A 43,793-nucleotide genomic window follows, 5' to 3' on the forward strand; every position below is an offset into this window, starting at 1 on the left:
CAAGCTGCCGGCTCCATTGGTGATACCGCACCGGCCGAACGCCTGCAGCGCATGGCGCAGTGCCTGCAGCAGCACATGGGCGCAGCACCGATCGACGCCCAGGCGCAGCGGGCGAACGTCCTGTTCCAGCAACTGGCCTCTGGCCAGGCAAGCCTGGACGCGTTGGCCGCACGCTTGAACCTCAGCCCGCGCAGCTTGCGGCGTTTCAGCCAGGCCCAGTTCGGCTACGGGGCCAAGACGCTGGAGCGGATCCTGCGGCTGCAGCGTTTCCTGCGCCACGGCCGCGCTGCACCGTTGCATTCGCTGGCGATGCTGGCCGCCGATGCGGGTTACGCCGACCAGTCGCATCTCAGCCGTGAGGCGCGCGAGCTTGCCGGCATGACCGCAGCCGAGCTGCGGTTGGAATGGGGGCAGTGATGGCCGTTTTGTTCAAGACCCGCAGGCTGCGGTGATCAATGCTGCGGGCTCCATCCACGGAGTTACGCCATGAGCCACACTGCCAACCCCGATGCCGAACGCCGCATCGACAACATCGAGTTCAACGTCGCCGATATCGCCCGCAGCAAGCGCTTCTACGCGGAGGTGTTCGGCTGGCGCTTTACCGACTATGGTCCGGCCTACACCGAGTTCAACGATGGCCGCCTGAAGGGCGGCTTCGCGGCGGATGCGCCGGTGCGTGCACCCGGTGGTGCGCTGGTGATCGTCTACTGTGCGGACCTGGCCGATGCCGAGCACCGCGTGGTCGCCGCCGGTGGCGAGGTGCTGCAGCCGGCGTTCGCGTTCCCGGGCGGTCGTCGTTTCCACTTCCGCGATCTGGATGGCTACGAGCTGGCGGTCTGGAGTGATGTGGGCTGAAACGTGCTGAAGCACGCCGTGGAGGGGGCATACTGGGGTCGAGCCAGGCAGAGTCCACCGCATGCTGACCCCCCTCTCCGCTTATGTGCAGCAGGCCGACGGCAGTACCGTACAGGTGGTGCTGCTGCACGCAGGCGTGCGTGTGGCGCTGCATGCACTCGGCTTCGAGGGGGAGGCGCCAACCCTGCGCGCCGAAGTGGGCGACGACGCCGGCAAAGCACGGCTGTTCGCCGCCCTGCGTGATCTTGGTGTAGCGTTCTCGGCCGGTCGCGAATGGAGCCCTGCCGAGGTATTTTCCTGGCTTCGCGACCGCGGCCTGCTTGAGGGTCCGTGTCTGCGTATCGCCTGGACCGATCCACAACAGTACGTTGTCTGCAGCGACCCGTGATGCGTCCTGGGTGATGCGGCCGTGGCGGACCGGCGTGCGATACGTTTCCGGCAGGATGCTCAAACGGAAGTGACATCGACCGCGTACTGAGAACCGCTCCGTCGCCGATCAGGGGGTTCGGCTATGATCGCCCGCACATCGCCACGCGCGATGCGTCCGCCTCAAGCCCGCAGGAACCGCCGTGAACTCCCAGCCCGCACCGATCACCGCCCTCAACCACACGCTCGACAACGAGCCGCAGCAGATCACGGCGCCGCTGACCCACTCGGCCGCGTTCCTGGTGCTGAAAGTGAAGGATGACGAGGCCTCGATCGCAAAGGCACGCGAGGTGCTGGCCAGCACCGACGACCTGATCAAGAACACCGCCATCCGCGAGATCGAGCGTACCTTCACCTGCAACGTGGCCATTGGCCACCGCGTATGGCAATCGCTGGTGGGCAGCACGCCGCCACGCGAACTGAAGCCGTTCCGTGAGATCAAGGGTGCCACCCACACCGCCGTATCTACTCCGGGTGACCTGCTGTACCACATCCGCGCGCGTACCATGGATCTGATCGTGGCGTTCGAGCGCAACCTGCTGATGGCCTTCGGCGATGCGGTGGAAACGGTCGACGATGTGGCAGGGTTCCGCTATTTCGATGGCCGCGATCTGCTCGATTTCGTCGACGGCACCGCCAATCCGGAAGGGCTGTCGCTGCCGGAGGCCACCCTCGTGGGTGATGAAGACCCGGAACACGCGGGCGGCAGCTACGTGGTGGTGCAGAAGTACCTGCACAACCTCGATGCCTGGCGCGCGCAGAAGACCGAAGCGCAGGAGGCGATCATCGGCCGCACCAAGCACGACAACATCGAGCTGGATGATGCACCGGCCGACGCACAGAAGTCGCACAAGACGCTATGCACCATCGAGGACGCCGATGGCGAGCACGAGATCCTGCGTGACAACATGCCGTTCGCCAACCCGGGCCGTGGCGAGTACGGTACCTACTTCATCGGCTATACGCGGCGCCTGTGGGTGATCGAGACGATGCTGGAGCGCATGTTCATCGGCAATCCCGCACCACTGCATGACCGCATCCTCGACTTTTCCACCGCCACCACCGGTGTGACTTTCTTCGCGCCGGCGCGCAAGGTGCTGGCCGACCTGGGCGACTGATCGTCCCCGGTTCGTAGCCGTAGCGTCGAGCTTGCCCGCCATCTGCCTGTCATCTACCGCGCCGACCATGTCGTGCTGGATGGAAATGCAGGAGGCGGGCGATGACCATGACCGGAAACAGGCGCGGCGCACGCCGCGGGTGGTGGCGGCTGGCCACCTTGTTCGGCGCGCTGGCACTGGGGAGCGCCAGCGTGTCCGCGCAGGAAGCGCCTGCGCATTGGATGGCCTATGCCGCCGCCGTGGGTGACCAGCTGCAGCAGCGCCTGCAACAGGAGCAGGATCCGCAGGCGCAGCGTGTGCTGGAGTGGCTGCAGGCGCATCCGGAGACGCCGACGCCGCTGCCGGTGAGCCTGTGGATCGCGGCGGACGGCCGTATCTCGAGATTGGAATTCGACAGTCTCGGTGACCGCCAGGTGGATGCGGATCTGCGCGCGACGCTGCAGTCCGCGCCGTTGCAGTCCGCACCACCGGCAGACATGCGCCAGCCGCTGCGCCTCGGCGTGGCCCTCACCCAGTAGATCCACGCCACGCGTGGATGAAGCGCACGGTTGCCCATCACAGCCACGCATGGCGTGGCTCTACTGCGTTGCCTCGTAGATGTCGGCCTTGGTCGCAGGCGCGCGCCAACCAAGGTTGGCGACTACCAGTAGATCCACGCCACGCGTGGATGAAGCGCACCGTTGCCCATCACAGCCACGCATGGCGTGGCTCTACTGCGTTGCCTGGTAGATGCCGACCTTGGTCGCAGGCGCGTGCCAACCAAGGTTGGCGACTACCCAGTAGATCCACGCCACGCGTGGATGAAGCGCACGGTTGCCCATCACAGCCACGCATGGCGTGGCTCTACTGCGTTGCCACCTGTGGTTCGCGCGCGGCTGCGCTCCACGCGCGCAGGCCAAACACGGCCAGACCCAGGAAGAACACGTACAGCGCCGCAGTCACATGCAGCGATTTGAACAGGTAGGCGCCCACATAGACCACGTCCACCGCAATCCATACCCACCAGCAGGCGACGTGGCGGCGCGCCTGCCACCACTGCCCGACCAGGCTCAGACCGGTCAGCAGGGCATCCAGCCACGGCAGGGCGGCGTCGGTGAAGCTGTGCATGACCGCACCCAGCGCCACGCCTCCGCACACGCCGATGGCCAGGTCGCGCAGCAGTTTGCCGCGTGCCAGTGGCACGATGCGGATGCTGCCTTCATCGGCAGCATGCTTGCGCCAGTTGATCCAGCCATAGACCAGGAAGCCGCCGAAGATCACCTGCAGCAGCGTGTCCGAGTACAGCTTGGCCTCGGCGAACACCAAACCGTACAGCGCCACCGACAGCAGGCCCACCGGCCACGCCGCCAGCCGGCGCCGGGCCATCAGCCAGACACCGAGAATGCTGCACAGTGCTGCGGTCCACTCCAGCATGACGCCGCTCACAGCGCGAACGTCACCGACAGGCGTGCCTGTCGCGGTGCGCCGGGGAACAGGTAGTAGTCACCGCCGCTGCTGCCGGTATCGCGCCAGTAGAAGCGGTTGAACACGTTGTCCACCGACAGGTTCCAGGTGACCGCACGTTCGTGCAGGCGATGCTGGAAGCGCAGGCCGGCATCGAACACCGAGTAGTCCGGTGCACGCACGCCGCCGTCGGCACGTGCGACGTTGGCACCGGCGTAGCGCCAGCCACCGGTCACATCCAGGCCCTGCACGAATGGCAGCGCGTAGGCGAGGTGCACGCTGGCGCGCACCTTGGGCACGTTCACCAGCTGATGACCTTCGTAGGCCGGCGTGCCGGTATCGCGCGCGCGCGCCTGCAGCACGCTGGCGCTGGCTACGATCTGCAGTGCGTCGGTCAGCTGGCCATTGGCGGTCAGCTCCAGGCCGGTATGGGTCTGGGTACCTTGCTCGACGAAGGTGTAGCCGACGTCGCTGTTGTCGGGCCTGGCGTACTGGTACGGCTGCGAAATGCGGAACACTGCCGCGCCCAGGGTCAGTGCTTCGACCGGCACGTACTTCACACCCACTTCCAGCTGCCGCGACTGCATCGACGGCAGGAAGGTATCGGCGTTGGAGGTCCAGAACGGTGCTTCCTGGCCCAGCGAAATGCCGCGCACGTAACTGGCGTAGGCGTTGAGCTGGTCGGTGGCCTTCCACACCAGCGCGGTCTGCGGCAGGAAGCGCGACAGGCGGCTGTGGCGCTGCGGCGTGCCGCGCTTGTCATAGGCGCGCTCGTCCAGGCGCACGAAGCGGCCACCGGCCAGCCACTGCCAGTCATCGCCGAAGCTCATCCGGTCCAGTGCGAAGAACGCGGTCTGGCGGCTGTCCAGGCGACGTGCGGACGGGCCGGGCATCTTCGGCGATGGTTCGAACACCGGCACCTGCGCGTCGTGGATGTTGCTGGTGCCCACGTACTCGTTGACGCTGGGGCGCTTGTCCACGGTGCGGCGGAAGTAGTCGGCACCGATGCTCAGCTGATGGCCGACGCTGCCGGTTTCGAAGCGACCACGCAGTTCGGCACGGGCCTGCTGGTTGCGGCGGGTGTCGTCCGGGCTGCGGTAGTCGTAGATGTCGTAGTCGCCGTTGGGCGCGAAGTAGTTGCCCGGCACGCTGCCATCGGCGCACTGCGCGGCGTAGTAGCAGCCGTAGGCGAAGGCGACGTTGTCATCGATCACCGAACGGCTGTGGCCCACCGAAACGCGCGACTGCCAGGCCTCGTTGAAGTCGTAGGTGTGCAGCGCGGTGATGTTGGTGCTGGCGATGTCCACCGGGCGCTGCCACGGCTGGTAGCCAAGCAGATGCTCGCGGTCGATGCCGCGCGGCAGCTCACGGGCGCCCAGCAGCTGATAGCCGGATACCGAGCGCTGCGAACTGGTCTGGTAGTTGGCATCCACTTCCAGCTTGCCGCGCTCGCCGATCAGCCAGTCCGCCGCCAGCGAATAGAAGTTGCGGCGGCCATCGGCATGTTCCACGTAGGAATCGCTGGAATCCCAAGCGGCGTTCAGGCGCAGGCCGAAGCGCGGGGTGATCCAGTGGCCGACGTCGACGGCGACGTAGCGCGAGCCTTCCGAATCGGTGCCGAGCGTAGCGGTGCGTACTTCGGCAGGGCGCTTGCCGATGTAGTTGATGATGCCGCCCGGCGCCATCACGCCGGCAGCCAGGCCGGCTTCGCCTTTGAGGATCTCCACAGACTGCACGTTCTCCAGCGCCAGGCGCTGTTCGCCGGCGATGGACAGCCCGTTGAAACGGTAGCCAGTGGCCGCATCCAGCGCGAAGCCACGGATGGCGATGTTCTGGTAATAGCCCACCGGCGCGTAGGCATCGCCCAGCGAAGCGTCGTTGCTGGCCAGTTCGGACAGCGAACGCACCTGGCGGCGGTCGAGGTAGTCGCGCTCGAGCACGTTTACCGAGGCCGGCGTGTCCTTCCAGCTGCCGCCACCGAAGGCGTTGACGCGCGAGGTATCGGCGGCCGGTTTGCCAGCTTGCACGCGCACGGCGGCCAGCTCGGTCGGCGAGCGTTCGGTGCCGGTGGCGGCCGCATCGGGGGACGCATCGGCCTCGCTGGCGTGCAGTGGCAACGCGGCGCAGAGGGCGAGGGAGAGCAGGGTGGGGCGCAGGCAGCGGTTCATTCGATTCGTCTTCGGACAACAAGGGAGACGAAGCGACGGCGCGCAGGTGCACCGGCCCATGACGGGGGTGTGGCTGCGGCTCAAAGCTCCCTACGCCGGTGCAAACCGGATCAGGTTCCAAGGGACTCTCTCAGCCTGGCAGATCCAGGCACCCCCGCTTCAGGTGACCATTTCACTACAAATGGTACGGATTTGCGAGCGCCACCCGGGGTCGGATCCCTTTCCCCAGGAAAGGGATCCGACCCCCAATCGGCCATCTCATCGACGCATGGCCTCGATCTACCGGGGAGGTGCGTGGTCCCGGGGGCCAGGGCTCACGCGGCGGCGCGCAGCGCCTGCAACAGCGCCTGTCCGGGTGCGGTGTTGAACCAGGCCGCATGGCCCAGCATGAAGGGCTGCCAGGCCACGTCGGCGTTGACGGTCGAGCCGGTGATGCCTTCGAAGTACTCCACTTCGGACAGTGCGAAGTCGAAATGGACCATCGGCAGCAGATCGGCCAGCAGCTGAACGCGCGCGGGCGACAGCGGCAGCACCTGCCGGTAGCCGTCGAGCAGGGCCAGGGCGATATCGATGCGTACCGCCTCCGTGCCGCGTTCCAGTTCCAGCCACGCCACCGCGTTGCGCTCGATCGCGGTGGCCAGGTCGAACAGTGCGCTGGTGGGCGAGGCCAGCCCGAAATCCAGTACGGTGCTGACCTGGCCGTCGCGCCACAACAGGTTGGAGACATGCCAATCGTTGTGCGCCCATAGCCGTGGCTCGTCGCGCAGGCGCTCGGCCAGGTTGCCGTGCCAGGGCAGTACGTCGCGGCGCAGCTGCGCTTCCCAGGGGATGCGTGCGAGGTAGCGGGCCAGTCCCGGGCGTTCGTGCAGACTGGCCTTGATCGCCGCGGTCGGATCTTCGGCGCGGATCAGATCATCGCGTGCGACCAGCAGATGGGTACTGCGCTGCGGCGCCCGGTAGCTGGAGGCGGCGCGGTGCAGCTGCGCAAGCGTGCGCCCGGCTTCACGCGCCGCAGCGACATCGGTCAGCAGCGTCCACGACACCGCATCGCGGTACAGGTCATCGCCCACGCCCAGCGCGTGCAGTTCAAACGTCCATTCGCCGTGCTCGACAGCGGTGTGCCCATCGGTCGCCGGAAGCACCTGCACCACCGGCACGCCGCCCGTGGCGAGATGGGCGATGAAGCGGTGCTCTTCTTCAAGACAGGGGCCACTGCGAACGCTGTGATGGTGGCGCTTGATGAACACCGGTCCGTGCGTGCCACTGACGATCGCGGCGGCCGACAGCGGGCGCGGGCTGTGCCAACGCGGTTGGCTGCGTGCATCCAGCTGCGGGTAGCGCTGGCGCAGCCAGGCGATGTCCGCTGTGCTGATCGGTGGCCAGTCGGCAGCGACCTCGTCGTTGTTGAGGCCCTGCACGCGGTGGGTAGAGGAAGTCATGCCGCAGCCCATGAGGAAAGAATCACGTCCAAGGCTGCGCATTCAACGTCATGGCTGCCGCCAACGCAAACGGGCGGGTCATCGACCCGCCCGTCGTTACGCCGTCAGTGGCGCTGCGCCCCGCCGGCTTACCAGCCGCGATGGCGGCCGCGGTCGTTGTAGTAGCGATTGTCGTAGTAGCGCTCACGCTGCCAGCGACGGTCGTCACCGCGATCGTAGTAGCCGCTGCGGTAGTAGCCACGATCGTAGCGGCGGTCGTAGCGGTTGTCGTAGTACCGATTGTCGTAATAGCGGCGGTCGCGACGGTCGGACGTGGTCAGGTTGCCGATCGCACCGCCGGCCACAGCGCCACCGACGGTCGCTGCTGGATCGCCGTTGGAGAGCAGGTTGCCGGCCACGCCACCGACCACGGCGCCAACCAGGGTGCGCTTGTCCTTCCTCGACATCGCGCTGGCATCGCTGACCACAGCGACACCGGCCACCAGGGCCAGTGCCATCGCCAGACCACGGAAGCTGAGTGCGGAAGTACTGAGCATGTTCGGTTCTCCTGTGAGGTGCATGCCACGCTGGGCAGGGAGGGCGCACGGCGCCCCGGCTGCCGTGGAGACCACGCTGGCGTTCCAACATTGCCGGAACATTGCCTGGCCTACCGGGCGGCTTGCGCATTCATCTAGCGGCAGGCGGCATGAAGCAAGGCTGAAAGCGGCCCCGGCCGCTCAGCTGCCAGAAAGGGAAAGGGCCGCGCGTGGCGCGGCCCCTCCCGGCGCTGCAAGGCGCTGTGGGCTCAGACGCCCATCGCCTTCTGCGCCTGGCGCGCCTGCTCCTGTTGCGCGTCCTGCTGCGGTTGCAGCACGTTCGGCGCGCCCTGCACCGCGCCGCTGCTGAGCGCCATGCTCTGCTCAGTGGCCGCCCGGGTCTCGACCGCCACGCGGGCCGCAGCCGGGTCACCGATCGTGCCCTGCACGGCGAACAGGCGCTCTCCGTTCGGGCTGGGCACCACCGAGTCGATGCGCTGAAGGCCGGCGGCGTGGGCATCCCGGGTCAGGGCGGCAGCGGCGCTTTCCAGTGCGTGGCGGTCCTTGAAGGTGCCGGCCGGCAGCCGCTCCAGGCCTTCGGTGGCCTGCAGGTACATCGGGTTGCGCGGATGCCGCTCATCGTTCAGCAGCGGGCGCTCGCGGGCCTCCTTGATGGCTTCCAGCGTCTTTGCGCCGACGATGCCGTCGGCGACCAGGCCGTTGTCCTTCTGCAGCTGGCGCACCGCCGCGTCGGTGTTGCGGCCGAAGCGGCCGTCCTCGACCAGCGGCTTGCCGTCGGCACCGACGTAGCCCAGGTGGCCCAGCTGTTCCTGCACCGTGCGCACGCCTTCGCTGTGCGCGCCCTGCTTGTACGGCCCGGCGTGAGGAGTGGCGGCGGCCTTGTGCTCGGCGGTCTTGCCCTGGGTCTGCTCGTGCGCCGGCGTGCGGTTCTCCAGCAGGTCACGGGCCTTGGACAACGGGTCCGACGCGAACAGCTTCCAGTTCGGGTGGTCCTTCACCTGCTTGAGGTAGTCCTCGATCGGCATCGTGTGCACGCCCTTGCTGCCGGTGGACTGGCTGATCAGCAATTTGTCGGTGTTCGGGTCGCGCACCACCATCACGATGTGGTCGATGCCCTTCCAGTGCTCATGGCGGGTCTGGGCCGTATCCAGGCCGATGACCATGCCCTCCTTCAGCGCACCGGGCTTGAGAATGGCGTCGCGCTCGAGCAGTACGCCGGATTGTTCGACGGCCTTGTGCACGATGCCGCCGGAACCGAGGTTGCCCAGGTCGATGCGGTCGGCCTTGCTGAAGACAGCGTGCCCGGCCTTCTGGTTGATCTCGTCCATGGTCCGGTTCTGCAGGGTGCCCACCCAGCCGGAACAATCGATGTAGCCCTGGTCTACATTCTTGCCGGTCTTGCCTGGCACATACAGGGCGTGGCCCGGGATGTTGATGGCGTACTTGACGTCGTCGTACTCCACGCCCGCCGCGTAGGCCGCCTGCAGCGTGATGCCCGGCTTCGGCGTGGTGGCGGCCGTCGCCGTCGCCGCGAGCGTGGCAGCACCGGCACCGACCGCAGCGGTCTGCGCCGGCGTCGCCGGAGCCGGGGTCTGGCCCGAAGCAACTGTCTGCGGTGCGATGTGCTTTTCCGGGATGCTGATCGCCGCGTACTTGTGGACGTAGTAGCTGGAGAACGTGCGCGCCAGGTCGCCGTCGTTCATGCCGCGCATCTCGGCCAACGTGTGGCCAGTCAGCGCCTTGGCATCCGAACCGATCTGGTTGAGCACGTTGCGGCGCATGTTGATTTCTTCGCCGTCGCCGTTGCGCACCACGCCGAAGGTGCCGGTGGCGATCGCGGTCTGCACCGAACCGTAACCGGCGCTGCCCTGCTGGTGGGCCAGGTACAGATCCAGGCCGGTCGGGGAGGTATTGCCGGACAGGTACGGATGGCCGGTGCGCTCGTTGCGGCGCGCCATCGAGTCCAGGTTGTCCTGGTACATCTGCGCGGCCGCTTCGGTGTTGCGGGTCGGGTCGAATTCGTGGCCCGTCAGATGGTACTGGCGGGCCGAGCCGGGCACGAACTGGAACAGGCCCTTGGCCCCGCTCGAGGTGTTGTGGGCGCGCTCGTTGAAGGTGCCACCGGTCTCGATGTGCGCGAAGCGCATGAAGTCATCGACGGGGATGTGCTTCTGTCTGGCGACCTGCTCGACGATGTCCAGAACTTCCTTTCTGCTGTAGTCATGCTGTGCCATGACGTTTTCCTCGGGGTTGATGGAGCGGCCGATGCCGCGAATCGCCAACCGGACTCATCCGTGAGTCAAGAACATGTCGGTCAACAGGTAATCCACCGCAGGGGGTGGAAATCAGGGCGCGATGTACTGCTGGGTCTTGCTGTCGAAGCGGTAGCGCACGGCATCGCCGGCACCCAGTGCGCGGGTCGTGCCAGGGCTTTCGATGGTGGTGCCCTTGAAGGTCACGCTCAGCTGCGGCAGGCCGTTGCCGTCGGCAATGAAGGCGAGTTCGCCCTTGCTGTCGGTGCATGGCATTACGTTGCCGTCGTCGCAGGCGGCACTGTTGTCCTCGCCGGTGCGCACCGAACCGACATAGCGCCACACCTTGCTGTCCAGATCGTCTTCGCTGCGCTTGGGGTTGAACAGCAGCAGGGCGTAGCCGCTGCTGCTGATGCCACGGTCGAAACTGCGGGTCGGCACCGCCAGCAGCAGGCGGCCGTCCGCGGTGTGGTGTTCGATCGGCGTACGCCGGGTATCGACGTCGTCGGCCTTGTCATAGGCACCAAGCGCGCCGATGGTCCATTCCTGGCCACGGAACTTCCACGGCTTCTTCGCATCGCCACCGGCCAGCACGAAGGTGGCTTCGGCCAGGTTGGCGCGATCGTCCGGGCCGGCCGGCTGCTGCTCGCCCGGCTTGCCGTAGTGCTCGCGGGTATCCCAGGAAAAACCGGTGTAGTAGGTGGCGCCATCCAGGGTGAAGGTGTGGCCGAACCAGAAGGTCGCCACGCTGCCGTTCTGGACCTCGTAGGAGGTCGCGCCGTCGCCGTCCACCTGGTAGGTGAAATACATCACGGTCGGTGCGTTGGGCGGGGTGACGGCGTCGTCGGGGGAGGGCTTCTGCATCGGGGCAACATCCTGTCGGGGCGCGTTGGCAGCCTGCGCAGGCGCAGGCTGGGAGGACGAGGGGGCCGGATCGGCGGCGCTGCAGGCGGCAGCGGAAAGAGAGACGAGCAGGCACGCCGCGAATGCGCGCAAGGGCCGCAACGGCAGGGTCCAACGCAGCTCGGGGGGGTAGTACATGCGCCTCTCCATGGTCAGCGTTGCCGGGCCAGACGGCCGGCAGGAAACCGCACCCCATCCATCAGGGACGGGAGCGAGGACATGAGCCGGTCGATTCCTTCGACCTCGCATTGAGAACTCATGCCGGACCATCTTGGCACAGATCCGCAGGTCGTCAAAGAGGCGGGCTATTTATGTGATCTGGTTATCAGATCTTGCCGTCGCGCAGATAGTCGAACAGCTCGGCGTCACCCTTCAGGCCCAGCTTGAGCATGGCGTCGCCCTTCTGCCGGCTGATGGTGCTGACGCTCTTGTGCAGCTGCAGGGAAATCTCCTTCACCGTCATACCGGTGCCGAGCAGCCGCAGCACCTCCACCTCGCGCGGTGACAGCGGTTTGCCATCGCCCTCGCGCATGCGCCAGCTGCCGGCCGCCTCGACCCGCTCGCGCAGGCTGCGGCTGATGTAGAGCTGGCCGCGATAGACCGACTGGATGGCCTGCGGCAGCTCGTCCATCGACGAACTCTTGTCGACCAGGCCGAGCACGCCACTGTCGAGCACCATGCGCAGGATCGCCAGGTTGCTGGAGACGCTGAGCATCAGCACCGGCAGGTCGGGGTGGCGGCGGCGGATCATTCCGATCATGGCGAAGCCGTCAGCCTGCGGGCTGCCGGGCATGGAATAGTCGGTGACCAGCAGGTCGCAGGGCTGGCTGGCGAGAAGGACCATCAGGGCCTGCGCACTGTCGGCCTCGCCGACCACGCGGCCGACGCCGCTCGACTCGATGACGGCGCGGGTGCCGATACGGACCACCGGGTGGTCGTCTGCGATGATGATGCGCAAGCTCATGCTCTAGTATGACCATCGGGCACGCCGGGCCGCGACCATCGCGGTCCCTGGCAGGATTCTAGGAGATCGACGCAGATGCGTAGGTGGGCTGTTCGCGGGCTGCTCCTGCTGCTGGCCGTGCTGGCCGTGCCTGTGGCGCCGGCACAGCCGGCCGACGGCCTGCTGCCGCTCAGCACGGTGCAGCGCGAGTACCTGGTGGCGCATCCAACCATCGTTGTCGGTCAGTATGACAGTGGCTGGCCCCCCTTCGAATCCCTCCGTGATGGCCAGCAGGTCGGCATGGGGCCGGACTACCTGTCGCATCTTGCACGCCAGCTCGGTGTGAAGATTACCGCACGACGCTATCCGGACTGGACGTCCGTGCTGGACGCGGCGTGCCGAGGCGAGATCGACGTGGTGATGAATGTCGGGCTCAGTGCCGACCGCACTCGCTGCATGGTCTATACCGCCCCCTACGCCGAAGCACCGCTGGCCCTGGTGGGCCGACCTGGTGATCTGCGTGCCTCGGAAAAACCCGACCTGGATGGTCTGCGGGTGGTGATCGAGCAGGATTTCCTGACCGCGCCACAGGTGCGCGCCCGTTTTCCTCGTGCCCGTCAGCTTGTCGCAAACAACACGTTGACGGCGTTGGAGATGGTCAGAGACGACAAGGCCGACGTCTATCTGGGCAATGCCCATGTCGCCACCGAGCTGATCGCGAGCCGGCGCCTGCAGGGCGTGGCGCTGCTGCGCCCCAGCGACCTGCCGCCCGAGCGCCTGCACTTCGGCGTGCCCAACGGCAAGCAGCCCCTGGCCGAAGCGCTGGATCTGGCACTGGCCGCCACCAGCCAGGCAGAGCGCGACGCGCTGGAGCGGCGCTGGCTGTCTCCGCCAAAGTGGTCGGCATCGGCACAGCTGGCGTTGAGCCAGGCCGAAAAGCGGGTGCTGGAGCAGCCGTTGAAGATCGGCTTCGCACCGAATGCGGCGCCGCTGTCGTTCACCGGCGAGGATGGCAAGGCCAGTGGCCTGGCCAGCGAGTACCTGCACCGCTTGATGCAGGCCGGCGCCAACCTGCAGATCGAGAACAGCCATGACTGGTACGAGGTACGCGAGAAGGCCCGTCGCGGTGAACTGCAGGCGGTGATGGGGATTCCCGCCGATTCGCGCTACCTGGGGCCGGACTGGGTGTTCAGCCAGCCCTTCATCAGTGTGCCGAACGTGATCGTCAGCAGGAGTGATGCTGCACCGCTGCTGGGCCTGGCGGATCTGCAGGGCAAGCGCGTGCTGCTGTCCGATCCGGAGCGGGTGCGGGGCTATGTGCTGCAGCAGGCGCCGCAGGCCCGGATCATCGCTGCGCGCAGCGCGGAACAGGCGCTGCAGCGCCTGCTGGATGGCGAGGCCGATGCCTATGTCGGCAATCTTGCGCTGGTCGATCATCAGCTGCGCAGCCGCTTCCCGGGGCGGCTGCAGGTGGCGGCCCCGGCAGGCTTCAACGACCAGCTGGTGCTGGCGGTGGAGCGACGCCATGCGGCCCTGGCCACCACCTTCGACCGCCTGCTGCTGCAGATGACTCCACGCCAGCGCGAAGCGCTGCGCAGTGCCTGGCTGGCGGTGGAGTACCGCAACGGCATCGACTGGAACAATGCGCTGCGCTGGGGCGTGCCGGTGCTGCTGGTCCTGCTGACCGCGATGCTGGTGCATGGCGTGGGCCATTGGCGCCTGCGTCGTGAGGTGGCCGGACGCCGGCAGCTGGAGCAGCGCCTGGCCGAAGTCACCGACAACCTGCCGGCGGTGGTCTATCAGGCACGCCGCGATGCCGACGGCACGCTCAGTTTCCCGTTCATTGCCGGCGACCTGCAGGCGCTGTTCGGCATCACCCGGCAGCAGGCCGAACAGGATGCACGGATGCTGCTGGAGCGCATCGAGGAGAACGATCGTGCGCATATCCTCCAGTGCATCGAACAGGCTGCGCGCCAGTTCGCTCCACTGATCCTGGAGTTCCGCCTGCGCGGTGATGAAGGAGCCGCGCGCTGGGTGCGCAGCCAGGCCCATCCCTATGCTGCCGAGGAAGGGGCCGTCACCTGGAGCGGCTACTGGGTGGATGTGAGCGAGGCGCGGCTGCAGGCCGAGGCGCTGACGGCGGCGAAGGCCGAAGCGGAGCAGGCGACCGAGGCAAAATCGCGCTTCCTGGCGACCATGAGCCACGAGATCCGCACGCCGATGAGTGGCGTGCTGGGCATGCTGGAAGTGCTGGCGCATTCGCCGCTGGACGCCGAACAGCAACGCATCCTTGGCGTGATCGAGGATTCGGCGCAGATGCTGCGGCAGATCCTCGATGACATCCTCGACTACTCGCGGCTGGAAGCGGGCGCGTTGCGTCTGGAGCCGGTACCGCAACCTCTGCGTCCGCTGCTGGAGAGCGTGTGCCGGCTGTTGTCCGCGCAGGCCAGTGCGCGTGGCCTGGCGCTGCACGTGCAGATCGATCCGCAGCTGGCGCCGGCGCATGAGGTCGACGGCGTGCGGTTGCGCCAGATCGTGTTCAACCTGCTCAGCAATGCCATCAAGTTCACCGCACAGGGGGAAGTGCGCCTGCAACTGGAGGTGCTGGGGACGACCACGGAGGATGGCCTGCAGCCACTGTGCCTGAGCGTGACCGACACCGGCATGGGCATCGCGCCGGATCAGCTGCAGCACCTGTTTGCACCCTTCACCCAGGCTGGCGCCTACATCCAGCGTGACCATGGCGGTACCGGCCTGGGCCTGAGCATCTGCCAGCGCCTGGTGCAGATGATGGACGGCGAGCTGGCCCTGCACAGCACATTGGGTGAAGGCACCCGCGCCGAAGTGCGGGTATCGCTGGTGGAAGCCGGCAGCGACGACGCGGCGGCGCTGGTGGCCGAGCAGGACCAGGCTGCGCTGCTGCCGGCCGCGTTGCGCCAGGCACGGGTGCTGGTGATCGAGGACCACCCGACCAACCAGGCGATGATGGCCTGGCGCCTGCAACAGCTGGGTGTGCCGTATGTATTGCTGGGCGATGGCCAGCAGGCGCTGGACCGGCTGTTGGTGGAGTCCTTCGACCTGGTCATCACCGACTGCCGGATGCCGGTACTCGATGGATTCGGCTTCACCCGCCTGCTGCGCGAACGCGAGGATCGCAATGGTCAGGCGCGGCTGACGGTGCTGGCATTGACCGCCAGCGTGCTGGATGACGACGCGCGTCGCTGCCGTGAAGCCGGCATGGACGAAGTGCTGGCCAAGCCGCTGTCGCTGGCGACGCTGCGCGCCGCGTTGCTGCGCTGGTTGCCGCAGGCACAAGGCCAATCGTTCGATGCGCCGTTGCACGATGCTGCCGCCGATGACGGTGAAGGGCTACCCGACTTCGCCTCCCTGCAGCAGCGCTATGGCTCACGCGAGGTTGCCGAGCAGCTGCGTGACAGCCTGCTGCAGGCCAGTGAAATCGATCTGGCGGCGGTGCAGCGTGCGCTGCAGGCCGGCGACCGCGAGACGGCCGCTCGGCACCTGCATCGCCAGGCCGGTGGCCTCGGCGCGGTGGGGGCGCGTGCGCTTGCCAGCCAGGCCAACACGCTGGTGGAACGCCTGCAGGATGCAGCCGAGCCCGATCCGGCGCCGTTGTTTGCGGCTGTGGCGGCGTTCGTGGCACGGCTGCAGCATCAGCTGCAGCGCCTGGCTCACTGAGCCGACTGCTGCTGCAGGTAGGCGATCACCAGCGCACGGCGCTCGGCGCTGGGAAACGCGTTGTACATGCGCGTGCCGGGCACCAGGTGGGTCGGCGACTGCAGGAAGGCGTCCAGGGTCTGCGCGGTCCAGGTCAGGTCGGCGCGCCGCATGCCTTCGGAATAGCCGTAGTCGGACAGGCTGCCGGCGCGACGGCCGATCACGCCGTGCAGGTTCGGCCCGAAGCGGTGGATGCCGCCGGGTTGCACGGTGTGGCAACCGGCACACAGTTCGAACGCGCGCTGCATGGCCTGCTGGTGCGCCTGTTCGGGCGTGGCCGGGGCTGCAGGTGGGCGCTGGCAGGCGCTGGCGGCCAGCGCGACGGCAACGATGATGAGCAAGCGGAAAGCACGCATGGGCGGGCAGGATAGCGCTGTGGTGGAGCGACCGGGCTGCGACACGCGGTCGCAGCCCGGGGCGATCACATGCCCGAGTAATTCGGGCCGCCGCCGCCCTGCGGGGTCACCCAGACGATGTTCTGGGTCGGGTCCTTGATGTCGCAGGTCTTGCAGTGCACGCAGTTCTGCGCGTTGATCTGCAGCCGCGCGTTGTCGGCTTCGCCAACGAACTCGTACACGCCGGCCGGGCAATAGCGCGCTTCCGGACCGGCGTACTCGGCGAGGTTGACCTTCACCGGAATGCTCGGATCCTTCAGCGTCAGGTGGCTGGGCTGGTTTTCGTCGTGGTTGGTGCTGCTCAGGAACACCGAACTGAGACGATCGAAGGTCAGCACGCCATCCGGCTTCGGATAGGTGATGCGGGTGTGCTTGGAGGCCGGCTCCAGGCAGGCATGGTCCGGCAGTGTGCGGTGCAGGGTCCACGGCGGGTTGCGCACGCCCAGCTTCGGCAGCAGCCACTGCTCCACGCCGGTCATCAGCGTGGCCACGGTCTGGCCCTTCTTGAACCACTGCTTGAAGTTCTTGGCCTGCTGCAGTTCGGTGAACAGCCAGCTGGCTTCGAAGGCCTTCGGGTAGGCACTGAGTTCGTCGTGCTGGCGGTCGGCGGCCAGCGCGTCGAAGGCGGCATCGGCGCACAGCATGCCGGTCTTGATCGCCGCATGGCTGCCCTTGATGCGGCTGGCGTTGAGGTAGCCGGCCTCGCAGCCGACCAGGGCGCCACCGGGGAACACCGTCCTGGGCAGCGACAGCAGGCCGCCGGCGGTGATGGCACGTGCGCCGTAACCGATGCGGGTGCCGCCTTCCAGGTGCTTGCGGATCGACGGATGGGTCTTGAAGCGCTGGAATTCCTCGAACGGGCTCAGCCACGGGTTCCTGTAGTCCAGGCCGACCACGTAGCCGATGGCGACCTTGCCGCCGTCGGCGTGGTACAGGAACGCGCCGCCGTAGGTGTCGCTGTCCAGCGGCCAGCCGGCGGCGTGCACCACCAGGCCCGGCTCATGCTTGGCCGGATCGATCTGCCACAGTTCCTTGATGCCGATGCCGTAGGCCTGCGGGTCCTTGCCTTCGTCGAGCTTGTAGCGGGCGATCAGCTGGCGGCCGAGGTGGCCGCGCGCGCCTTCGGCGAAGATCGTGTATTTGGCCTGCAGCGCCATGCCGCGCTCGAACGCCGGGCCGATGCTGCCGTCCTTCTCGATGCCCATATCGCCGGTGGCCACGCCGATCACTTCACCGTTGTCGCCGTACAGCACTTCGGCGGCGGCGAAGCCGGGGAAGATCGCCACTTCCAGCGCTTCGGCCTGCTGCGCCAGCCAGCGGGTCACTTCCCCCAGGCTGATGATGTAGTTGCCTTCGTTGTGGAAGCATTCCGGCAGCAACGCGTTGGGCGTGCTGCGCGCGCCTGTCTCGCTGAGGAACAGGAATTCGTCGCGGGTGACTTTCTGCTTCAGCGGGGCGCCACGTTCGGCCCAGTCCGGGAACAGTTCGGTCAGCGCGCGCGGATCCATCACCGCACCGGACAGCACGTGCGCACCCGGTTCGGAGCCCTTTTCCAGCACGCACACCGACAGCTCGCGGCCGGCTTCGATCGCGCGCTGGCGCAGGCGGATCGCGGTGGCCAGGCCGGCGGGGCCGGCGCCGACGATCACCACGTCGAACTCCATTACTTCACGCGGGGGCAGGGCGTTGGCTTCAGCGCTCATCGATTGCATGACTCGTGGGTAGTGCCGGCATCGGGGCCACCGGCGGTTGCCTGGGAATCGCGCGTGCGGCCACGGGCGAAACGGTTGTTTGAATGTGTCAGGGTACCGGGCCGCGCCGGATCCAGCTAGATCGCCGACGTTCACACCACGATTGTTGCGGTGCAGCGTAATGTCCTGGCCCCGGATGACCGACAATGGTCCAGTCCTGACTGCGCGTGAGTGCCATGGCTTTGCATCCGTACGATCTGTTCGATGTCCGTTCCCTGCTCAGCGAGGAAGAGCGCGCGGTGCAGGACAGCGTTGCCCGTTTCACCAACGAACGCGTGCTGCCGATCATCGGCGATGCCTTCGACCAGGCCCGTTTCCCGGCCGAACTGGTGCCGGAAGTAGCCTCGCTGGGCCTGCTCGGTGCGACGCTGCCGGCCGAGTACGGCGGGGGTGATCTGGGGGCGGTCAGCTATGGCCTGATCTGCCAGGAGCTGGAGCGCGGCGACTCGGGCCTGCGCAGTTTCGTCTCGGTGCAGAGCTCGCTATGCATGTACCCGATCTACGCCTACGGCAGTGAGGAACAGCGCCGGCAGTGGTTGCCAGCGATGGCGCGTGGCGAGCTGATCGGCTGCTTCGGCCTGACCGAGGCGCATGGCGGTTCCGATCCGGCCAGCATGAAGACCCGTGCGGTGCGTGACGGCAGCGACTGGCGCATCAACGGCAGCAAGATGTGGATCACCAGCGGCCCGGTGGCCGACCTGGCCATCATCTGGGCGCAGACCGAGGACGGCATCCAGGGCTTCGTGCTGGAAAAGGGCATGGCCGGTTTCACCACGCAGGAAATCAAGCACAAGATGAGCCTGCGCGCCTCGCTGACCGGTGCGCTGTATTTCGATGACGTGCGCGTGCCGGACACGCATCGCCTGCCGAATGTAAAAGGCCTGAAGGGGCCGCTGGGTTGCCTGACCCAGGCCCGTTACGGCATCAGCTGGGGCCCGATCGGCGCCGCCATCGCCTGCCTGGATGAAGCGCTGGGCTATGCCAAGGAACGCGTGCTGTTCGGCCGTCCGCTGGCGGCCACCCAGAGCGCGCAGATCAAGCTGGCCGAGATGGCCCGCCGCATCACCACCGCCCAGCTGCTGGCACTGCAGCTGGGCCGCTTGAAGGAAGCCGGCCAGCTGCAACCGCAGCAGGTCAGTCTGGCCAAGTGGAACAATTGCCGCATGGCCATCGACATCGCCCGCGAATGCCGCGATCTGCTGGGAGGCGCGGGTATCACCACCGAGCACGTGGCGATCCGCCATGCACTGAACCTGGAATCGGTGATCACCTATGAAGGCACCGAGACCGTGCACCAATTGGTGATCGGCCGCGAACTGACCGGCATCAGCGCGTTCTGAAACCGGATTCCGGTGGGTGCCAGCCTTGGTTGGCACTGCGGCCGCGCGCGGAAGGCATCCACGCATGGCGTGGATCTACCGGTCTACGCGGAAGGCATCCACGTGCGGCGTGGAACCATCGGTCTACGTGGAAGGCATCTACGTGCGGGGTGGATCCATCGGGTAGATGCCAACCTCGGTTGGCATGCGGCGGTTCACGCGCCGCCGGCAAATCCGTGCTGGCGCCACGCCTCGTACATCACCACGGCCACGGTGTTGGAAAGGTTGAGGCTGCGGTTGTCCGGCCGCATCGGCAGGCGCAGGCGATGTCCATCGGGCAACGCATCGAGCACGTCCTGGGGCAGGCCACGGCTTTCCGGGCCGAACAGGAAGGCATCGCCATCTTCAAAGGCCACGCTGTCATAGCGGACGCTGGCCCGGGTACTCAGGGCGAACAGTCGTTTCGGCGCGATCCGCGCCAGCGCGGTGTCCAGGTCGGGGTGCACCTGCAGGCGCGAGTACTCATGGTAGTCCAGTCCGGCGCGCTTGAGCTGCTTGTCGTCCAGTGCGAAGCCGAGCGGCTCGACCAGGTGCAGCTGCGCGCCGGTGTTGGCGCAGAGCCGGATCACATTGCCCGTGTTGGGCGGGATTTCCGGTTGGAACAGGATCACGTGGAACTGGGGCGCGGCATTCATCGGCGCAGTGTACCTGCGACGGCCGCCGCCTTTACGGCGCACGCCCTGCACGAGGCAGGGCGGCACCGGTTACGGGCGCAGCAGGACCTGGGCGGTTTCGGTGGCCAGGGCCTGCAGGTCGGCGGCGCTCGGGCGCACCTGCAGGGCCGGCAGGTTGACGATCACCTGGTTGGCAACGCTGGTGGCGGCAGCAGCCAGGGTGGCGGCGTAGCGCTGGGCTTCCTGCTCGGCGGCCAGGGCGACGCGCTGTTCCAGGCTCGGGCGCACTTCCACCGAGGCCAGGGTGGCGATCGGCATCGCGGCAGCGACCGGGGCGGCGATGTAGCCAGCGCGCTCGGCCAGCTGGTCGGCGCTCGGGCGCACTTCCACGGTGGCCAGGGTCGGGATGCCGCTGGTGCGTTCCCAGGCCTGCTGGGCCAGCTGGTCGGCGGCCGGGCGGACCTGCACGGTGGACAGGGTCTTGATGGATTCGGAGGCCTGCACCGACGAAACAACCGCGGTGCCGGCGATCAGGGCGATGGCGATGGCAATGGTCTTGGTGTTCATGACGGGGCCTGTTTAGTGTTGGTGAGCAGTGGTGTGGTAGTAAGGTAGTACACCGATTCTGGGGATGCAAGGGAAATTTTCGATTTCCTGCGTTTGTTCAGTCTTCAGTCAGCTTTTGTCTGAAGCCCTTCCTGGCGCAGGAAGTACCAAGCAATCCGCGTGCCAACTTTTAATCATTGATTTGTAAGGCTTTTTGTAGGTCAAAAAAGTGTCCGGTGGGCGGACACCTGTCCATTCGATGTGCCGCGGACACTGTCCGGACGCCTTCTGCCGGTACATGTGACGGTTGAGGACCGCAGGCAGGGGCGCTGGATGACCCACCGGGGCAAACACCCCCAGTGACTGCCGACCGATTCCTGCCATTGCACGCGCAGGCTAGGATCGGGGTTCACCTATGTGACCAAGGATCTGGATATGCCTCTCGCCCTTCGCCCGCGCGCCGCACTGCTGGCCGTTGCCCTCAGCACCGCCCTGGGCACGCTTGCGCCCACCTCTGCCCTGGCGGCCAAGCCGGCGGCACCGGCCAAGGTCGATATTCCGTATGAGCAGTTCACCCTGCCCAACGGCCTGCGGGTGATCGTGCATACCGATCGCAAGGCGCCGATCGTCGCGGTCAATGTCTGGTACCACGTGGGCAGCAAGGACGAGCCGGCCGGCCGCACCGGCTTCGCGCACCTGTTTGAGCACCTGATGTTCCAGGGCAGCGAAAACCACGACGGCGAATTCTTCGAACCGTTCAAGCAGGTGGGCGCCACCAACCAGAACGGCACCACCAACACTGACCGCACCAACTACTTCGAGAACGTGCCGACCACCGCGCTGGACATGGCGCTGTGGATGGAATCGGACCGCATGGGCCATCTGGTCGGCGCGATCGACCAGGCGGCGCTGGACGAGCAGCGTGGCGTGGTGCAGAACGAGAAGCGTCAGGGCGAAAACCAGCCCTATGGACAGGCTTGGGATCAGCTCAACAAGGCGATGTACCCGGCCGGCCACCCGTACCATCACGGCGTGATCGGCTCGATGAACGATCTCAACGCCGCGTCGCTGGACGACGTGAAGACCTGGTTCCGCACCTGGTACGGCCCGAACAACGCGGTGCTGGTGCTGGCCGGTGACATCGACCTGGCCACCGCCAAGGAAAAGGTGGCCAAGTACTTCGGCAGCATCCCCGCCGGCCCCACCATGGCGCAGCCGGCGGTGAACGTGGCCAAGCGCACCGCCGATACCCGCGAGACGATGACCGACAAGGTGCCGCAGGCGCGCATCTACCGCGCCTGGAACGTGCCGCAGGTCGGCACTGCCGAGGTCGATCAGCTGCAGCTGTTCGCGCAGGTACTGGGCGGCGCCAAATCCTCGCGGCTGAGTCAGCGCCTGCAGCACCAGGACAAGCTGGTGGACAGCATCGGTTCGGGCCTGTCGACCTCCCAGCTGGGCTCCAACTTCGTGATCATGGCCACGGTCAAGCAGGGCCAGGACCCGGCCAAGGTCGAGAAGATCATCGACGAAGAACTGGACCGCCTGATCAAGCAGGGCCCGACCGCGGCCGAACTGGAGCGCGCCAAGACCGGTGCCCGCGCCGGCTTCATCCGCGGCATCGAGCGCATCGGTGGCTTCGGCGGCAAGGCCGACGCACTGGCCGAGTGCGCGGTGTTCACCGGCGACCCGGGCTGCTTCCGCACCTCGCTGGCCAACATCGAGAAGGCCTCCGCCGCCGACCTGAGCCGTCTGGGCGCACAGTGGCTGGACAAGGGCAGCCACACCCTGGTGATCGCACCGGGCGAGCGCGTGGCGCTGAAGGAAGACCCGAGCCAGGCCCCGAAGCCGTTCACTGTGCCGGCGGTGGACGCCAAGTACAGCACCCTGCCTGAGCAGGTGGACCGCAAGGCAGGTGTGCCGCAGACCCGCGAGTTCCCGCAGCTGAAGTTCCCGGCGTTGCAGCGCGCCACGCTGAAGAACGGTACCCAGGTGATCCTGGCCGAGCGCCATGAAATTCCGGTGGTGCAGTTCAGCTACCAGTTCCCGGGCGGCTTCAGCGCCGACCAGGGCCGCAAGCCGGGCACCGCCAACTTCACCATGAGCCTGATGACCGAAGGCGCCGGCAAGCTCGGTTCGCTGGCCTTCGCCGATGCCGCCGATGCGCTGGGCGCCGGCCTGGATGCCTCGGCCGGACTGGATTCGATGAGCGTGGACCTGTCGGCACTGAAGGAGAACCTGGCACCGTCACTGGCGTTGTATGCCAGCCTGCTGCGCGAGCCGCGCTTCGAGCAGGGCGAGATCGACCGGGTCAAGGCGACCTGGATCGCCGGCATCCAGCAGGAGAAGGTCAACCCGGGTGCGGTGGCGATGCGCGTGCTGCCGCCGCTGCTGTACGGCAAGGGCCACCCGTATGCCATTCCGTTCACCGGCAGCGGTGACGAGGCGGCGATCAATGGCCTGACCCGTGAGGACCTGGTCGACTTCCATCACGACTGGCTGCGTCCGCAGAACGGCACCCTGATCGTGGTGGGTGATACCACGCTGGCCGAAATCGTGCCGTTGCTGGACAAGCAGCTGGCCGACTGGAAGGCCACCGGCGAGGCACCGCAGGTCAAGGCGGCCACCGACGTGGCGCTGCCGAAGGGCCCGCGCGTGTTCCTGATCGACCAGCCGGGCGCGGTGCAGGCCAACCTGTTCGCCGGCCAGGTGGTGCCGCCGTCCAGCGCGACCAGTTCGACCCGCTTCGACATCGCCAATGGTGTGATCGGCGGCGACTTCACCTCACGCCTGAACATGAACCTGCGCGAGGACAAGCACTGGTCGTACGGTGCGCGCAGCAGCGCGGTCAATTCGGTGGGCCAGCGCCCGTGGATGGCCAGCGCGCCGGTGCAGATCGACAAGACCGGCCCGGCGATGGCGGAAATGCGCAAGGAAATCGCCGCGTTCGCCGATGGCAGCAAGCCGGCCACTGCCGCCGAGGTCAACCGCATCCGCAACATCCAGACCCTGAGCCTGCCCGGTGCCTACGAGACCGCCAGCGCAGTGGCGGCGACCATCGGTTCGATCGTGCAGTTCAAGCGTCCGGACGATTACGTGCTGCGCCGCAAGGCCGAGATCGAGGCGATGACCCCGGCGCAGGTGCAGCAGGCCGCCGCCGAGATCAAGCCGCAGGCCCTGACCTGGGTGGTGGTGGGTGATCTCAAGCAGACCGAAGCGGCCGTGCGTGCGCTGAACCTGGGCGAGGTGACGGTGATCGACGCCGAAGGCAATCCGGTCAAGAAGTAAGGCAATACGTCGGCCAGGGGTCGGACCCCTCCCCTCGGGAGGGCTCCGACCCCCACCGTGCATTCGGGGTCAGAGCCCTCTGCGAGGGATCTGACCTCGGCCCCGGCTACCCCCGATTCAGGCTGTTCAGGCAGAATCCCCCCATACCCTTCCAGGATCTGCCCATGCGCGTTCTGCTGCTTTCCTCCCTGCTGCTCACCGTCACCGCCTGTACCTGGGTGCCGATCGAACCGGCGGGCAAGGCGACCCGCGTGCTGCCGGCAGGCCCGATCCCGGCGGGCTGCATCGCCAAGGGCGAGGTGGTGGTCACCGTGAAGAGCAAGGTCGGTTTCTACAACCGCAACCCGCTGCGCGTGCAGGAAGAGCTGGAAACCCTGGCCCGCAACGAGGCCCCCAGCACCGGCGCCAACGCCGTGCAGGCCGCTGCGGCACCCGCCGATGGCAGCCAGCGCTTCGCCGCGTTCCAGTGCCCGCCGCGCTGAACCGGGCACCATACGGCCAAGGCTGAATCCGTAAAGATGCGGTGAAGGCCCCGGGGGTTATAGAATAGCGCCCCCTTTTGCCTGAGCCTTGGCGCTAACCTCGATGCTCTTCAAGAATGTCTCGATCGCCGGCCTGGCCCATGTCGATGCGCCGCATACGCTGACGACCAAGGAAATCAACGAACGCCTGCAGCCGACGTTGGATCGCCTGGGTATCCGCACCGATGTGCTCGGCGATATTGCCGGCATCCACGCACGCCGACTGTGGGACAACGGCGTGCTCGCCTCCGATGCCGCCACCATGGCTGGCCGCAAGGCGCTGGAAGACGCAGGCATCAATGCGACGCAGGTGGGCCTGCTGGTCAATACCTCGGTCAGCCGTGACTACCTGGAGCCGTCCACCGCCTCCATCGTCTCGGGCAACCTTGGCGTCAGCGACGAGTGCATGACTTTCGACGTCGCCAATGCCTGCCTGGCCTTCATCAACGGCATGGACATCGCCGCGCGCATGATCGAGCGCGGTGATATCGACTACGCGCTGGTGGTGGATGGCGAGACCGCCAACCTGGTGTACGAGAAGACCCTGGAGCGGATGACCGCCCCGGACGTCACCGCCGACGACTTCCGCAACGAGCTGGCGGCCCTGACCACCGGTTCGGGTGCGGCCGCGATGGTGATGGCGCGCTCGGAGCTGGTGCCGGACGCGCCGCGCTACAAGGGCGGCGTGACCCGCTCGGCCACCGAGTGGAACCAGCTGTGCCTGGGCAACCTGGACCGCATGGTCACCGACACCCGCCTGCTGCTGATCGAGGGCATCAAGCTGGCCCAGAAGACCTTCTCCGCTGCCAAGATCGCCCTTGGCTGGGCCGTGGAAGAGCTGGACCAGTTCGTCATCCACCAGGTCAGCCAGCCGCATACCGCCGCGTTCATCAAGAACTTCGGCATCGACCCGAAGAAGGTCATGACCATCTTTGGCGAGCACGGCAACATCGGGCCGGCCTCGGTGCCGATCGTGCTGAGCAAGCTCAAGCAGCTGGGCAAGCTGAAGAAGGGCGACCGCATCGCGCTTCTGGGCATCGGCTCGGGCCTGAACTGCTCGATGGCCGAAGTGGTCTGGTAAAAAAGTCACCGCTGACCCGCTGCGTGATTGCCTGGCGGGCGCGGCCGGTGCTCGGAATCCTCATGTACCCACGTACACTCCGGTTCCTGCGCGCCGTCCGCACCCACCAGCCAATCGCTCGCGACGGACAGCGATGATTTTTCCAAGTGTCCAAGGGCCGGTTCTACCGGCCCTTTTTACAGGTGCGATCCGATGTCCCAGCTTCCCGGTTACCCCGCCCACCCGCAGCGCTTCGAGGTACGCCCCGGCCTGTCGATGAGTTATCTCGACGAAGGCCCGCGCGACGGCGAGGTGGTGGTGATGGTGCACGGCAATCCATCGTGGAGCTATTACTGGCGCACGCTGGTGGCTGGCCTGTCAGACAAGTACCGCTGCATCGTGCCGGACCACATCGGCATGGGCCTGTCGGACAAGCCCGATGACAACCGCTACGAATACACCCTGCAGTCGCGCGTGGACGATCTCGATGCGCTGCTGAAGCACCTGGGCATCACCGGCCCGGTGACCCTGGCCGTGCACGACTGGGGCGGCATGATCGGCTTCGGCTGGGCGCTGTCGCACCATGAGCAGGTCAAGCGCCTGGTGGTGCTCAATACTGCCGCGTTCCCGATGCCGGCAGCGAAGAAGATGCCGTGGCAGATCGCGCTGGGCCGCCACTGGAAGATCGGTGAGTGGATCATCCGCACCTTCAACGCGTTCTCCTCCGGTGCCTCGTGGCTGGGCGTGGAGCGCAAGATGCCGGCGGACGTGCGTCGCGCCTATGTGTCGCCGTACAACAGCTACGCCAACCGCATCAGCACCATCCGCTTCATGCAGGACATTCCGCTGTCGCCGGCCGACAAGGCGTGGTCACTGCTGGAGCGTGCCGGCAAGGCGCTGCCGTCCTTCGCGGATCGGCCGGCCTTCCTCGGCTGGGGCCTGCGTGACTTCGTGTTCGACCACCACTTCCTGAAGGGCTTCCAGGCCGCGCTGCCGCAGGCGCAGGTGCATGCCTTCGAGGATGCCGGCCACTACGTGCTGGAAGACAAGCATGAGGTGCTGGTGCCGGAAATCCGCGCGTTCCTGGACAAGAACGCGCTGTAACCGGATGCGGGGTCGGATCCCTCTCGCAGAGAGGGCTCTGACCCCATCTGCAACGGAACCTTTCGGTAGCGCCGGGCCATGCCCGGCGTAGTCGTACATGGGGTCAGAGCCGTTTCCGTGCCGGAAACGGATCCGACCCCGCCCGTCACGCCGCGATCGGTGCCTGCGGTGGCGAGGAGGGGCTGTTGCCGTTGTCGTCCGGATGGTCGTCGTCGTTGCCGGCTTCATCGCGCCAGCGCCAGTCGGCCAGGGTCAGCGGATCCAGGCCATAGGCGATACGTGCCTTGTCGCACTGCGGGCTGGCCTTGCCGTACTCCCACGATGCGTCCACCTCACGGCACACGCTGGGCCGGTTGGGGTGGATGGTGCAGCGTGAATACACGCCGATCTGCGCATCCAGCGCCACACATCGCACCGGCTTGGAATGGGTGCCACGCATGCACAGGCGGTGCGGGTCGAGCACCTCGGTCAGCTGGTGCGGCACGCCGCCGGGGGTGACCTCGTCCGACTCCATCCAGTGGAAGGCCACGCGGTATTGGGTGCAGCAAGCGCCGCAGGTCATGCAGGGATGTTGCATGGGCATGCCGCCTCGGGCGGCAGTCGGAATCGGGAACGAGGGTGCGGATTTTCCACGAAGCGGGCCGCCGCGCAAGAAATTCCGTAAGCGGCGACAATGAACGGATGAACCGACCCTGCAACATTGCTGCCCGGCTGCCTGAACTGGCGCGTGAACGTCCCGATCAGATCGCCATCCGCTGCCCGGGTCGCCGCGGCGCCGGCAACGGCATGGCCGCCTATGACGTGACCCTGGATTACCGCCAGCTGGATGCCCGCAGCGATGCCATGGCCGCCGGCTTGGCCGGCTACGGGATCGGCCGCGGGGTGCGCACGGTGGTGATGGTGCGGCCGTCGCCGGAGTTCTTCCTGCTGATGTTCGCGCTGTTCAAGCTGGGCGCGGTGCCGGTGCTGGTCGATCCGGGCATCGACAGGCGCGCGCTGAAGCAGTGCCTGGACGAGGCGCAGCCGGAGGCCTTCATCGGCATCCCGCTGGCCCATGTGGCGCGGCTGGTACTGCGCTGGGCGCCGTCGGCGACCCGTTTGGTCACCGTCGGTCGCCGCGTGGGCTGGGGCGGTACCACCCTGGCCGCGCTGGAGCGTGCCGGTGCCGGTGCCGGTGCCGGTGCGGGGCCGATGCTGGCCGACACCGATGGCGAGGACATGGCCGCGATCCTGTTCACCAGCGGCTCCACCGGCGTGCCCAAGGGCGTGGTCTACCGCCATCGCCACTTCGTCGGCCAGATCCAGCTGCTGGGCAGCGCGTTCGGCATGGAAGCGGGTGGGGTGGACCTGCCGACCTTCCCCCCGTTCGCGCTGTTCGATCCGGCGCTGGGCCTGACCTCGGTGATTCCGGACATGGACCCGACGCGGCCGGCGCAGGCCGACCCGGCACGCCTGCACGACGCCATCCAGCGTTTCGGGGTGACCCAGCTGTTTGGCTCGCCGGCGCTGATGCGGGTGCTGGCACGACATGGGCGGCCGCTGCCGACGGTGACCCGGGTGACCTCGGCCGGTGCACCGGTGCCGCCGGACGTGGTCGCCACCATCCGCAACCTGCTGCCGGCCGATGCCCAGTTCTGGACACCGTATGGCGCCACCGAGTGCCTGCCGGTGGCGGTGGTCGAGGGGCGCGAGCTGGAGCGTACGCGCGCCGCCACCGAGGGCGGTGCAGGTACCTGCGTCGGCAGTGTGGTCGCACCGAACGAGGTGCGCATCATCGCCATCGACGACGCGCCGTTACCGGACTGGTCGCAGGCCCGCGTTCTGGCCGTGGGCGAGATCGGTGAGATCACCGTGGCCGGGCCGACCGCCACCGACAGTTACTTCAACCGTCCGCAGGCGACGGCGGCGGCGAAGATCAGCGAAACGCTGGCCGATGGCAGTGTCCGCATCGTGCATCGGATGGGCGATGTCGGCTACTTCGATGCGCAGGGGCGGCTGTGGTTCTGTGGCCGCAAGACCCATCGCGTGGAAACCGCGCGCGGGCCGCTGTACACCGAACAGGTCGAGCCGGTGTTCAACACCGTGCCCGGGGTGGCACGCACGGCGTTGGTCGGCGTCGGCGCGGCGGGTGCGCAGACGCCGGTGCTGTGCGTTGAGCTGCAGCGTGGCCAGTCCGACAGCCCCGCCTTGCGCGAGGCGCTGCATGCCACGGCCGCCGCGCGACTGCCCGAGATGAAGCTGGAACACGTGCTGATGCATCCGGCCTTCCCCGTCGACATCCGTCACAACGCCAAGATCGGCCGCGAGAAGCTCGCCGTCTGGGCCCGCGCCGAACTGGAGAAGCGCGCATGAAGATCCTGGTCACCGGTGGTGGTGGTTTCCTTGGCCAGGCGCTGTGCCGCGGCCTGGTTGAACGTGGCCACCAGGTGCTGGCGTTCAACCGCAGCCATTACCCGGAACTGCAGGCGCTGGGCGTGGGCCAGATCCGCGGCGACCTGGCCGATCCGCAGGCGGTGCTGCATGCGGTGGCCGGCGTCGATGCGGTGTTCCACAACGGTGCCAAGGCCGGCGCGTGGGGCAGCTATGACAGCTACCACCAGGCCAACGTGGTCGGTACCGACAACGTCATCGCGGCCTGCCGTGCGCATGGCATCGGCAAGCTGGTCTACACCTCAACGCCCAGCGTGACCCATCGCGCCACGCACCCGGTGGAAGGACTGGGTGCGGACGACGTGCCGTATGGCGAAAATTTCCAGGCGCCGTATGCGGCGACCAAGGCGATTGCAGAACAACGGGTACTGGCTGCCAATGACACGACCCTGGCGACCGTGGCGTTGCGTCCGCGGCTGATCTGGGGCCCGGGTGACCAGCAGCTGGTGCCGCGTCTGGCCGAGCGCGCGCGCCAAGGCCGCCTGCGCCTGGTCGGCGACGGTAGCAACAAGGTCGATACCACCTATATCGACAACGCTGCGCTGGCGCATTTCCTCGCCTTCGAGGCGCTGGCACCGGGCGCGGCCTGCGCCGGCAAGGCGTACTTCATTTCCAATGGCGAGCCGCTGCCGATGCGCGAACTGGTCAACAAGCTGCTGCAGGCGGTGGGTGCGCCGACCGTGGACAAGGCGATCAGCTTCAAGACCGCCTATCGCATCGGTGCTGTGTGCGAGCGGCTGTGGCCGCTGCTGCGCCTGCGCGGCGAGCCGCCGCTGACCCGCTTCCTGGCCGAGCAGCTGTGCACGCCACATTGGTACAGCATGGAGCCTGCGCGTCGCGATTTCGGTTACGTGCCGCAGGTCAGCATCGAAGAAGGGCTGCGCAGGCTGAAGGCTTCATCTGCCGCATAGGTCGCCATCACTGGTTGCACACCGCCAGATCGGGAGGATGGACCCACGCCATCCAACGGCCCGGACATCTGCGAGGAGCACCATGCTGCATTACGCCGTCATTTTCTTTGTCATCGCCATCATCGCTGCTGTGCTCGGTTTCTCCGGCATCGCCGGTGCCGCCAGCAACATCGCCTGGATCCTGTTCGTGGTCTTCCTGGTGCTGGCAGTGATCTCGATGTTCCGCAAGCGCGGCTAGCATCTGCGGGGCATGCCGGCCAGCGGCCGGCTCTGCCCTGTGTGGTGGGTGCCGACCGTTGGTCGGCACGCCTTTTGTAGAGCCGAGCCGTGCTCGACTCTACAGAGCGCCGTCGAGCATGGCCCGAAGCTACATAAGTGCCCTGTCAGCCGCGTGGCCTTCCAGCGCCAGCTCGATCAGGCGGGTGATCAGCGCGGTGTAATCCACGCCACTGGCGCCCCACAGTTTCGGGTACATGCTGATCCGGGTGAAACCGGGCAGCGTGTTGATCTCGTTGATGACGATCTCACCGCTGGCGGTGAGGAACACATCCACCCGCGCCATGCCCGCGCATTCCAGTACCTGGTAGGCCTGAAGCGCGATCTGCTGGATGCGTGCCTGGGTAGCGGCGTCGATGTCGGCCGGTACCACCACGTCGGCACCATCAGCATTGATGTACTTGGTGTCGTAAGCGTAGAACTCGTCGTGTACCACCACTTCGCCGCACACGCTGGCCTGCGGATGCGCGTTGCCCAGCACTGCGCACTCGATCTCGCGACCGACCACGGCCGATTCCACCAGTACCTTGTGGTCGTAACGCAGCGCAAGTTCCAGCGCCGCAGCGAAGCTGGCGGCATCCTTGACCTTGCTCACGCCCACCGACGAGCCCTGGTTGGCCGGTTTCACGAACAGCGGCAGGCCGAGCTGGGCGATCACCGCATCGACATCGACCGTTGCAGCCTGGTGGCGCCGGATGCACAACCACGGTGCCACTTGCAGGCCGGCGTCGCGCAGCAGGCGCTTGGTCACGTCCTTGTCCATCGCCACCGCCGAACCCAGCACCGATGAACCGACGAAGGGCAGGTTGGCCATGCGCAACAGACCCTGCAGCGCACCGTCCTCGCCCAGTGGGCCGTGCACGATCGGCAACACCACATCAATCTGGCCCAGCGCGCCGGCCGTGTCGGTTGGCTGCAGCTGCGCCTGCTCGGCACCCGGACGTACCGACAGCGACGTACCGGAACGATGCAGTGCGATGCGCGCCGGGTCATCGGCGTTGAGCAGGAACGTCTCCGGTTGGCTCAGGTGCCACTGGCCCTGCTTGTCGATGCCGACCAGCACCGGCTCGAAGCGCTCCCGATCGAGGGCGTCGAGGATGTTCTTCGCCGACTGCAGTGAAACTTCGTGCTCGGAGGATTTGCCACCGAAGATGATGCCGACCCGGGTCCGTGCCATGGGGAATGCGATGTCCTGTGCGTTGCGTGGCCGTACAGCATGAACCTTCCCCCGCCTCGCGGATGAGGCACGGATGAACCGGACATCCATCCACGCATGGCGTGGATCTACCGGCCCCATGGCCCTCAATAGAGGGGTCGGAGCCCGTTGCGCAGCAATGGGCTCCGACCCCGCCATCTCACGGAATGCCTGCTGTTGCTGTTGGCGTTGGTGTTGAGGTTGCCGGCCAGCGGCCGGCACTACCGCGGGTGCCGGGCAGCAGCCCGGCCCAAGCTCCCCACCCACGCAGGTAGAATGCGCACATGGCTCTTTCCCTGCTCAAGTCCCTCAAGCCGGTCGCTGGCCGCGCCCTGCAGATCGCCCTGAACCGCGCGCTGGCGCTGGATCCGGATACCCGGCATGCGTTGGCCAGCCTGGATGGCCGGCATATCGACCTGACTCTGGAAGCGCCGTCGCTGGCCATGCGCATCAGCGTCGATGGCGACCAGTTGCGGGTTGGCCCGGTGGACACGCAGGAAGCCGACCTGGCCGTGCGCAGCAGTCTGGCCGGCGTACTGGCGCAGTTGCCGCTGCTGGCCAACGCACGCCGCGCCGACGGCAGCGACAGGGGCCGTGTGCGCGTGGCCGGTGATGCCGAGCTGGCACGCCGCCTGCAGCAGCTGGCCAAGGGCTTCGACCCGGACTGGCAGCAGCCGTTCGTCAGTGTGTTCGGCGAAGTGCTGGGGGTGCAGGTTGCCAATACCCTGCGTAGCGCCCTGCAGCACGCGCGCCAGGGCGCGATCGACCTGGCGCACAGCGCTGCCGAGTTCATTACCGAGGAATCGCGCGACGTGGTGCCGCGCGCGGAACTGGACGCCTTCCACGATGACGTGGACGTGCTGCGCGATGACGTCGAGCGTCTCGGGGCACGCGTGCAGCGCCTGCGGGGTGCCGCATGAAGGCCGTGCTGCGGGCCAGCCGCATTGGCCGGGTGATCCTGCGTTATCGCCTCGATGACCTGCTGCAGGGCACGCCGGCCGAACGCTGGCTGCGCCTGGCCAAGCCGTTCGTGCCGCGCGCTTCGGCCGACATCGCCGCGCAGTCGCGTGGTGCACGCTTGCGCCTGGCCTTGCAGGACCTCGGCCCGATCTTCGTCAAGTTCGGCCAGATCCTGTCCACCCGCCGTGACCTGGTACCGCCGGATGTGGCCAACGAACTGACCCTGCTGCAGGATCGGGTCAAGCCGTTCGATGGCGATGCTGCGCGGCGCATCGTCGAAGAAGCACTTGGGCTGCCGGTCAGCGAGGCCTTCGCCAGTTTCGATACCGAGCCGTTGGCCTCGGCCTCGATCGCGCAGGTGCATGCGGCCACCCTGGCCGATGGCCGCCAGGTGGTGGTCAAGGTGCTGCGACCGGGTATCGAGAAACAGATCGACGCCGACATCGCGTTGCTCAATTCGCTGGCCGCCCTGGTCGAGCGTACCCATCCGCGCGCCGACAAGATCCGGCCGCGCGAAGTGGTGGCCGAAGTCGAAAATACCCTCGCCGCCGAGCTGGACCTGCAGCGCGAAGGTGCCAATGCCAGCGTGCTGCGCCGCTTCTGGGAAAACAGCGACGACCTGTACGTGCCGGAAGTGATCTGGAGCCACACCGCCGAGCGCGCGCTGACCCTGGAGCGCGTGTGGGGTATCCCGTCCGACGACATCGCCGCGCTGGACAAGGCCGGCATCGATCGCAAGGCGCTGGCCGCCAAGGGCGTGCGGGTGTTCTATACCCAGGTGTTCCGCGACAACTTCTTCCATGCCGATGCGCACGCCGGCAACATCTGGGTCGACACCGATCCGGCGCGTCGCGCCAATCCGCGCTTCATCGCGCTGGACTTCGGCATCATGGGCCAGCTCTCGCAGGAAGATCAGTACTACCTGGCCGAGAACTTCATGGCCATCTTCAACCGCGATTACCGCCGCATCGCCGAACTGCATGTGCAGGCGCGCTGGATGCCGGACAACGTGCGGATCGACGATCTGGAAGCGGCGGTGCGTTCGGTGTGCGAGCCCTACTTCACCCGGCCGCTGTCGCAGATCTCGCTGGCCGAAGTGCTGATGAAGCTGTTCCGCGTGGCGCAGCGCTACCAGTTGACGCTGCAGCCGCAGCTGATCCTGCTGCAGAAGACCCTGCTGAACATCGAAGGCGTGGGCCGCCAGCTCGATCCGCAGATCGACATCTGGGCGGTGGCCAAGCCGGTGTTGGCGAAGATCCTGCGCGAGCGCTACAGCCCGCGGCGGGTGGTGCGCGAGATCGGCAAGCGCTTGCCGGAAATCATGACCCATGCACCGGACATGCCGCGCCTGGTGCACGCCTGGCTGACCCAGCAGGTGGAGGGCCGCCATGAGCTGGCGATGCGCTCGCGTGACCTGGTCGCGCTCGATGCCAGTGTGCAGCGCTTGCAGAAGCGCGCGGTCGGTGCGATCACCGGCGTCGGTCTGCTGGCCATCGCCGCGCTGATGTACGTGCTGCAGCCGCCGGGCTGGTACTGGGGTGACCTGCCGATGTGGAGCTGGCTGTCCGGGGCGGTTGGCGCGGCGGCGCTGGTGCGCGCGTGGTGGAAGTAAGCACCACGCTGCAGGCGCTCAAGGACGAACTGGCGCGCTTCGGCGCCGACAATGATGCGCGCGAAAGCGAGCGCGGTCGGCGCATGCTCAACATCACGCCGGACACCGGTGAGCTGCTGTCGGTGCTGGTGCGATTCGGCCGGGCACGGCGGGTCCTGGAGATCGGCACCTCCAACGGCTATTCCACGCTGTGGCTGGCCGAGGCCGCTGCTGCCATCGATGGTCACGTAACCACGCTGGAATCTGCCGAGGACAAAGTGGCGATGGCGCGCGCGACATTCGCCCGCAGCGGACTGGACGCATGCATCACGCTGATCCACGCCGATGCAGGCCAGTGGCTGGCAGATGCGCCGGAGGCCAGCATCGATCTGCTGTTCCTCGATTCGGACCGTGGGCAGTACGCCGGCTGGTGGCCGCAGCTGCGCCGGGTGCTGCGCGCCGGTGCCCTGCTGGTGGTGGACAACGCCACCTCGCATGCGGACCAGATGGAACCGCTGCGAACCCTGCTGGCAGCCGATGCGGGGTTCAGCACCAGCCTGGTGCCGGTGGGCAATGGCGAACTGCTGGCGGTGCGCAACGCTTGACCGCCCTGCAGGGGTAGGTGCCAACCTTGGTTGGCACGCTGTTGCTGATCGCGCAGAGCAGCCGAGCGTGGGCTCGGCTCTACAGAAGGCAGGCCCGTATAATCCCGCGGTGAGTACTGATACCGAAACCGCACCCGATACCGCGCCCCTGCAGCTGCTGCACCTGGATGAGCGCCTGGCCGTGGTCAACAAGCCTGCCGGGCTGATGGTCCATGACAGCAAGCTGGCCCGCGGCGAAGACGATTTCCTGGCCGATCGCCTGCGCGAGCAGCTGGGCCGGCCGATTTTCCTCGTGCATCGTCTGGACCGGGCGACGAGCGGCTGCCTGCTGCTGGCCTTCGACCGCGAGACCGCCAGTGTGCTGGGCAAGGCGCTGATGGGCGGCGAGGTGAGGAAGGATTACCTGGCGATCTGCCGCGGCTGGCCGGCCGAGGACGCCTGGCAGGTCGACCATGATCTGGACGGCGGCCCCGGCAAGCCGGTGAAGAAGCCGGCGATCACCGATTTCCAGCGTCTGGCCACCGGCGAACTGTCGGTGCCGGTGGGGGAGTTCGCCAATTCGCGTTACGCGCTGCTGCGCTGCCAGCCGTTGACCGGGCGCTTCCGGCAGATCCGTCGCCATCTGAAGCACCTGTCGCACCACATGATCGGCGACACCAGCCACGGTGATGGCCGCCACAACCGCATCTTCCGCATGCAGGGCGTGCATCGCATGCTGCTGCACGCTGAGCGCCTGCGCTTCCCGCATCCCGACGGCGGTACGGTGGATGTACGCGCACCGGTCGATGTTGAATTCCAGAAGGCGCTGGACCTGTTCGGCTGGCAGGTGGACACCGTTTGACGCCCAAACGGTCGAGGGGTCAGAGCCCTTTCCCGCCGGGAAAGGGATCCGACCCCGCCGAGGTCATTTCTTTTCCGGCTCGTTGACGATCGCTTCCAGATCCTTCTGCAGATCGGTGAACAGCGGCTGCATGCGTGCCTGGATCGCTACCATCACGTTCTGCATCAGTGCCGGGGTCTTGTCCAGCAGGCTCTGGCCGGCCGCGCTCTCATAGAACTCGGCCATCGCCAGCACGTCTTCCTTGCTGAAGGTCTTCTTGTACAGGTCCACGTACATCGGCCGCAGCTGCTGCCAGGACAATGCCTGGCGCAGGGTCTGGCTGGTCCGTGCCTGGATCCGCTTCAGCTGTTCCTGCTGCTGGGCATTGAGCTGGCGCTGGGCGGCCACCTGCTGGAACTGCTGCTGCTGCATCGCCTCGATCTGCGGCAGCATGGTGTCGATCATGCTCTGCGCGCGCGAGGCCGACAGCAGGCGGTTGATGTCGGCGTCGGTCGGCGGGGCGGCCAGGGCCGGGACGCTGGCCACAGCCAGCACCAGTGCCAGCAGCAGGGCGGCGCGGTGCAGCAGGGACGGCAGGGCGGGTGCGGAGCGGGTCATGCGGAGCTTCCTGCGGTACATGGGACGGCCAGCATACGCGCAGCCAAGGCGAAGGCGGCGTGTTCGGCGCCTGATCGGCGGCATACGGTGCGCGATACGCACTCCGTCGCGTGGCTGCCGCTACAATGCGCGGATGGGCAGTGGACCGGTCACCATCAGCGCGCAGCTTGAAATCCCCGACGGCGAGATCGTCGAGCGGTTCGTGCGCGCCAGCGGCGCCGGCGGTCAGAACGTCAACAAGGTCTCCACTGCGGTGGAACTGCGTTTCGATGTGGCCAACTCGCCCTCGTTGCCCGAACCGTTGCGTACGCGCCTGCTGGCGCGGCGTGACCGGCGCATGACCGGCGAAGGCGTGCTGGTCATCGACGCGCAACGTTTCCGTACCCAGGATCGCAATCGCGAGGATGCGCGCGAGCGGCTGGCGGCCTTCATCCAGGCCGGGCTGAGCGTGCCCAAACCGCGCAAGGCCACCAAGCCGACCCTCGGGTCGAAACTGCGTCGTCTGGACGCCAAACGCGGGCGCGCGCAGATCAAGCGCGGGCGCTCATCACGTGACTGGGAGTGATTGCTTGAACAACCCGACTCCGTTGCTGCCGGCCATTCCGCCGCACATGCCGCAGGTCAAACCCAACGCCTTCCTGCGCTGGCTGGCGCGCTGCACCCTGCGCATGGGCGGCTGGAAGGTGACCGGCACCCTGCCCGACATCCCGCGGCTGGTCTTCATCATTGCCCCGCACTCGTCCAACTGGGACGGCCTGTGGGGCATGGCGGCCAAGATCGCGCTGGGCATGAAGGTGAAGGTGCTGGGCAAGGCCTCGCTGTTCTGGTGGCCGCTGGGCCCGCTGCTGCACAAGCTGGGTGTCATCCCGCTCGATCGCAGCTCGCCGCAGGGCACGGTGGGCCAGGCGGTGGACCTGCTGCGCGACAACGAAAAAATGTGGTTCGCCATCACCCCTGAAGGCACCCGCAAGGCCGTGAAGGACTGGAAGGCCGGTTTCCTGAAGATCGCGCGGATGGCCGACGTGCCGATCCTGGCCGCGTATTTCCACTACCCGGAAAAAACCATCGGTATCGGCCCGGTGTTCACGCCGACCGGTGATGATGCCGCCGACATGGCGGCCATCCGTGAGTTCTACCGGCCCTGGATCGGCAAGACCCGCGGCACTGTCTGAGCCGGCCGCAGGCCGCTGCATAGACGCCACGTCCGGCACATGCCGGGCGAACGCGACAGGAGTAGGGTTGACGGCTGATATCCCGTACCGTCTGCCCAAGGAGCGTTCCACATGTCGCGTACCGTAGTCCTGGCCGCCGCCATCAGCCTGGCGCTGGCGGCCTGTTCCGGCAAGGAGTCCACCCCCGTGTCCGATGCCCAGAAGACGCCGGCCCAGCAGCCGGCCGAAGCCTCCACCAATCCGCTGCTGAGTGCCAGCACGCTGCCGTTCCAGGCACCGCAGTTCGACAAGATCAAGGACAGCGACTACCTGCCGGCGTTCGAAGAAGGCATGCGCCAGCACCTGGCCGACGTGCGCAAGATCGCCGACAGCAGCGAGCCGGCCACCTTCGACAACACCATCGTGGCGATGGAGCGCAGCGGCGAGACCCTGAACCGCGTGTCGCGCATCTTCTTCGGCCTGGTCCAGGCCGATACCAATGATGCCCGCCAGAAGATCCAGGAAGAGGTGGCGCCGAAGCTGGCCGCGCACCAGGACGAGATCAACCTCGACCCGAAGCTGTTCGCCCGCGTGAAGTCGCTGTATGACCAGCGCGCGACGCTGGGCCTGGATCCGGTGCAGACGCGCCTGGTCGAGCATTACTACGATGGCCTGGTGCGCGCCGGTGCGCAGCTGTCCGACGCCGACAAGGCGAGCCTGCGCAAGCTCAACGTGGAAGAGACCACGCTCTCCACCCAGTTCCACACCCGCCTGGTGGCCGCCACCGCCGCTGCCGCCGTTGTCGTTGACGACAAGGCCAAGCTGGCCGGCCTGGACGAGGACGCGATCAACAATGCTGCGGCCGCCGCCAAGGACCGCAAGCTGGATGGCAAGTTCCTGCTGCCGCTGCAGAACACCACGCAGCAGCCGGTGCTTGGCTCGCTGAGCGACCGCGACCAGCGTGCCGCCGTGCTGAAGGCTTCGGAAACCCGCGCCGAGCGCGGCGATGCCAACGACACCCGGCAGACCGTGCAGCGTCTGGCCCAGCTGCGCGCGCAGAAGGCCAAGCTGCTCGGCTTTGACACCTTCGCCGACTACCAGCTGGGCGACCAGATGGCCAAGACGCCTGCCGCTGCGCTGAAGCTGCTGACCGACACCGTACCGGCCGCGACCGCCAAGGCCCGTGCCGAAGCCGGCGAGATCCAGAAGGTGATCGACGCGCAGAAGGGCGGCTTCCAGGTGGCCGCCTCGGACTGGGACTTCTACGCCGAGCAGGTGCGCAAGGCCAAGTACGATCTGGATGAGTCGCAGATCAAGCCGTACTTCGAGCTGGACAACGTGCTGCAGAACGGCGTCTTCTATGCCGCCACCCAGCTGTACGGCATCACCTTCAAGCCGCGCACCGACATTCCGACCTACAACCCGGACATGAAGGTGTATGAAGTGTTCGACAAGGACGGCACCTCGCTGGCCCTGTTCTATACCGATTACTTCAAGCGTGACAGCAAGTCCGGCGGCGCGTGGATGGACGTGTTCGTCGAGCAGGATGGCCTGACCGGTGCCAAGCCGGTGGTCTACAACGTCTGCAATTTCACCAAGCCGGCCGCCGGCCAGCCTGCGCTGATCAGCTTCGACGACGTCACCACCATGTTCCATGAGTTCGGCCATGCGCTGCACGGCATGTTCTCGAACGTGAAGTATCCGTCGATCGCCGGTACCGCCACCTCGCGCGACTTCGTCGAGTTCCCGTCGCAGTTCAACGAGCACTGGGCGCTGGACCCGAAGGTGTTCGCCAACTACGCCAAGCACTACAAGACCGGCGAGGCGATGCCGCAGGAACTGGTCGACAAGATCCTCAAGGCGCGCAGCTTCAACCAGGGCTATGCGACCACCGAGTACCTGTCGGCCGCACTGCTGGACCTGGCCTGGCACACGCAGAAGGCCGATGCACCGCTGCAGGATGTCGGCGCCTTTGAAGCCAGTGCGCTGAAGAAGTTCAAGGTTGACCTGCCGCAGGTGCCGCCGCGTTACCGCACCACCTACTTCGACCACATCTGGGGTGGCGGTTACTCGGCCGGTTACTACGCCTACTTCTGGGCTGAAGTCCTCGACCACGACGCCTACCAGTGGTTCACCGAGCACGGTGGCCTGACCGCTGCCAACGGCCAGGAATTCCGCGACAAGATCCTCTCGCGCGGCAACAGCGTGGAGCTGTCGACCCTGTACCGCGATTTCCGCGGCAAGGACCCGTCGGTGGAGCCGCTGCTGAAGTTCCGTGGGCTGAAATAAGAAAGCGAAAACGGCGGGGGAAACCCCGCCGTTTTTCTTTGTGTAGCGTCGAGCTTGCTCGACGGGCTTTTCCGCCCTTGTAGAGCCGAGCCCATGCTCGGCTGCCGTTCCAGGAGCATCAGTCGAGCAGGCTCGACTCTACAAAAGCGGCTTACGTTCCTACGTGCACGCGATTGGCCTGCTCGGCCAACCCGAGGTGATCCAGCGCGATGTCCAGCGCCAGCACATAGCTCTGCGCACCGTAGCCGGCGGCGATGCCCAGGCGCTGGCCGACACCGGCCGGCAGGCAGGGCTCGGCCACCGCGCCATCGTCGTGCACTTCCACGTAGGCGTTGTGCAGGTACGGCAGCAGCCGCTGCAGGCGCAGGCTGTTGGCACACGCGCCCGGATCGAGCAGCGTCACCTCGCCGCGGCTGTGGTCGGCCACGCGCAGGGCGTCCAGCAGTTCCTGTTCCGAACCACAGGCGCGGATCGCGACGCTGGTGCCGGCGTCGATCGCCCGGTGCACCAGCGATTTCAGTACTGGTGCCGGCAGTGGCATGGCGGTGCGGATCAGCGCACCGGCCGCTTCCGGGCCACGGATGATGAAGATCGACATGGCTCAGCCCTCCTGTGCCAGGCGGCGGCCGACGATGGCCAACGACAGTGGATAGCCGGCCTGCTGGCTGCGCTGGTCGATGACCACTGCGGCCGGGCCGTGCTGCAGGTGCAGGCGTGCATCCAGGCCGGGTTCGCTGGGCGACTGCAGCTCGATGTACTGTGCCGGCAGCCGTTCCAGCGCCGCCTGCAACGCACCGCCCTCGGCCCGCCATTGCGCCTCGTCGGCCACGCCGACATCCAGCAGCACCCAGTCGGCCGAACGTGCCTGCGGCTGGCACAGGCAGTCGCGCACTTCGGACAGGCTGGCGCAATCGCTGCACAGCACGCGATGGCCGCTCAACTGTGCCGGCAGCTGCGGACGCGGCGCCGACGAAGATGCGTGGCGGATCACCAGGAGGGTCATACAACACCTTGCGGAATGCGCCCTGCGGCGCGGTGGACACACGATGCGCGTGATATCCGTAAAGGTGCGATGCCCGCGGCCGGGTTGGAGCGTAAAACCTGCGTAACCCTGCATCGGTAGCGCCGGGCCATGCCCGGCGGCGCGTTGGAACGGCCGCGCTGCGCGCTCGCCGGGCGTGGCCCGGCGCTACCGGGAACCTGCGGCGCGTGGTTGTGGTCCAATGCCAATACCACTCACCCGGAGCTTGTCATGGATGCTGTTGCCCGCCCCCCCTTTTCCGAACGCGCGCTGGCCTGGCTGAAGAAGGAGGCGCTGCCGTTGCTGGTGATGCTCGGCCTGCTGGCCGCCGCCCGCGATACCCTCGCCAACCACTACGTGGTGCCCAGTGGCTCGATGCAGCCGACCCTGCAGCCCGGTGACCGGGTGGTGGTGGACATGCGCGCCTATGGCCTGCGCCTGCCGTTCACCGGCAAGGAGCTGATGGCGACCGGTGTCCCGCAGCGCGGTGAAGTGGCGGTGTTCGACTCGCCGGCCGACGGTATCCGCCTGATCAAGCGCATCGCTGCGGTGGCCGGCGACCACGTGCAGCTGCACCAGGGCCACCTGAGCATCAATGGCCAGCCGCTGCAGATTGCCGATCTGCAGGACGTGGAAGCCTTCGGTGACCGCCGCGCCCGCCTTGACCTGGACGTCGGCGGCGGCCCCGACATCGCCGACCTTGTCGTACCCGCCGGCAAGGTGCTGGTGCTGGGTGACCACCGTGGCAACAGCTTCGACGGTCGCTTCTTCGGCTTTGTCGACGCCGACAAGGTCTACGGCCGCGCCGTGGCGGTGTACTACCGCCGTGGCGACGGCTTCGAGTGGCAGCGTCTGTAAGCTGAATCGATACGTCAGGCATATCAATCCTGACTTATCAGGTTATGGATCGACTGGATGGACGGGCCTAGTCTGGGCCCGTTCCCTCCCACGCCCGGCCGCCCCACCGGCCCATCGATCCCATGACTGGCGAAACAGCGGCGGCCGTTGCAGGCCGCGCCCCCACTGCCGACTCTGGCACCGACACCCGCATCCAGCAGGGCACGCCGGCGTTCCGCCGCACCGCGCTGGCATTGTTCCTGGCCGGCTTCTCCACCTTCGGCCTGCTGTACACGGTGCAGCCGCTGCTGCCTGAGTTCAGCCGCCACTTCGGCGTCTCCGCCGCCGGCAGCGCGATGTCGTTGTCGCTGACCACCGGCACCCTGGCGGTGGCGATGCTGCTGGCCGGGCTGCTGTCCGATGCCGTGGGCCGGCGCCCGCTGATGATCATCGCGCTGCTGGCCTCGGCGGTGCTGTCGCTGTGCACGGCACTGGTGGATGACTGGACCACGCTGCTGGTGCTGCGCACCCTGCTGGGCCTGGCCCTGAGCGGCGTGCCGGCGGTAGCGATGACCTATCTGGTCGAGGAAATGGACAGCCGCGCGCTGGGCCTGGCGATGGGCCTGTACATCGGCGGCAATGCCATCGGCGGCATGAGCGGGCGCCTGCTGGCCGGCATCATCGCCGACCACTGGGGCTGGCGCTGGGGCATCGGCGTGGTGTCGATCATCGCCATCGCCAGCACGGTGCTGCTATGGCTGCAGCTGCCGCCGTCGCGGCATTTCCAGGCCCGCCGTGGTGATCTGCGGCAGATGCCCGCGCGCTGGCGCACGTTGTTCGCCGACCCCGGCCTGCCGTGGCTGTTCGCCACCTCGTTCGTGCTGATGGGCGTGTTCGTCACCCTCTACAACTACCTGGGCTACCACCTGCTGGCGCCGCCGTACCGCCTCAGCCAGACCGTGGTCGGCCTGATCTTCAGCGTCTACCTGGTCGGTACCTTCAGTTCGGCGTGGATGGGCCAGCAGGCCACGCGCCATGGCCGCGGCCGCATCCTGTCGATCTCGTTCGCATTGATCGGCGTTGGCATCGTGCTGCTGGCGATGCCGTGGCTGAGCACGATGGCCCTGGGCATCGCGCTGGTGACCTTCGGCTTCTTCGGTGGGCACTCGGTAGCCAGCAGCTGGGTGGGCGCGCGCGCCGGTGCGATGCGTGCCGAAGCGTCGGCGCTGTACCTGTTCGCCTACTACCTGGGTTCGAGCGTGCTGGGTGGCGTCGGCGGTCTGGCCTATGCGGCCTGGGACTGGCGGGGCGTGTGTGCGTTCGCCGCCGTGCTGACCCTGATCGGTGGTGGCATCGTGTGGGCGTTGCAGCAGCGTGCTCCGCAGCCGGTGACGGCCTGACGCCCGCGCTGGTGGATGCCGACCTTGGTCGGCGCTGTGGCCGGGGGCCAACCAAGGTTGGCCACTACCGGGTGGATCGCACGTTCACTCTTCGGCGAACGCCCCGCGCAGCAGCGCCGCGAAATTGCGGATCAACGGCGTCACCCGCTCGCGATGCCAGGCCAGCTGCACTTCCGAATGCGCACCTGCATCGGCCAGAGCCACGAAGCGTGCCCCTTCCACTCGGATGTGATCGCACGACGACGGCAGGATCGCCGCGCCCAGGCCGGCGGCGGCCAGACTGATCAGCGTCGAGGCTTCACCCGCCTCCTGCACGATGCGCGGGGTGAAACCCGCGGCCGCACACAGCGCGATCATGTGGTCATGGATGCCCGCGCCCGCACTGCGGCGGAAGGCCACGAAGGGTTCCTGCGCGAAATCGCGCAGCGACAGCGTGCCCAGCTTCGAGAGCCGGCGCAGGGCAGGGTGGTCGGCATGCACGATCAACGCCAGTGGATCGACGAACAGGCTGTGCGCCACCAGTTCCGGCGGTAGCGCGCGCTTGCGGATGATGCCGACGTCCAGCGTGCCGTCGAGCAGTGCATCGATCTGCTGCAGCGTGTTCATCTCGCTCAGCTGCAGCCGCACCTGCGGATACTGCTGGCGGTAGTGCAGGATCGAACGCGGAATCTGCGGCGACAGCGGCGTGGCCCGGGTCAGCCCGATATGCAGCTCGCCCTGCTCGCCGCGCTGTGCGCGCTGCACCTCGTCCACTGCTGTTTCCACCTGCTGCACGATGGCGCGCGCACGTTCCTGCAGCAGCTCACCGGCGGCGGTCAGCTGCACCCGGCGATGACTGCGCACGAACAGGCGTGCACCGATCAGCTCTTCCAGCTGGCGGATCTGCTGGCTGAGTGGCGGCTGCGACATGCCCAGCCGCTCCGCCGCCTGGCCGAAGTGCAGCGTATCGGCGACGGCGAGGAAGTAACGCAGGTGGCGGAGTTCGATGGACATGCATGCAGTCTATTCATCGCCAGCCACAAATGGAGCCAGATCATTCGTACGTCATCCACGCATGGCGTGGATCTACCGTGTCGACCAAGGTCGACACCTGCCAACAGCACTGGTGATCTGTCGAAGGCGGGGTGGGGGGGGGGGGGGGGGGGGGGGGGGGGGGGGGTGGTGGGGGGGGGGCCCCCCGCCCGGCGGTGGGGGGGGCCCCCCCCCCCCCCCCCCC

At 67.1% G+C, this 43,793-nt stretch carries 40 protein-coding genes, 1 other RNA gene and 1 riboswitch (1 of these 42 cut by a window edge); of the genes, 24 read left to right on the plus strand and 17 right to left on the minus strand.

Annotation, left to right across the window (positions count from 1 at the left end; all coding sequences use genetic code 11):
- From ABH900_RS12005 to ABH900_RS12025, 5 genes are all read left to right on the plus strand, one after another.
- Positions 1–417: the 3' portion of a helix-turn-helix domain-containing protein gene (locus tag ABH900_RS12005; protein WP_429623081.1), read on the plus strand. The gene continues 351 nt to the left of window position 1, outside the view; 417 of the gene's 768 nt are visible here — the last part of the coding sequence; its start codon lies beyond the left edge, outside the window; it ends in the stop codon at positions 415–417.
- A gap of 69 nt (positions 418–486) precedes the next feature.
- Positions 487–855: a VOC family protein gene (locus ABH900_RS12010; RefSeq protein WP_429623082.1), complete on the plus strand. Its 369-nt coding sequence runs from the start codon at positions 487–489 to the stop codon at positions 853–855.
- A gap of 61 nt (positions 856–916) precedes the next feature.
- Positions 917–1,243, plus strand: a complete 327-nt coding sequence (locus ABH900_RS12015) for a hypothetical protein (protein WP_429623084.1) — start codon at positions 917–919, stop codon at positions 1,241–1,243.
- 181 nt (positions 1,244–1,424) lie between these two features.
- The gene (locus ABH900_RS12020) at positions 1,425–2,399 is read left to right on the plus strand and encodes a Dyp-type peroxidase (RefSeq protein WP_429623086.1); all 975 of its coding nucleotides are present in this window, start codon (positions 1,425–1,427) and stop codon (positions 2,397–2,399) included.
- A 101-nt stretch (positions 2,400–2,500) separates the two neighbouring features.
- Entirely contained in the window at positions 2,501–2,917 is a 417-nt protein-coding gene (locus ABH900_RS12025) for a hypothetical protein (protein WP_429623088.1), read from the plus strand.
- Between the two features lie 325 nt (positions 2,918–3,242).
- Here ABH900_RS12025 and pnuC read toward each other — a convergent pair whose 3' ends face one another.
- From pnuC to ABH900_RS12060, 7 genes are all read right to left on the minus strand, one after another.
- Positions 3,243–3,812, minus strand: coding sequence for a nicotinamide riboside transporter PnuC (pnuC, locus tag ABH900_RS12030; RefSeq protein WP_429623090.1), 570 nt, complete (start codon positions 3,810–3,812; stop codon positions 3,243–3,245).
- An 8-nt stretch (positions 3,813–3,820) separates the two neighbouring features.
- On the minus strand, positions 3,821–6,010 hold the full coding sequence (locus ABH900_RS12035; RefSeq protein ID WP_429623092.1) for a TonB-dependent receptor: 2,190 nt from the start codon (positions 6,008–6,010) through the stop codon (positions 3,821–3,823).
- 70 nt (positions 6,011–6,080) lie between these two features.
- A riboswitch (TPP riboswitch) is annotated at positions 6,081–6,176 on the minus strand.
- A 148-nt stretch (positions 6,177–6,324) separates the two neighbouring features.
- Positions 6,325–7,449 carry a phosphotransferase enzyme family protein gene (locus tag ABH900_RS12040; protein ID WP_429623094.1) on the minus strand — a complete coding sequence of 375 codons (1,125 nt, stop codon included), beginning with the start codon at positions 7,447–7,449 and terminating at the stop codon, positions 6,325–6,327.
- A 128-nt stretch (positions 7,450–7,577) separates the two neighbouring features.
- Positions 7,578–7,985 (minus strand): glycine zipper 2TM domain-containing protein, encoded by a 408-nt coding sequence (locus ABH900_RS12045; protein ID WP_101764691.1) that lies wholly within the window; start codon positions 7,983–7,985, stop codon positions 7,578–7,580.
- 248 nt (positions 7,986–8,233) lie between these two features.
- A complete protein-coding gene (locus tag ABH900_RS12050) occupies positions 8,234–10,219 on the minus strand; it encodes an XVIPCD domain-containing protein (protein ID WP_429623096.1) in 1,986 nt (661 codons plus the stop codon).
- A gap of 111 nt (positions 10,220–10,330) precedes the next feature.
- Positions 10,331–11,101 carry a hypothetical protein gene (locus ABH900_RS12055; RefSeq protein ID WP_429623097.1) on the minus strand — a complete coding sequence of 257 codons (771 nt, stop codon included), beginning with the start codon at positions 11,099–11,101 and terminating at the stop codon, positions 10,331–10,333.
- Positions 11,102–11,465: 364 nt separating this feature from the next.
- Positions 11,466–12,104 (minus strand): response regulator, encoded by a 639-nt coding sequence (locus ABH900_RS12060; RefSeq protein WP_429623099.1) that lies wholly within the window; start codon positions 12,102–12,104, stop codon positions 11,466–11,468.
- 75 nt (positions 12,105–12,179) lie between these two features.
- Here ABH900_RS12060 and ABH900_RS12065 point away from each other — a divergent pair, with 75 nt between their 5' ends.
- Positions 12,180–15,779: an ATP-binding protein gene (locus ABH900_RS12065; RefSeq protein ID WP_429623100.1), complete on the plus strand. Its 3,600-nt coding sequence runs from the start codon at positions 12,180–12,182 to the stop codon at positions 15,777–15,779.
- Here the strand turns inward: ABH900_RS12065 and ABH900_RS12070 are convergent.
- Complete coding sequence (locus ABH900_RS12070) at positions 15,773–16,174, minus strand: c-type cytochrome (RefSeq protein ID WP_429623102.1); 402 nt, start codon at positions 16,172–16,174, stop codon at positions 15,773–15,775. The genes ABH900_RS12065 and ABH900_RS12070 overlap by 7 nt on opposite strands.
- 65 nt (positions 16,175–16,239) lie before the next feature.
- The gene (locus ABH900_RS12075; RefSeq protein ID WP_429623103.1) at positions 16,240–17,916 is read right to left on the minus strand and encodes an electron transfer flavoprotein-ubiquinone oxidoreductase; all 1,677 of its coding nucleotides are present in this window, start codon (positions 17,914–17,916) and stop codon (positions 16,240–16,242) included.
- A gap of 224 nt (positions 17,917–18,140) precedes the next feature.
- Here ABH900_RS12075 and ABH900_RS12080 point away from each other — a divergent pair, with 224 nt between their 5' ends.
- A complete protein-coding gene (locus ABH900_RS12080; protein WP_429623105.1) occupies positions 18,141–19,304 on the plus strand; it encodes an acyl-CoA dehydrogenase family protein in 1,164 nt (387 codons plus the stop codon).
- A gap of 194 nt (positions 19,305–19,498) precedes the next feature.
- Here the strand turns inward: ABH900_RS12080 and ABH900_RS12085 are convergent, their stop codons facing one another.
- Positions 19,499–19,978: a tRNA (cytidine(34)-2'-O)-methyltransferase gene (locus ABH900_RS12085; RefSeq protein WP_429623107.1), complete on the minus strand. Its 480-nt coding sequence runs from the start codon at positions 19,976–19,978 to the stop codon at positions 19,499–19,501.
- A gap of 69 nt (positions 19,979–20,047) precedes the next feature.
- The gene (locus tag ABH900_RS12090) at positions 20,048–20,524 is read right to left on the minus strand and encodes a hypothetical protein (RefSeq protein ID WP_429623108.1); all 477 of its coding nucleotides are present in this window, start codon (positions 20,522–20,524) and stop codon (positions 20,048–20,050) included.
- A 414-nt stretch (positions 20,525–20,938) separates the two neighbouring features.
- Here ABH900_RS12090 and ABH900_RS12095 point away from each other — a divergent pair, with 414 nt between their 5' ends.
- From ABH900_RS12095 to ABH900_RS12115, 5 genes are all read left to right on the plus strand, one after another.
- Positions 20,939–23,788, plus strand: coding sequence for a M16 family metallopeptidase (locus ABH900_RS12095; RefSeq protein ID WP_429623109.1), 2,850 nt, complete (start codon positions 20,939–20,941; stop codon positions 23,786–23,788).
- Positions 23,789–23,952: 164 nt separating this feature from the next.
- Positions 23,953–24,270, plus strand: coding sequence for a DUF4156 domain-containing protein (locus tag ABH900_RS12100; RefSeq protein WP_429623110.1), 318 nt, complete (start codon positions 23,953–23,955; stop codon positions 24,268–24,270).
- Positions 24,271–24,373: 103 nt separating this feature from the next.
- Positions 24,374–25,390 (plus strand): 3-oxoacyl-ACP synthase III, encoded by a 1,017-nt coding sequence (locus tag ABH900_RS12105; RefSeq protein ID WP_049429808.1) that lies wholly within the window; start codon positions 24,374–24,376, stop codon positions 25,388–25,390.
- Positions 25,391–25,452: 62 nt separating this feature from the next.
- Positions 25,453–25,534: non-coding RNA, sX9 sRNA (locus ABH900_RS12110), on the plus strand.
- Between the two features lie 48 nt (positions 25,535–25,582).
- Entirely contained in the window at positions 25,583–26,473 is an 891-nt protein-coding gene (locus tag ABH900_RS12115) for an alpha/beta fold hydrolase (protein WP_429623112.1), read from the plus strand.
- Between the two features lie 145 nt (positions 26,474–26,618).
- Here ABH900_RS12115 and ABH900_RS12120 read toward each other — a convergent pair whose 3' ends face one another.
- Positions 26,619–27,050, minus strand: coding sequence for a YkgJ family cysteine cluster protein (locus ABH900_RS12120; protein ID WP_046985344.1), 432 nt, complete (start codon positions 27,048–27,050; stop codon positions 26,619–26,621).
- A gap of 104 nt (positions 27,051–27,154) precedes the next feature.
- On the opposite strand from ABH900_RS12120, the gene oleC reads away from it, so the two are divergent.
- From oleC to ABH900_RS12135, 3 genes are all read left to right on the plus strand, one after another.
- Positions 27,155–28,825: an olefin beta-lactone synthetase gene (oleC, locus tag ABH900_RS12125; RefSeq protein WP_429623113.1), complete on the plus strand. Its 1,671-nt coding sequence runs from the start codon at positions 27,155–27,157 to the stop codon at positions 28,823–28,825.
- Positions 28,822–29,814 (plus strand): 2-alkyl-3-oxoalkanoate reductase, encoded by a 993-nt coding sequence (gene oleD / locus ABH900_RS12130; RefSeq protein WP_429623115.1) that lies wholly within the window; start codon positions 28,822–28,824, stop codon positions 29,812–29,814. Before oleC ends, oleD begins: the two co-directional genes overlap by 4 nt.
- A gap of 82 nt (positions 29,815–29,896) precedes the next feature.
- Positions 29,897–30,052, plus strand: coding sequence for a DUF1328 domain-containing protein (locus ABH900_RS12135; RefSeq protein ID WP_004153593.1), 156 nt, complete (start codon positions 29,897–29,899; stop codon positions 30,050–30,052).
- Between the two features lie 129 nt (positions 30,053–30,181).
- On the opposite strand, the gene ddlA is transcribed toward ABH900_RS12135, so the two are convergent.
- On the minus strand, positions 30,182–31,267 hold the full coding sequence (gene ddlA / locus ABH900_RS12140; RefSeq protein WP_429623116.1) for a D-alanine--D-alanine ligase: 1,086 nt from the start codon (positions 31,265–31,267) through the stop codon (positions 30,182–30,184).
- 302 nt (positions 31,268–31,569) lie between these two features.
- On the opposite strand from ddlA, the gene ABH900_RS12145 reads away from it, so the two are divergent.
- The 4 genes from ABH900_RS12145 to ABH900_RS12160 are packed head-to-tail and all read left to right on the plus strand — an operon-like array spanning position 31,570 to position 35,282.
- On the plus strand, positions 31,570–32,205 hold the full coding sequence (locus ABH900_RS12145; RefSeq protein WP_429623118.1) for a ubiquinone biosynthesis accessory factor UbiJ: 636 nt from the start codon (positions 31,570–31,572) through the stop codon (positions 32,203–32,205).
- Positions 32,202–33,857, plus strand: a complete 1,656-nt coding sequence (gene ubiB / locus ABH900_RS12150; RefSeq protein ID WP_429623120.1) for a ubiquinone biosynthesis regulatory protein kinase UbiB — start codon at positions 32,202–32,204, stop codon at positions 33,855–33,857. Before ABH900_RS12145 ends, ubiB begins: the two co-directional genes overlap by 4 nt.
- Positions 33,848–34,441, plus strand: coding sequence for an O-methyltransferase (locus ABH900_RS12155; RefSeq protein ID WP_429623122.1), 594 nt, complete (start codon positions 33,848–33,850; stop codon positions 34,439–34,441). The genes ubiB and ABH900_RS12155 overlap by 10 nt, the downstream gene beginning before the upstream one ends.
- Positions 34,410–35,282, plus strand: a complete 873-nt coding sequence (locus ABH900_RS12160) for a pseudouridine synthase (RefSeq protein ID WP_429623123.1) — start codon at positions 34,410–34,412, stop codon at positions 35,280–35,282. Before ABH900_RS12155 ends, ABH900_RS12160 begins: the two co-directional genes overlap by 32 nt.
- Positions 35,283–35,345: 63 nt before the next feature.
- Here ABH900_RS12160 and ABH900_RS12165 read toward each other — a convergent pair whose 3' ends face one another.
- Positions 35,346–35,879, minus strand: a complete 534-nt coding sequence (locus tag ABH900_RS12165) for a DUF2059 domain-containing protein (RefSeq protein ID WP_429623124.1) — start codon at positions 35,877–35,879, stop codon at positions 35,346–35,348.
- A 133-nt stretch (positions 35,880–36,012) separates the two neighbouring features.
- On the opposite strand from ABH900_RS12165, the gene arfB reads away from it, so the two are divergent.
- The 3 genes from arfB (at position 36,013) to dcp (ending at position 39,319) form a co-directional block, all read left to right on the plus strand.
- Positions 36,013–36,444 (plus strand): alternative ribosome rescue aminoacyl-tRNA hydrolase ArfB, encoded by a 432-nt coding sequence (gene arfB / locus ABH900_RS12170; RefSeq protein WP_032962216.1) that lies wholly within the window; start codon positions 36,013–36,015, stop codon positions 36,442–36,444.
- Between the two features lie 4 nt (positions 36,445–36,448).
- A complete protein-coding gene (locus ABH900_RS12175) occupies positions 36,449–37,051 on the plus strand; it encodes a lysophospholipid acyltransferase family protein (RefSeq protein ID WP_429623125.1) in 603 nt (200 codons plus the stop codon).
- A gap of 111 nt (positions 37,052–37,162) precedes the next feature.
- Positions 37,163–39,319: a peptidyl-dipeptidase Dcp gene (dcp, locus tag ABH900_RS12180; protein WP_429623127.1), complete on the plus strand. Its 2,157-nt coding sequence runs from the start codon at positions 37,163–37,165 to the stop codon at positions 39,317–39,319.
- 151 nt (positions 39,320–39,470) lie between these two features.
- Here the strand turns inward: dcp and ABH900_RS12185 are convergent, their stop codons facing one another.
- Complete coding sequence (locus tag ABH900_RS12185) at positions 39,471–39,917, minus strand: 3-dehydroquinate dehydratase (protein ID WP_004153636.1); 447 nt, start codon at positions 39,915–39,917, stop codon at positions 39,471–39,473.
- A gap of 3 nt (positions 39,918–39,920) precedes the next feature.
- Positions 39,921–40,322, minus strand: a complete 402-nt coding sequence (locus ABH900_RS12190; protein ID WP_429623128.1) for a hypothetical protein — start codon at positions 40,320–40,322, stop codon at positions 39,921–39,923.
- A 249-nt stretch (positions 40,323–40,571) separates the two neighbouring features.
- Here ABH900_RS12190 and lepB point away from each other — a divergent pair, with 249 nt between their 5' ends.
- Both lepB and ABH900_RS12200 read left to right on the plus strand, forming a co-directional pair.
- Complete coding sequence (lepB, locus tag ABH900_RS12195; protein WP_429623129.1) at positions 40,572–41,198, plus strand: signal peptidase I; 627 nt, start codon at positions 40,572–40,574, stop codon at positions 41,196–41,198.
- A 122-nt stretch (positions 41,199–41,320) separates the two neighbouring features.
- On the plus strand, positions 41,321–42,577 hold the full coding sequence (locus ABH900_RS12200; RefSeq protein ID WP_429623130.1) for an MFS transporter: 1,257 nt from the start codon (positions 41,321–41,323) through the stop codon (positions 42,575–42,577).
- Positions 42,578–42,661: 84 nt separating this feature from the next.
- On the opposite strand, the gene ABH900_RS12205 is transcribed toward ABH900_RS12200, so the two are convergent.
- The gene (locus ABH900_RS12205) at positions 42,662–43,570 is read right to left on the minus strand and encodes a LysR substrate-binding domain-containing protein (RefSeq protein ID WP_429623131.1); all 909 of its coding nucleotides are present in this window, start codon (positions 43,568–43,570) and stop codon (positions 42,662–42,664) included.
- Positions 43,571–43,793: the final 223 nt, after the last annotated feature.

The organism is Stenotrophomonas sp. AN71, assembly GCF_050435725.1.
In the GTDB taxonomy this organism is placed as follows: domain Bacteria; phylum Pseudomonadota; class Gammaproteobacteria; order Xanthomonadales; family Xanthomonadaceae; genus Stenotrophomonas.

What these genes read in the sequence shown, in the direction of transcription:
- ABH900_RS12135 (WP_004153593.1), top strand. Translation starts at nt 29,897, where the DNA reads ATGCTGCATTACGCCGTCATTTTCTTTGTCATCGCCATCATCGCTGCT.
- ABH900_RS12185 (WP_004153636.1), bottom strand. Translation starts at nt 39,917, where the DNA reads ATGTCGATCTTCATCATCCGTGGCCCGGAAGCGGCCGGTGCGCTGATC.
- ABH900_RS12010 (WP_429623082.1), top strand. Translation starts at nt 487, where the DNA reads ATGAGCCACACTGCCAACCCCGATGCCGAACGCCGCATCGACAACATC.
- ABH900_RS12050 (WP_429623096.1), bottom strand. Translation starts at nt 10,219, where the DNA reads ATGGCACAGCATGACTACAGCAGAAAGGAAGTTCTGGACATCGTCGAG.
- pnuC (WP_429623090.1), bottom strand. Translation starts at nt 3,812, where the DNA reads ATGCTGGAGTGGACCGCAGCACTGTGCAGCATTCTCGGTGTCTGGCTG.
- lepB (WP_429623129.1), top strand. Translation starts at nt 40,572, where the DNA reads ATGGATGCTGTTGCCCGCCCCCCCTTTTCCGAACGCGCGCTGGCCTGG.
- ABH900_RS12190 (WP_429623128.1), bottom strand. Translation starts at nt 40,322, where the DNA reads ATGACCCTCCTGGTGATCCGCCACGCATCTTCGTCGGCGCCGCGTCCG.
- ABH900_RS12095 (WP_429623109.1), top strand. Translation starts at nt 20,939, where the DNA reads ATGCCTCTCGCCCTTCGCCCGCGCGCCGCACTGCTGGCCGTTGCCCTC.
- arfB (WP_032962216.1), top strand. Translation starts at nt 36,013, where the DNA reads ATGGGCAGTGGACCGGTCACCATCAGCGCGCAGCTTGAAATCCCCGAC.
- ABH900_RS12025 (WP_429623088.1), top strand. Translation starts at nt 2,501, where the DNA reads ATGACCATGACCGGAAACAGGCGCGGCGCACGCCGCGGGTGGTGGCGG.
- ABH900_RS12085 (WP_429623107.1), bottom strand. Translation starts at nt 19,978, where the DNA reads ATGAATGCCGCGCCCCAGTTCCACGTGATCCTGTTCCAACCGGAAATC.
- ABH900_RS12045 (WP_101764691.1), bottom strand. Translation starts at nt 7,985, where the DNA reads ATGCTCAGTACTTCCGCACTCAGCTTCCGTGGTCTGGCGATGGCACTG.
- ABH900_RS12120 (WP_046985344.1), bottom strand. Translation starts at nt 27,050, where the DNA reads ATGCAACATCCCTGCATGACCTGCGGCGCTTGCTGCACCCAATACCGC.
- ABH900_RS12115 (WP_429623112.1), top strand. Translation starts at nt 25,583, where the DNA reads ATGTCCCAGCTTCCCGGTTACCCCGCCCACCCGCAGCGCTTCGAGGTA.
- ABH900_RS12060 (WP_429623099.1), bottom strand. Translation starts at nt 12,104, where the DNA reads ATGAGCTTGCGCATCATCATCGCAGACGACCACCCGGTGGTCCGTATC.
- ABH900_RS12200 (WP_429623130.1), top strand. Translation starts at nt 41,321, where the DNA reads ATGACTGGCGAAACAGCGGCGGCCGTTGCAGGCCGCGCCCCCACTGCC.
- ABH900_RS12090 (WP_429623108.1), bottom strand. Translation starts at nt 20,524, where the DNA reads ATGAACACCAAGACCATTGCCATCGCCATCGCCCTGATCGCCGGCACC.
- ABH900_RS12015 (WP_429623084.1), top strand. Translation starts at nt 917, where the DNA reads ATGCTGACCCCCCTCTCCGCTTATGTGCAGCAGGCCGACGGCAGTACC.
- ABH900_RS12160 (WP_429623123.1), top strand. Translation starts at nt 34,410, where the DNA reads ATGGCGAACTGCTGGCGGTGCGCAACGCTTGACCGCCCTGCAGGGGTA.
- ABH900_RS12040 (WP_429623094.1), bottom strand. Translation starts at nt 7,449, where the DNA reads ATGACTTCCTCTACCCACCGCGTGCAGGGCCTCAACAACGACGAGGTC.
- ABH900_RS12145 (WP_429623118.1), top strand. Translation starts at nt 31,570, where the DNA reads ATGGCTCTTTCCCTGCTCAAGTCCCTCAAGCCGGTCGCTGGCCGCGCC.
- dcp (WP_429623127.1), top strand. Translation starts at nt 37,163, where the DNA reads ATGTCGCGTACCGTAGTCCTGGCCGCCGCCATCAGCCTGGCGCTGGCG.
- ABH900_RS12080 (WP_429623105.1), top strand. Translation starts at nt 18,141, where the DNA reads ATGGCTTTGCATCCGTACGATCTGTTCGATGTCCGTTCCCTGCTCAGC.
- ABH900_RS12055 (WP_429623097.1), bottom strand. Translation starts at nt 11,101, where the DNA reads ATGCAGAAGCCCTCCCCCGACGACGCCGTCACCCCGCCCAACGCACCG.
- ABH900_RS12070 (WP_429623102.1), bottom strand. Translation starts at nt 16,174, where the DNA reads ATGCGTGCTTTCCGCTTGCTCATCATCGTTGCCGTCGCGCTGGCCGCC.
- ABH900_RS12165 (WP_429623124.1), bottom strand. Translation starts at nt 35,879, where the DNA reads ATGACCCGCTCCGCACCCGCCCTGCCGTCCCTGCTGCACCGCGCCGCC.
- ubiB (WP_429623120.1), top strand. Translation starts at nt 32,202, where the DNA reads ATGAAGGCCGTGCTGCGGGCCAGCCGCATTGGCCGGGTGATCCTGCGT.
- ABH900_RS12075 (WP_429623103.1), bottom strand. Translation starts at nt 17,916, where the DNA reads ATGAGCGCTGAAGCCAACGCCCTGCCCCCGCGTGAAGTAATGGAGTTC.
- oleC (WP_429623113.1), top strand. Translation starts at nt 27,155, where the DNA reads ATGAACCGACCCTGCAACATTGCTGCCCGGCTGCCTGAACTGGCGCGT.
- ABH900_RS12105 (WP_049429808.1), top strand. Translation starts at nt 24,374, where the DNA reads ATGCTCTTCAAGAATGTCTCGATCGCCGGCCTGGCCCATGTCGATGCG.
- ABH900_RS12065 (WP_429623100.1), top strand. Translation starts at nt 12,180, where the DNA reads ATGCGTAGGTGGGCTGTTCGCGGGCTGCTCCTGCTGCTGGCCGTGCTG.
- ABH900_RS12100 (WP_429623110.1), top strand. Translation starts at nt 23,953, where the DNA reads ATGCGCGTTCTGCTGCTTTCCTCCCTGCTGCTCACCGTCACCGCCTGT.
- ddlA (WP_429623116.1), bottom strand. Translation starts at nt 31,267, where the DNA reads ATGGCACGGACCCGGGTCGGCATCATCTTCGGTGGCAAATCCTCCGAG.
- ABH900_RS12035 (WP_429623092.1), bottom strand. Translation starts at nt 6,010, where the DNA reads ATGAACCGCTGCCTGCGCCCCACCCTGCTCTCCCTCGCCCTCTGCGCC.
- oleD (WP_429623115.1), top strand. Translation starts at nt 28,822, where the DNA reads ATGAAGATCCTGGTCACCGGTGGTGGTGGTTTCCTTGGCCAGGCGCTG.
- ABH900_RS12205 (WP_429623131.1), bottom strand. Translation starts at nt 43,570, where the DNA reads ATGTCCATCGAACTCCGCCACCTGCGTTACTTCCTCGCCGTCGCCGAT.